The organism is Weissella fangxianensis (assembly GCF_024718545.1).
Lineage (GTDB): Bacteria > Bacillota > Bacilli > Lactobacillales > Lactobacillaceae > Weissella > Weissella fangxianensis.
Genome location: NZ_JAMXDB010000007.1, coordinates 1 through 57671 on the forward strand (window position 1 = coordinate 1; position 57671 = coordinate 57671).

General features: G+C 41.7%; 67 protein-coding genes, 4 tRNA genes, 1 other RNA gene and 1 pseudogene (1 of these 73 running past the window's edge). 5 read left to right on the forward strand and 68 right to left on the reverse strand.

The genetic code is table 11. The annotated features are described in order from the left end of the window. Positions 1-11: 11 nt before the first annotated feature. On the forward strand, positions 12-104 hold the full coding sequence (locus tag NGR58_RS03240; RefSeq protein ID WP_407077141.1) for an IS3 family transposase: 93 nt from the start codon (positions 12-14) through the stop codon (positions 102-104). Positions 105-172: 68 nt separating this feature from the next. Here NGR58_RS03240 and NGR58_RS03245 read toward each other — a convergent pair whose 3' ends face one another. The 29 genes from NGR58_RS03245 to rpsJ all read right to left on the reverse strand — a co-directional run bounded on the left by NGR58_RS03245 (position 173) and on the right by rpsJ (position 14450). Next, a complete protein-coding gene (locus NGR58_RS03245; RefSeq protein ID WP_075270297.1) occupies positions 173-388 on the reverse strand; it encodes a hypothetical protein in 216 nt (71 codons plus the stop codon). 381 nt (positions 389-769) lie between these two features. After that, positions 770-1156 carry a 50S ribosomal protein L17 gene (gene rplQ / locus NGR58_RS03250; protein WP_075270298.1) on the reverse strand — a complete coding sequence of 129 codons (387 nt, stop codon included), beginning with the start codon at positions 1154-1156 and terminating at the stop codon, positions 770-772. 38 nt (positions 1157-1194) lie between these two features. Continuing rightward, complete coding sequence (locus NGR58_RS03255) at positions 1195-2139, reverse strand: DNA-directed RNA polymerase subunit alpha (RefSeq protein WP_075270299.1); 945 nt, start codon at positions 2137-2139, stop codon at positions 1195-1197. Positions 2140-2190: 51 nt separating this feature from the next. Continuing rightward, positions 2191-2577, reverse strand: coding sequence for a 30S ribosomal protein S11 (gene rpsK, locus NGR58_RS03260; RefSeq protein WP_258088243.1), 387 nt, complete (start codon positions 2575-2577; stop codon positions 2191-2193). A gap of 33 nt (positions 2578-2610) precedes the next feature. Then, positions 2611-2976 carry a 30S ribosomal protein S13 gene (rpsM, locus tag NGR58_RS03265; RefSeq protein WP_075270301.1) on the reverse strand — a complete coding sequence of 122 codons (366 nt, stop codon included), beginning with the start codon at positions 2974-2976 and terminating at the stop codon, positions 2611-2613. Between the two features lie 53 nt (positions 2977-3029). Beyond that, positions 3030-3149 (reverse strand): 50S ribosomal protein L36, encoded by a 120-nt coding sequence (gene rpmJ, locus NGR58_RS03270; RefSeq protein WP_040760535.1) that lies wholly within the window; start codon positions 3147-3149, stop codon positions 3030-3032. 35 nt (positions 3150-3184) lie between these two features. Further along, positions 3185-3400 (reverse strand): translation initiation factor IF-1, encoded by a 216-nt coding sequence (gene infA / locus NGR58_RS03275; RefSeq protein WP_258088244.1) that lies wholly within the window; start codon positions 3398-3400, stop codon positions 3185-3187. A 90-nt stretch (positions 3401-3490) separates the two neighbouring features. Continuing rightward, positions 3491-4060: an adenylate kinase gene (locus tag NGR58_RS03280; protein WP_258088245.1), complete on the reverse strand. Its 570-nt coding sequence runs from the start codon at positions 4058-4060 to the stop codon at positions 3491-3493. Continuing rightward, positions 4057-5364: a preprotein translocase subunit SecY gene (gene secY / locus NGR58_RS03285; RefSeq protein ID WP_258088246.1), complete on the reverse strand. Its 1308-nt coding sequence runs from the start codon at positions 5362-5364 to the stop codon at positions 4057-4059. The genes NGR58_RS03280 and secY overlap by 4 nt, the downstream gene beginning before the upstream one ends. After that, the gene (gene rplO / locus NGR58_RS03290; RefSeq protein WP_258088247.1) at positions 5364-5798 is read right to left on the reverse strand and encodes a 50S ribosomal protein L15; all 435 of its coding nucleotides are present in this window, start codon (positions 5796-5798) and stop codon (positions 5364-5366) included. The genes secY and rplO overlap by 1 nt, the downstream gene beginning before the upstream one ends. Positions 5799-5839: 41 nt before the next feature. Further along, on the reverse strand, positions 5840-6025 hold the full coding sequence (gene rpmD, locus NGR58_RS03295) for a 50S ribosomal protein L30 (protein ID WP_075270305.1): 186 nt from the start codon (positions 6023-6025) through the stop codon (positions 5840-5842). Between the two features lie 11 nt (positions 6026-6036). After that, positions 6037-6540 (reverse strand): 30S ribosomal protein S5, encoded by a 504-nt coding sequence (gene rpsE, locus NGR58_RS03300; RefSeq protein WP_258088248.1) that lies wholly within the window; start codon positions 6538-6540, stop codon positions 6037-6039. 19 nt (positions 6541-6559) lie between these two features. Then, positions 6560-6916, reverse strand: a complete 357-nt coding sequence (gene rplR, locus NGR58_RS03305) for a 50S ribosomal protein L18 (RefSeq protein ID WP_075270307.1) — start codon at positions 6914-6916, stop codon at positions 6560-6562. Positions 6917-7002: 86 nt separating this feature from the next. Continuing rightward, complete coding sequence (rplF, locus tag NGR58_RS03310; RefSeq protein ID WP_258088249.1) at positions 7003-7539, reverse strand: 50S ribosomal protein L6; 537 nt, start codon at positions 7537-7539, stop codon at positions 7003-7005. Between the two features lie 31 nt (positions 7540-7570). Then, positions 7571-7969 (reverse strand): 30S ribosomal protein S8, encoded by a 399-nt coding sequence (gene rpsH, locus NGR58_RS03315; RefSeq protein WP_075270309.1) that lies wholly within the window; start codon positions 7967-7969, stop codon positions 7571-7573. Between the two features lie 43 nt (positions 7970-8012). Continuing rightward, positions 8013-8555: a 50S ribosomal protein L5 gene (gene rplE, locus NGR58_RS03320; RefSeq protein ID WP_075270310.1), complete on the reverse strand. Its 543-nt coding sequence runs from the start codon at positions 8553-8555 to the stop codon at positions 8013-8015. Between the two features lie 30 nt (positions 8556-8585). Continuing rightward, positions 8586-8894: a 50S ribosomal protein L24 gene (gene rplX, locus NGR58_RS03325; RefSeq protein WP_075270311.1), complete on the reverse strand. Its 309-nt coding sequence runs from the start codon at positions 8892-8894 to the stop codon at positions 8586-8588. 32 nt (positions 8895-8926) lie between these two features. Further along, positions 8927-9295: a 50S ribosomal protein L14 gene (rplN, locus tag NGR58_RS03330; protein ID WP_258088250.1), complete on the reverse strand. Its 369-nt coding sequence runs from the start codon at positions 9293-9295 to the stop codon at positions 8927-8929. A gap of 45 nt (positions 9296-9340) precedes the next feature. Next, positions 9341-9607, reverse strand: coding sequence for a 30S ribosomal protein S17 (gene rpsQ, locus NGR58_RS03335; protein WP_075270313.1), 267 nt, complete (start codon positions 9605-9607; stop codon positions 9341-9343). Between the two features lie 23 nt (positions 9608-9630). Then, positions 9631-9837: a 50S ribosomal protein L29 gene (gene rpmC, locus NGR58_RS03340; protein ID WP_075270314.1), complete on the reverse strand. Its 207-nt coding sequence runs from the start codon at positions 9835-9837 to the stop codon at positions 9631-9633. After that, entirely contained in the window at positions 9837-10256 is a 420-nt protein-coding gene (rplP, locus tag NGR58_RS03345) for a 50S ribosomal protein L16 (RefSeq protein ID WP_258088251.1), read from the reverse strand. The genes rpmC and rplP overlap by 1 nt, the downstream gene beginning before the upstream one ends. Position 10257: 1 nt before the next feature. Continuing rightward, the gene (gene rpsC, locus NGR58_RS03350; protein WP_115471031.1) at positions 10258-10926 is read right to left on the reverse strand and encodes a 30S ribosomal protein S3; all 669 of its coding nucleotides are present in this window, start codon (positions 10924-10926) and stop codon (positions 10258-10260) included. A 13-nt stretch (positions 10927-10939) separates the two neighbouring features. Next, positions 10940-11287 (reverse strand): 50S ribosomal protein L22, encoded by a 348-nt coding sequence (rplV, locus tag NGR58_RS03355; protein ID WP_075270317.1) that lies wholly within the window; start codon positions 11285-11287, stop codon positions 10940-10942. 16 nt (positions 11288-11303) lie between these two features. After that, a complete protein-coding gene (gene rpsS / locus NGR58_RS03360) occupies positions 11304-11585 on the reverse strand; it encodes a 30S ribosomal protein S19 (protein WP_075270318.1) in 282 nt (93 codons plus the stop codon). Between the two features lie 52 nt (positions 11586-11637). Then, positions 11638-12471: a 50S ribosomal protein L2 gene (gene rplB, locus NGR58_RS03365; protein ID WP_075270319.1), complete on the reverse strand. Its 834-nt coding sequence runs from the start codon at positions 12469-12471 to the stop codon at positions 11638-11640. Between the two features lie 16 nt (positions 12472-12487). Beyond that, complete coding sequence (rplW, locus tag NGR58_RS03370) at positions 12488-12775, reverse strand: 50S ribosomal protein L23 (protein WP_115471029.1); 288 nt, start codon at positions 12773-12775, stop codon at positions 12488-12490. After that, positions 12775-13398 carry a 50S ribosomal protein L4 gene (rplD, locus tag NGR58_RS03375; RefSeq protein WP_075270321.1) on the reverse strand — a complete coding sequence of 208 codons (624 nt, stop codon included), beginning with the start codon at positions 13396-13398 and terminating at the stop codon, positions 12775-12777. The genes rplW and rplD overlap by 1 nt, the downstream gene beginning before the upstream one ends. Positions 13399-13422: 24 nt before the next feature. Further along, entirely contained in the window at positions 13423-14049 is a 627-nt protein-coding gene (rplC, locus tag NGR58_RS03380; protein ID WP_258088252.1) for a 50S ribosomal protein L3, read from the reverse strand. 92 nt (positions 14050-14141) lie between these two features. Continuing rightward, entirely contained in the window at positions 14142-14450 is a 309-nt protein-coding gene (rpsJ, locus tag NGR58_RS03385; protein ID WP_115471028.1) for a 30S ribosomal protein S10, read from the reverse strand. 465 nt (positions 14451-14915) lie between these two features. On the opposite strand from rpsJ, the gene NGR58_RS03390 reads away from it, so the two are divergent. Further along, entirely contained in the window at positions 14916-15905 is a 990-nt protein-coding gene (locus NGR58_RS03390; protein ID WP_258088253.1) for a polyprenyl synthetase family protein, read from the forward strand. 82 nt (positions 15906-15987) lie between these two features. On the opposite strand, the gene tsaD is transcribed toward NGR58_RS03390, so the two are convergent. From tsaD to NGR58_RS03480, 18 genes are all read right to left on the reverse strand, one after another. Next, positions 15988-17013, reverse strand: a complete 1026-nt coding sequence (tsaD, locus tag NGR58_RS03395; protein WP_258088254.1) for a tRNA (adenosine(37)-N6)-threonylcarbamoyltransferase complex transferase subunit TsaD — start codon at positions 17011-17013, stop codon at positions 15988-15990. Positions 17014-17016: 3 nt separating this feature from the next. Next, complete coding sequence (gene rimI / locus NGR58_RS03400; RefSeq protein ID WP_258088255.1) at positions 17017-17469, reverse strand: ribosomal protein S18-alanine N-acetyltransferase; 453 nt, start codon at positions 17467-17469, stop codon at positions 17017-17019. Beyond that, complete coding sequence (rimI, locus tag NGR58_RS03405; protein WP_258088256.1) at positions 17453-18037, reverse strand: ribosomal protein S18-alanine N-acetyltransferase; 585 nt, start codon at positions 18035-18037, stop codon at positions 17453-17455. The genes rimI (NGR58_RS03400) and rimI (NGR58_RS03405) overlap by 17 nt, the downstream gene beginning before the upstream one ends. After that, positions 18021-18746 carry a tRNA (adenosine(37)-N6)-threonylcarbamoyltransferase complex dimerization subunit type 1 TsaB gene (tsaB, locus tag NGR58_RS03410; protein ID WP_258088257.1) on the reverse strand — a complete coding sequence of 242 codons (726 nt, stop codon included), beginning with the start codon at positions 18744-18746 and terminating at the stop codon, positions 18021-18023. Before tsaB ends, rimI (NGR58_RS03405) begins: the two co-directional genes overlap by 17 nt. Positions 18747-19296: 550 nt before the next feature. Beyond that, a complete protein-coding gene (gene galE, locus NGR58_RS03415) occupies positions 19297-20289 on the reverse strand; it encodes a UDP-glucose 4-epimerase GalE (RefSeq protein ID WP_115471021.1) in 993 nt (330 codons plus the stop codon). A gap of 39 nt (positions 20290-20328) precedes the next feature. Next, positions 20329-21072, reverse strand: a complete 744-nt coding sequence (locus NGR58_RS03420; protein WP_258088258.1) for an acyl-[acyl-carrier-protein] thioesterase — start codon at positions 21070-21072, stop codon at positions 20329-20331. Further along, positions 21072-21950, reverse strand: a complete 879-nt coding sequence (rsmI, locus tag NGR58_RS03425) for a 16S rRNA (cytidine(1402)-2'-O)-methyltransferase (protein WP_258088259.1) — start codon at positions 21948-21950, stop codon at positions 21072-21074. Before rsmI ends, NGR58_RS03420 begins: the two co-directional genes overlap by 1 nt. Beyond that, positions 21947-22951 (reverse strand): DNA polymerase III subunit delta', encoded by a 1005-nt coding sequence (holB, locus tag NGR58_RS03430; RefSeq protein ID WP_258088260.1) that lies wholly within the window; start codon positions 22949-22951, stop codon positions 21947-21949. The genes rsmI and holB overlap by 4 nt, the downstream gene beginning before the upstream one ends. A 9-nt stretch (positions 22952-22960) precedes the next feature. Continuing rightward, a complete protein-coding gene (locus NGR58_RS03435) occupies positions 22961-23290 on the reverse strand; it encodes a cyclic-di-AMP receptor (protein WP_002828002.1) in 330 nt (109 codons plus the stop codon). A gap of 14 nt (positions 23291-23304) precedes the next feature. Beyond that, a complete protein-coding gene (tmk, locus tag NGR58_RS03440) occupies positions 23305-23949 on the reverse strand; it encodes a dTMP kinase (RefSeq protein WP_258088261.1) in 645 nt (214 codons plus the stop codon). 133 nt (positions 23950-24082) lie between these two features. Then, positions 24083-24346: a YaaL family protein gene (locus tag NGR58_RS03445; RefSeq protein ID WP_115471016.1), complete on the reverse strand. Its 264-nt coding sequence runs from the start codon at positions 24344-24346 to the stop codon at positions 24083-24085. After that, positions 24343-24942, reverse strand: coding sequence for a recombination mediator RecR (gene recR, locus NGR58_RS03450; RefSeq protein WP_075270336.1), 600 nt, complete (start codon positions 24940-24942; stop codon positions 24343-24345). The genes NGR58_RS03445 and recR overlap by 4 nt, the downstream gene beginning before the upstream one ends. 25 nt (positions 24943-24967) lie before the next feature. After that, positions 24968-25276, reverse strand: coding sequence for a YbaB/EbfC family nucleoid-associated protein (locus NGR58_RS03455; RefSeq protein WP_258088262.1), 309 nt, complete (start codon positions 25274-25276; stop codon positions 24968-24970). A 24-nt stretch (positions 25277-25300) separates the two neighbouring features. Continuing rightward, positions 25301-27049: a DNA polymerase III subunit gamma/tau gene (gene dnaX / locus NGR58_RS03460; RefSeq protein ID WP_258088263.1), complete on the reverse strand. Its 1749-nt coding sequence runs from the start codon at positions 27047-27049 to the stop codon at positions 25301-25303. A gap of 208 nt (positions 27050-27257) precedes the next feature. Continuing rightward, positions 27258-27343: signal recognition particle sRNA small type (ffs, locus tag NGR58_RS03465), an RNA gene on the reverse strand. Between the two features lie 20 nt (positions 27344-27363). Further along, positions 27364-27891 (reverse strand): nucleoside deaminase, encoded by a 528-nt coding sequence (locus NGR58_RS03470; protein ID WP_258088264.1) that lies wholly within the window; start codon positions 27889-27891, stop codon positions 27364-27366. Beyond that, positions 27869-28486: a class I SAM-dependent methyltransferase gene (locus tag NGR58_RS03475; RefSeq protein ID WP_258088265.1), complete on the reverse strand. Its 618-nt coding sequence runs from the start codon at positions 28484-28486 to the stop codon at positions 27869-27871. Before NGR58_RS03475 ends, NGR58_RS03470 begins: the two co-directional genes overlap by 23 nt. Before the next feature lie 27 nt (positions 28487-28513). Continuing rightward, positions 28514-29479, reverse strand: a complete 966-nt coding sequence (locus tag NGR58_RS03480) for an alpha/beta hydrolase (RefSeq protein WP_258088266.1) — start codon at positions 29477-29479, stop codon at positions 28514-28516. A 283-nt stretch (positions 29480-29762) separates the two neighbouring features. Between NGR58_RS03480 and NGR58_RS03485 the strand changes: the two are divergent. The 3 genes and pseudogenes from NGR58_RS03485 to NGR58_RS03495 form a co-directional block, all read left to right on the forward strand. Continuing rightward, a pseudogene (locus NGR58_RS03485) lies at positions 29763-31559 on the forward strand (M3 family oligoendopeptidase); the annotation flags it as partial. A 449-nt stretch (positions 31560-32008) separates the two neighbouring features. Next, entirely contained in the window at positions 32009-33379 is a 1371-nt protein-coding gene (locus NGR58_RS03490; RefSeq protein ID WP_258088267.1) for a sugar porter family MFS transporter, read from the forward strand. A 114-nt stretch (positions 33380-33493) separates the two neighbouring features. After that, a complete protein-coding gene (locus NGR58_RS03495) occupies positions 33494-33676 on the forward strand; it encodes a PspC domain-containing protein (RefSeq protein WP_258088268.1) in 183 nt (60 codons plus the stop codon). Positions 33677-33757: 81 nt separating this feature from the next. Here the strand turns inward: NGR58_RS03495 and NGR58_RS03500 are convergent, their stop codons facing one another. The 21 genes from NGR58_RS03500 to atpF all read right to left on the reverse strand — a co-directional run. Then, positions 33758-35005 (reverse strand): chloride channel protein, encoded by a 1248-nt coding sequence (locus NGR58_RS03500; RefSeq protein ID WP_258088269.1) that lies wholly within the window; start codon positions 35003-35005, stop codon positions 33758-33760. Between the two features lie 14 nt (positions 35006-35019). Continuing rightward, positions 35020-35850: an SAM-dependent methyltransferase gene (locus NGR58_RS03505; RefSeq protein WP_258088270.1), complete on the reverse strand. Its 831-nt coding sequence runs from the start codon at positions 35848-35850 to the stop codon at positions 35020-35022. A gap of 11 nt (positions 35851-35861) precedes the next feature. Further along, positions 35862-36263 (reverse strand): helix-turn-helix domain-containing protein, encoded by a 402-nt coding sequence (locus NGR58_RS03510; RefSeq protein WP_075270346.1) that lies wholly within the window; start codon positions 36261-36263, stop codon positions 35862-35864. A 129-nt stretch (positions 36264-36392) separates the two neighbouring features. After that, positions 36393-37241, reverse strand: a complete 849-nt coding sequence (locus NGR58_RS03515; protein ID WP_258088271.1) for a methyltransferase domain-containing protein — start codon at positions 37239-37241, stop codon at positions 36393-36395. A gap of 376 nt (positions 37242-37617) precedes the next feature. Further along, the gene (locus NGR58_RS03520; protein ID WP_258088272.1) at positions 37618-38814 is read right to left on the reverse strand and encodes an iron-containing alcohol dehydrogenase; all 1197 of its coding nucleotides are present in this window, start codon (positions 38812-38814) and stop codon (positions 37618-37620) included. A gap of 168 nt (positions 38815-38982) precedes the next feature. Continuing rightward, the gene (rpoC, locus tag NGR58_RS03525) at positions 38983-42627 is read right to left on the reverse strand and encodes a DNA-directed RNA polymerase subunit beta' (protein ID WP_258088297.1); all 3645 of its coding nucleotides are present in this window, start codon (positions 42625-42627) and stop codon (positions 38983-38985) included. A gap of 148 nt (positions 42628-42775) precedes the next feature. Continuing rightward, positions 42776-46387 carry a DNA-directed RNA polymerase subunit beta gene (gene rpoB / locus NGR58_RS03530; RefSeq protein ID WP_258088298.1) on the reverse strand — a complete coding sequence of 1204 codons (3612 nt, stop codon included), beginning with the start codon at positions 46385-46387 and terminating at the stop codon, positions 42776-42778. A 260-nt stretch (positions 46388-46647) separates the two neighbouring features. Then, on the reverse strand, positions 46648-49143 hold the full coding sequence (locus NGR58_RS03535; protein WP_258088273.1) for an ATP-dependent Clp protease ATP-binding subunit: 2496 nt from the start codon (positions 49141-49143) through the stop codon (positions 46648-46650). 1 nt (position 49144) lies between these two features. Beyond that, positions 49145-49621, reverse strand: coding sequence for a CtsR family transcriptional regulator (locus tag NGR58_RS03540; RefSeq protein ID WP_258088274.1), 477 nt, complete (start codon positions 49619-49621; stop codon positions 49145-49147). 145 nt (positions 49622-49766) lie between these two features. After that, positions 49767-49840 (reverse strand) — tRNA-Arg (locus tag NGR58_RS03545). Positions 49841-49871: 31 nt separating this feature from the next. Then, positions 49872-49944 (reverse strand) — tRNA-Gly (locus tag NGR58_RS03550). Positions 49945-49950: 6 nt separating this feature from the next. Then, positions 49951-50023, reverse strand: a tRNA-Thr gene (locus NGR58_RS03555). Positions 50024-50043: 20 nt separating this feature from the next. After that, positions 50044-50126 (reverse strand) — tRNA-Leu (locus tag NGR58_RS03560). A gap of 300 nt (positions 50127-50426) precedes the next feature. Continuing rightward, positions 50427-51710, reverse strand: a complete 1284-nt coding sequence (serS, locus tag NGR58_RS03565) for a serine--tRNA ligase (RefSeq protein ID WP_258088275.1) — start codon at positions 51708-51710, stop codon at positions 50427-50429. A gap of 13 nt (positions 51711-51723) precedes the next feature. Continuing rightward, complete coding sequence (locus NGR58_RS03570; protein ID WP_258088276.1) at positions 51724-52377, reverse strand: deoxynucleoside kinase; 654 nt, start codon at positions 52375-52377, stop codon at positions 51724-51726. Positions 52378-52543: 166 nt separating this feature from the next. Next, entirely contained in the window at positions 52544-52960 is a 417-nt protein-coding gene (locus tag NGR58_RS03575; protein WP_258088277.1) for a F0F1 ATP synthase subunit epsilon, read from the reverse strand. Between the two features lie 17 nt (positions 52961-52977). Then, a complete protein-coding gene (gene atpD, locus NGR58_RS03580) occupies positions 52978-54378 on the reverse strand; it encodes a F0F1 ATP synthase subunit beta (RefSeq protein ID WP_258088278.1) in 1401 nt (466 codons plus the stop codon). A 46-nt stretch (positions 54379-54424) separates the two neighbouring features. Then, positions 54425-55306: a F0F1 ATP synthase subunit gamma gene (locus NGR58_RS03585; RefSeq protein WP_258088279.1), complete on the reverse strand. Its 882-nt coding sequence runs from the start codon at positions 55304-55306 to the stop codon at positions 54425-54427. A gap of 17 nt (positions 55307-55323) precedes the next feature. Then, positions 55324-56835, reverse strand: a complete 1512-nt coding sequence (gene atpA / locus NGR58_RS03590; RefSeq protein WP_258088280.1) for a F0F1 ATP synthase subunit alpha — start codon at positions 56833-56835, stop codon at positions 55324-55326. 74 nt (positions 56836-56909) lie between these two features. Further along, positions 56910-57452: an ATP synthase F1 subunit delta gene (gene atpH / locus NGR58_RS03595; RefSeq protein ID WP_258088281.1), complete on the reverse strand. Its 543-nt coding sequence runs from the start codon at positions 57450-57452 to the stop codon at positions 56910-56912. Beyond that, on the reverse strand, positions 57452-57671 hold the 3' portion of the coding sequence (atpF, locus tag NGR58_RS03600) for a F0F1 ATP synthase subunit B (protein ID WP_258088282.1). The gene runs 296 nt beyond the window's last position; 220 of the gene's 516 nt are visible here — the last part of the coding sequence; its start codon lies beyond the right edge, outside the window; the stop codon is at positions 57452-57454. Before atpF ends, atpH begins: the two co-directional genes overlap by 1 nt.

Consider the following 57671-nt stretch of genomic DNA (forward strand, 5'->3'; position numbering starts at 1 on the left):
TCAATAATTATATCTATTACTACAATAATAAACGGATTAAAACAAAACTGGCCGGAAAAACTCCGGTTCAATACCGAAATCTTTCCGACCAGCTAGTTGCTTAAACTTCTCTCCAATTTTTGGGGTTAAGTTCATCCAGTCTTTTTTAGCTTAAAATGTATGATTTTTAAAATTAAACAGTGTAATATTTTTTTCCAGGCTGGCGTACTTTATCGACAATGAGAAAGTTCCCAACTTGTTGTCGAATACGTACTGTATCCCCTAAGCTCAAATCTATCCCCCGATACTGAAAATGCTGACCATTGATTAAAATACGATCCAACGTAAAATTGCTTGGTGTTAAATGAACAGTCATGCCAGTTGTGTTTACATTGCGCTTTTCTTGCATTTTTCGTCCCCCCAGACTAGTCTTGCCCTTAGTATATACTAGCAATGATAACACGACAATCATTTCTTTCTCAGTTTGTGCATTTTTACACAAATAAAATAATTTCTTAAAATAATAGTCGTTTTAAGCCACCTAACTAACCAATAAGCCCTGTTTCATCAATATACTAATATCAGATGAGACAGGGCTTATTGGTTATTATTTTATAGTCATTATGTTGAATGGACTAGGTTTTATATAAAAAACTGCACAAAAAAACCTCACACGTTATAGGCGCGACATAGATGCCTTTCAACCTAGACTTGGCTATTGCCATCATCTTAACAGTTTATACCTTATAACATGAGAGATCTCATTGTTTTTATTAATTAACCAATGAAATTAGTCAACCAATTCCAAGATAACCATTGGAGCAGCGTCACCACGACGTTGAGTAGTCTTCAAAATGCGAGTGTAACCACCGGCACGACCCTCAAAGCGAGGTGCAACATCGTTAAATAAGTGTTGCAAAGCTGTTTCAACTTGAACTTTGTTATCATCAGTTGTATTTACGTCTGCAATAACGTTACGCAAGAAAGCAGCTGCCTTACGGCGTGATGATAAATCACCATGCTTACCCAACGTAATCATCTTATCAGCAGTACGACGAACTTCCTTAGCGCGAGCTTCAGTAGTCGTGATGCGACCGTTGATCAATAGATCAGTAGTCAAATCACTTAACAAAGCCTTACGTTGTGCACTGTTACGTCCCAACTTACGGTATCCCATGAGTGTGTCCTCCTTTTCTTGGTATTCTATCGTTTAATCTAATCTTCCTTGCGGAACCCTAAACCGAGCAATTTAAGCTTGTCCTGGATTTCGTCAAGTGATTTCCGACCGAGGTTACGGACAGACATCATTTGAGTCTCCGTACGCTCAGTTAACTCTTGTACAGAGTTAATCCCGGCCCTTTTGAGACAATTATAAGAACGAACAGACAAATCCAATTCTTCAATTGGTGTATCTGCATGTTTCGTTGTTGGCTCTTCTTCCTTGTCTGCCATCACTTGTGCAGTAATTGCCCGTTCAGACATATCAATAAAAGCGTTCAAATGATCAGACATAATACGTGCAGCTAATGAAACAGCTTCAGTAGCTGACAATGAGCCATCAGTCCAAACATCTAAAGTCAACTTATCAAAGTCGTCACGTTGACCAACACGAGTGTTTTCAACTTGATAGTTTACGCGTTCGATTGGGGTAAAGATTGAATCAATTGCTAGAACGCCAATAGGCATTTCGTCATGCAATTCCTTATTCTGGTCCCCTGAAATATAACCACGACCACGAACAGCCGTCAAAGTCATATGCAAGGTAGCCCCAGCCGCAACAGTAGCGATGTGAAGATCGTTATTCAAGATCTCAACATCACTATCACCAGCTATGTCACCGGCCGTCACATCAGCGGGACCGGTTACGTTAACTTCGAGTGTTTTTTCATCATCACTATCGATGCTCATTGAAACCTTTTTAAGGTTCAAAATGATTTGCGTAACATCTTCAACGACACCTTCGACCGTTGAAAATTCATGCAAAACGCCATCAATCTGTACTGAATTGATTGCCGCACCGGGCAATGAAGACAACAATACACGGCGTAGTGAGTTACCCAAAGTAGTTCCGTAACCACGTTCAAGCGGCTCAACCACAAACTTACCGTAATTGCTATCCTCTTCAACCAACATAATCTTAGGATTTTCGAATTCAAGCATACTGTTTGTTACCCCTTTCAAAGCATGTTGTGCACTATTTGCAACCGGCAATTAGACACGACGACGCTTTGGTGGACGTGAACCGTTGTGAGGCACTGGAGTAACATCCTTAATTGATGAAACATCCAAGCCAGCAGCGGCTAACGCACGGATAGCAGACTCACGACCTGAACCAGGTCCCTTAACAGTTACCTCAACAGTCTTCATGCCGTCTTCCATTGCACTCTTTGCAGCAGCTTCAGCAGCCATTTGCGCAGCAAATGGTGTAGACTTACGGCTACCCTTGAAACCAAGTGCCCCAGCTGATGACCAAGAAACGGCGTTTCCTTGAACGTCGGTGATCATTACGATCGTGTTGTTAAATGTTGCGTGGATGTGTGCTACACCAGATTCAACATTTTTACGTACACGACGCTTACGATTAGTACGACCTGCCATAATCAAGTTATCTCCTTTCCAATTAGTTTAAAATTACTTCTTCTTACCAGCAATTGAAACAGCTGGGCCCTTACGCGTACGAGCATTGTTCTTCGTGTGTTGTCCACGAACTGGCAATCCCTTACGGTGACGGATACCACGGTATGAATTGATTTCTTGCAATCCCTTAATGCTCATTGTAACTTCACGACGCAAGTCACCTTCTACCTTAATACCATCAACGACGGCACGGATAGCGTCTTCTTGGTCTGGAGTTAAGTCACGAACACGGACATCTTCAGAAACCTTTGCTTCTGCCAAAACTTTTTGTGCAGTAGAATTACCGATTCCATATACATATGTTAATGCGATCACGATACGCTTATCGCGAGGCAAATCAACACCAGCAATACGAGCCATTACGATTACCTCCTTTTTCTATATAATAAATAAATTTAAAACGTCAGTAAGAATTACTTACCTTGACGTTGCTTGTGCTTTGGGTTTGCAGAGCAAATCACCATTACACGACCATTACGCTTGACAACCTTGCAGCTGTCGCACATACGCTTAACTGATGGACGAACCTTCATGATATTTACCTCCTTGAATTTTTTATATAATTTGCTTACTTAAACCGGTATGTAATACGGCCCTTCGTCAAATCATATGGCGACATCTCAACTGCTACACGATCTCCAGGCAAAATACGAATAAAATTCTTTCGAATCTTACCAGAAACGTGTGCTAAGATGTCTGCGCCGTTTTCCAGTTCAACGGTAAACATGGCATTAGGCAAAGTTTCCTTTACCACACCAGAAATTTCAATAACATCACTGGCCACGTTGCTGCCTCCTTAGTTGTGACATTGGAGAACGTAACAAGTTATTATAACACAGTAGTTTTACCTTGAACAGCAAAATATGCACTATAATTAGTTGTTCTCCAAACTATCAAGTAACTTTTTTACATCTGCGAACACGGTGTCCAACTCATGAGCACCATCAATCTTATGCAAAATACCTTTTTCAGCATAGAAATCTGCGATTGGCTCAGTAAGCTTTCCATTCACGTCCAAGCGATTCTTGATCACTTCAGGCGTGTCATCCGCACGTCCACGTGCCATCATACGATCAACTAACACTTGCGTATCAGCAGTAAAGTAAAGGACGGCGTCCAATGAACGACCTTCTTTGCTTAACATATCTTCCAATGCATGCGCTTGGTCTAAGTTACGAGGGAATCCATCTAGGATGAATCCTGGCTTCGTATCTTCTTCATCTAAGCGCTCTGCAACGATACCGTTAGTAACTTCGTCAGGGACTAGGTCACCAGCATCCATGAAAGACTTTGCCTTCATACCAAGTTCAGTTTCGTTGGCCATTGCCGCACGGAACATATCACCCGTACTGATGTGTGGCAAGTTGTACTTCTCTACGATCTTTGCAGCCTGGGTTCCTTTACCAACACCTGGCAAACCCAACAACATGATATTCAAACTCATTTTGCTTCGACTCCTTCTCGAATAAATCCAACATACTGCCGCTTCATCATCAATCCTTCAAGTTGGCGAATCAAGTCAATTGCCACTCCGATGACAATCAAGATTGACGTTCCTGACATAGCAAGGTTACTATCCAACCCAAAGACATGCGTCGCTAGGATTGGTGCTAAAGCGACAAATCCTAGGAACAAAGCGCCGACCACTGACAAACGCATCAGTAGACCTGACATCCACTTTTCAGTTGATGGCCCAGGCCAGACGCCCACAATATAACTACCTTGCTTTTGCAAATTCTCTTGCACCTTTTCAGGATTAACCTGAACAAACGCATAGAAGAATGTAAACAAGATAATTAGTAATGTGTAAACAATACCACCTTGCATCGTTTCGATTGAAAGGTATTGCATAACTGTATTATACCAACTTGCATCCGCAAACTTACTTGCAAAAGCTTGCAAAATTGTTTGTGGCGTCACCAATAGAGATGACGCAAAGATAACTGGGATCACACCCGCAATATTAATACGCAATGGTAGGTAAGAAGAACTTCCCGACCCTACTGAACGACGTGTATATTGCATTGGCACTTTTCGAATAGCTTGGTTAAACCAAGTAACGAAAGCGATGACTACCACAAAGATAATCATAAGACCAACCAAGAATGCCCATCCACGCGCTGGATCGTCACCTTGTAGAATGTGTTCCTTAAACAATTGGTAAATACCTGCTGGCAAACGCGCAATTATACCAGCAAAAATCAACATTGAAACACCTTGTCCAAGACCACGTTCAGTAATCATCTCACCTAACCAAACTGATAACATTGTACCAGCAGTTAAGATGAATCCGATCAACAAATATGTCTCTGTATTTGGTGTTTTCACCAGATTAACCTGGCTAAGTTGATTAAATCCAGCCGTTATTCCAATAGATTGGACAAAAGCTAGACCAATAGTCAACCACCGAGTGACTTGGTTCAACTTACGCCGTCCAACTTCACCTTGCTTCGACCATTCAACAAATCGTGGCACAATATCCATTTGTAGGAGCTGTACCACGATTTGTGCAGTAACGTATGGTGAAACCCCCATTGCAAACAATGAGTAATTTGTTAGTCCACCACCGCTAAACATATTCAAAATGCTGCCGAGCCCAGAATTTGCTACCTCTGTCAGTGCTGCCGTGTTAATTCCCGGCACAGTAATGTAGGCACCTAATCGGTAAACAATTAAAATCCATAAAGTGAAAAATAATTTCTTACGAATGTCTTTTTCTTTTAATGAATTGAGCACGGTTTTCAGCATTAGATCACCTCAGCTTTACCACCAGCAGCTTCGATTGCTGCGGTTGCTGATGCTGAGAACTTGTTAGCCTTAACAGTCAATGACTTTTCTAATTGACCATTAGCCAAGATCTTAACGCCGTTCAACTCGCTTTTAACGATACCAGCTTCAACCAACATTGCTGGTGAAACTTCAGTACCATTATCGAAGCGGTTTAACACATCAAGGTTGACAACAGCATACTCTTTACGGTTAATGTTCGTGAATCCACGCTTTGGCATACGACGGAACAAAGGCATTTGTCCACCTTCGAATCCTAGACGTGTCTTACCACGAGCCTTTTGACCTTTTTGACCACGTCCCGCAGTCTTACCATTACCTGATGATTCACCACGTCCAACACGGTTGCGAACGTTACGTGAGCCTTCAGGCATTTGAAGTTCATTTAGCTTCATTAGGGTTTTACCTCCTTCAATGCAATCTAATTATTGAGCTCTTACTTAACTACTTCAACCGTAACCAAGTGAGCAATCTTGAACACTGCACCACGCGTTGCTGCGTTGTCAGGCAATACAACTGATGAACGCACCTTGTTCAATCCAAGGGCCTCCACAATTGCACGTTGCTTTGGCAAACGGTGGGCAGCACTCTTTACAAGAGTAATTTTAACTTGTTCAGCCATGTTCTGCCTCCTTAATCTGCCAAGTGCTCTAATGAGACCTGACGCAAATCAGCAACTTCTTCAGCGTTCTTCAATGAGTTGATTGCATCGAAAGTTGCGCGTACAACGTTGATTGGCGTAGCTGAACCTAATGACTTTGCAGTCACATCAGCAACTCCGGCCAATTCCAAAACGGCACGAGCAGCACCACCTGCTGCTACCCCAGATCCTTCAACGGCGGGCTTCAATAAGATACGGCCACCCGAGTGGACACCCAAAATAGAGTGAGGAAGGGTTGTACCAACAATAGGTACGCTAATAATGTTGCGCTTTGCATCTTCAGCAGCCTTACGGATTGCTTCAGGAACTTCTTGCGCCTTACCAGTACCAAAACCAACATGTCCGTCACGGTCACCAACTACGACCAAAGCAGCGAAACGCAAACGGCGTCCACCTTTAACAACCTTGGTAACACGGTTGATGGCTACAACGTTTTCTTCAAGCTCACCGAGCTTATTTGCATCGATAAATGCCATGTTTTCTTTCCTCCTTCCCTTAGAACTTCAAGCCAGCTTCGCGAGCAGCTTCTGCCAAAGCTTGTACACGACCGTGGTATAAGTAACCACCACGATCAAATACAACAACTTCAACGTTAGCGGCCTTTGCGCGCTCTGCGATTAAAGCACCAACTTTAGCTGCCTGTTCTGTCTTTGGAGCAGCTTCGATTGACTTGTCCAATGTTGAGGCACTAGCAAGCGTCACACCCGCTACGTCATCAATTAATTGCGCGTAGATGTTCTTGTTAGAACGGTAAACGTTCAAGCGTGGGCGCTCAGCAGTACCAGAAATCTTGCCACGAACGCGAGTGTGTCGGTGTTGACGCACTTTGTTCTTGTCTGACTTCGTAATCATGTTCGTAACCTCTTTTTTATTATTTGAAAGATATACTCATAAGTAAATCGTAACGTTGCGTACGACTTTAAGCACAGGGCTTAAGCTTACTTACCAGTCTTACCTTCCTTACGTACAACGTGTTCATTTTCGTAACGAATACCCTTACCCTTGTATGGTTCAGGTGAACGTACGGCACGGATTTCAGCTGCGAAATCACCAACAAATTGCTTGCTGATTCCTTCAACTGTAATCGTAGTTGCGTCAGGAACTTCAACAGTTAAGCCTTCACGAGCTTCAAATTCTACTGGGTGTGAGTAACCGACATTCAAAACAAGCTTGTCGCCTTGCTTTGCTGCACGGTATCCAACACCGACTAGCTTCAAGGTCTTCTTGAAACCATTTGAAACACCCTCGACCATGTTGTTAACAATGGCACGAGTAGTTCCGTGAAGTGCCTTCATACGAACATCATCTGATGGACGTGTGAATGAAACCTGAGTTCCATCAACAGTCAAATTGATCTCATGAGCAAGTGAACGTGATAATTCACCTTTAGGACCCTTGACAGTAACAACATCACCGTCGCTTGTTACTTCAACATTTGCGGGTAATGTGATGGTCTTATTACCAATACGACTCATTGGTTGACACCTCCTTGTTTAAATTTTATTTTTACCAGACGTAAGCCAATACCTCGCCACCAATTTTCTTGGCGCGAGCTTCTTTATCGGTGATAACACCTTCAGAAGTTGAGATGATTGCAACACCCAAACCGTTCAATACCTTAGGTACATCATCTGACTTAACGTACGTACGCAAACCAGGCTTTGAAATACGCTTCAAACCTGAGATTACACGAGTTTTGTCAGCAGAATACTTAAGGAAAACACGGATGACACCTTGCTTGTCATCTTCAATGTATTCAACGTCACGAACAAAGCCTTCACTCTTTAAGATCTCGGCGATGTCCTTCTTGATCTTTGATGCAGGTACTTCAACTGAGTCGTGGCGAACCATGTTCGCATTACGAATGCGAGTCAAGAAATCTGCAATTGGGTCAGTCATTGACATTGATATTTGCCTCCTATTATTAATTACTGTAAATCAGTGTTGATTACTTTGAGAAAGGCATACCCATTTGAGTAAGCAATTCACGAGCTTCTTCGTCGGTGTTTGAAGTCGTTACAAGCACGATATCCAAACCACGAACACGATTAACCTTATCATAATCGATTTCTGGGAAAATAAGTTGCTCACGTACTCCCAATGTGTAGTTTCCACGGCCATCAAAAGCCTTTGGTGAAACTCCACGGAAGTCACGAACACGTGGCAATGAAACGTTGATCAACTTATCTAAGAAGTCGTACATACGCTCACCACGCAAAGTAACCTTTGTACCGATTGCCATACCCTCACGCAAACGGAAGCCAGCGATTGACTTCTTTGCACGAGTGATAACTGGCTTTTGACCAGCAATCAATTCCAATTCAGCAACAGCTTCATCCAAGTTCTTTGAGTTTGAAACAGCGTCACCAACACCCATGTTAAGCACGATCTTTTCGATCTTAGGTGCTTGCATGATTGATGAATACTCAAACTTCTCAACCAATGAAGGTGTAACTTCATTGACGTACTTTTCTTTCAAGCGATTTGCCATGATAATGATTTCCTCCTTTCACCTAGAAAATTATGCCAAAGTCTTTCCAGACTTCTTAGCGAAACGTACCTTCTTACCATCTTCAACTTTGTAACCAACTTTGGTTGGTTCGTTAGTAGAAGGGTCAAGCAATTGTACGTTTGAAACGTGGATTGGAGCTTCAAGCTCAACAATACCACCTTGTGGGTATTGGTTATTAGGCTTTTGGTGCTTCTTAACCTTATTGACACCTTCAACAACGACACGGTCTTGTGATGAAATAGTCTTTACAACTACGCCTTCCTTACCCTTGTCCTTGCCGGCGATAACCTTAACCTTGTCACCAGTCTTCACAAACATGCGAGGCTTCCTCCTTGATTTAATGATGGTAATTACAATACTTCAGGTGCCAATGACACAATACGCATGTAATCATTGCCACGCAATTCACGCGCAACAGGTCCGAAGATACGAGTACCTACAGGGCTCTTGTCATCTTTAACGATAACAGCGGCGTTTTCATCGAAACTGATGTATGAACCATCAGCACGGTGAGTACTAGCAGCAGTACGAACGATAACGGCTTTAACAACGTCACCCTTCTTAACATTTCCACCAGGAATAGCTTGCTTAACAGTTGCAACAACCATGTCACCGATTCCAGCGAACTTACGACCAGATCCACCTAATACCTTGATAGTCAAGATTTCGCGTGCACCTGAGTTATCAGCAACCTTTAAACGACTTTCTTGTTGAATCACGATTTTGTCCTCCTTCCGTTATTGGTAATATTCGAGATTAAACGATTAGATAATAACGGCCTTCTCGACGATTTCTACCAAACGGAAGCGCTTTGTAGCTGACGTTGGGCGCGTCTCCATGATGCGTACCAAATCACCTGTCTTAGCTTCGTTGTTCTCATCGTGAGCCTTAAACTTTTTCGTGTACTTAACACGCTTACCGTAAACTGGGTGGTTCTTGTAAGTGTTGATTGCAACAGTCACTGTCTTATCCATCTTATCTGAAACCACGCGACCTTGGTAAGTCTTACGTGTGTTACGAGCTTCAGTCATAACGAACGGTCTCCTCTCTTAGTCTACTTGTTCAATTCTTGTTGACGAATGACCGTCTTGATACGGGCAATTTGCTTACGTACTTCTGACAATCGCGCCGTGTTCTCAAGTTGACCTGTAGCTAATTGGAAACGCAAATTAAATAACTCTTCCTTGTAGCTCTTTTCTTGGGCAACCAGCTCAGCTTGGCTGAGACCCTTGATTTCATTTTTTTGATCCTTGATCTTCATTATTCACCCTCCACTTGACGAGCTAAGATTTTAGTCTTAACTGGCAACTTGTTAGATGCAAGACGCAAGGCTTCACGGGCAACCTCTTCAGGAACACCACCGACTTCAAACATAACCTTGCCGCGCTTTACAGGTGCTACCCAGCCTTCTGGGGTACCTTTTCCGTTACCCATACGAACACCAACACCCTTTGAAGTGTATGACAAGTGTGGAAAAATCTTAATCCATACTTTACCACCACGCTTCATGTAACGCGTCATAGTAATACGAGCAGCCTCGATTTGACGGTTTGTAATCCAGTGTGACTCAGTAGCTTGTAAACCGAAATCTCCGAAAGCTACTGTCTTACCACCTTTAGCCTCACCACGCATCTTGCCGCGGTGTGGTCGACGGTACTTTACACGCTTTGGAACTAGCATGTTACTCGCCTCCTTGCTTCTTTTCTGACTTTATCTCTGGCAAAATATCACCACGGTAAATCCAAGTCTTAACTCCGATTTGACCGTAAGTAGTCTCTGCCTCATTCCATGAGTAGTCAATGTCTGCACGCAATGTGTGCAAAGGCACTGTACCCTCTGTATATTGCTCAACACGAGACATATCTGCACCATTCAAACGTCCAGAAACTTGTGTCTTAATACCCTTGGCACCAGCACGAGTTGCACGTTGGATAGCACTACGCATTGCACGACGGAAAGCCACACGGCGAACCAAGTCTGCTGCAATTTGTGAACCTACCAATTGGGCATCCAAATCAGGCTTCTTGATCTCAATAATGTTGATGTGAACACGTTCACCCTTGGCAACAAGCTTTGCAAGCTCATTACGCAATGCATCAACTTCAGATCCACCTTTACCAATAACCATACCTGGCTTAGCAGTGTGGATTGAGATATTTACACGGTTAGCAGTACGTTCAATTTCAACACGTGAAATTGATGCTTCAGCCAACTTAGCTTCGATGTACTCACGCAACTTTAAATCTTCGTGCAAAGTTGTTGCGAAGTCTTTCTTATTTGCGTACCATTTGGCATCCCAGTCGCGGATGATACCGACACGCATACCAGCTGGGTTAATTTTGTGACCCATGACTCAACCCTCCTTACTTTTCTTTTACCACAATAGTAATGTGGCTTGTACGCTTGTTGATTGGTGAAGCTGATCCCTTAGCACGTGGACGGAAACGCTTTAGCGTTGGTCCTTCGTTTGCAAAGGCTTCAGCCACTACCAAATCTTCGCGATCTAATGAGAAGTTGTTCTCAGCGTTTGCTACTGCTGAGTTCAACACTTTGTATACATTTTCTGAGCTGTGGTTTGGCAAGAATTGCAAAATTGCAAATGCCTCAGCCACAGACTTACCACGAACTTGGTCAAGCACTTGGCGGACCTTACGTGGAGCGACACGAACGAGTTTGGCCGTGGCGCGTGCTGACGTGATTTGTTCAGCCATTGTATTGTCCTCCTAATTACTTACGAATAGTTGCTTTATCGTCTGCTGCGTGTCCGCGGAACGTACGCGTAGGAACGAACTCTCCAAGTTTGTGACCAACCATGTCTTCTTGTACCAAAACTGGCATGTGCTTACGACCATCGTAAACTGCAAAAGTTAATCCGATGAAACTTGGGAAAATCGTTGAGCGACGTGACCATGTCTTGATGACAGTATGCTTATCTGAAGCATTTGCCTCTTCGACCTTCTTTAACAAAGAAGCATCAGCAAATGGCCCCTTCTTTAGGCTACGACCCATTTTGAGGTCCTCCTCTCGTTTTTTAAAAACTTATAATAGCTGGAATCTATTTTTACTTGTTCTTACGGCTACGAACGATAAACTTTGATGAACGAGCCTTTTCGTTACGTGTCTTCTTACCAGCTGTCTTCTTACCCCATGGTGACAATGGTGATGGCATTCCAACAGGAGCCTTTCCTTCACCACCTCCATGAGGGTGATCGTTAGGATTCATTACAGATCCACGAACGTGTGGACGTTGACCCTTCCAACGACGGCGACCAGCCTTACCCCAGCTGATCAATGAGTGTTGTTCGTTTCCAACAACTCCAACTGTGGCACGGTTTACTGCCAAGATCATACGAACTTCACCTGATTGTAGGCGAACTAGAACGTACTTTCCTTCTTTACCTAGCACTTGAGCTGATGCTCCAGCTGAACGGACAAGTTGTCCACCATGACCAGGCTTTAATTCGATATTGTGAATTTGAGTTCCATCAGGAATCTTTGATAATGGTAATGAGTTACCTAACTTAATATCAGCATCTTCTCCTGATTGAACTGTCATACCAACTTCCAAGCCCTTAGGTGCCAAGATATATGACTTAGTACCATCAGTGTATTGTAGCAAAGCGATGTTTGCAGTACGGTTTGGATCATATTCGATCGCAACAACCTTAGCTGGTACATCATCCTTAGTACGCTTGAAGTCGATAATACGGTATTGGCGCTTGTGTCCACCACCACGATGGCGTACAGTCATGTGACCGTATGAGTTACGAGCACCAGTGTTTGACTTTGATTCCAACAAGCTCTTTTCAGGCGTCGTCTTAGTGATTTCAGAAAAATCTGAAGACGTCATATTACGACGACCGTTAGAGGTTGGCTTGTACTTTTTGATAGCCACGCTAATTTCCTCCTAATTAGTTTTCGTTGAACAATTGAATGTCCTTTGAAGCTTCAGACAACGTAACAGTTGCCTTCTTACGCTTCTTAGTGTAACCAGCAAAGCGTCCTTGACGCTTCAACTTACCACGTACGTTAGCCGTGTTGATCTTTTCAACTTTAACATCGAAAATTTCTTCAACAGCACGCTTAACTTGTGGCTTAGTGGCGCGAACATCAACTTCAAACGTGTAACGCTTTTCATCCAAAACGCTCATCGTTTGTTCAGTGATGACCGGGCGCAAAATGATATCGCGTGCGTCCATTATGCCAAAACCTCCTCAACTTGTGCCAAAGCTGATTGAACTACAACCAACTTATCGTTGTTGATTACGTCAAGCACGTTAACACCCTTAGCAGTCATAACAGTCACGTTTTCTAAGTTACGTGCTGCTAGTGCTGCATTAGCATTATCATCGTCCAAGACAACCAACGTCTTTTCATTTACGTTTAAGTTGTTCAAAACTGCCTTAAATTCCTTAGTCTTTGGTGCGTCGAATGACAATGCATCAACAACAACCAATGAAGAATCCAAAACCTTTTGTGACAACACTGACTTCAATGCCAAACGGTAAGCCTTCTTAGGCATCTTGTAGGCATATGAACGTGGTGTAGGTCCGAAGACAATTCCACCGCCACGCCATTGTGGTGAACGGATTGAACCTTGACGGGCACGACCTGTACCCTTTTGACGCCAAGGCTTCTTTCCACCACCAGAAACCGCTGAACGGTTCTTTACAGCATGTGTACCTTGACGCATTGAAGCGCGTTGCATCAATACGGCATCCGTAATGACATTGTTGTTTGGCTCTACACCAAATACTGAATCGTTTAATTCAATATCACCGGCATTTGAACCATCTTGCTTAAACAAAGCAACCTTAGTCATGTTAATTTCCTCCCTTCGTCCTTATTACTTAGCTTTTTTTGAGTACTTAACAGTAACAAGTGACTTGTTGGCACCAGGAACATTACCCTTAACCAAGATCACGTTGTTTTCTACATCAACGCGAACAACTTGCAAGTTTTGTACAGTACGCTTACGGTTACCCATGCGTCCAGGCAACTTCTTACCCTTGAAGACGCGATTAATAATGGCACCCAATGAACCAGGACGACGGTGGTAACGAGAACCGTGAGCCATAGGTCCACGAGCTTGGCCATCCTTCTTGATGTTACCTTGGTAACCATGACCCTTCGTAATTCCAGTTACGTCAACAGCTTCACCAGCGGCGAAGATATCAACCTTAACTTCATCCCCAACATTGAATTCTCCCTCAGCATCGCGGATTTCACGAATGTAGCGCTTAGGGGTCGTGTTTGCTTTGGCAACGTGACCTTGCTCAGGTTTGTTGCTCAAAACTTGGCGCTTATCTTGGTAACCCAATTGAAGTGCGTTGTAACCATCATTTTCCAAAGTCTTAACTTGAAGAACAACGTTTGGCGTAGCTTCAACAACTGTTACAGGGATAAGTTCACCAGCCTCAGTGAATACCTGAGTCATGCCGACTTTGCGGCCTAAGATACCCTTAGTAGTCATGACTATCTCCTTTTCAATAGTAAATCTAATATTTTTGGTTAGTTAAATGCATAACCAGGCAAATTGATTATCTATAATCTAAGCTATAAGAATTACAACTTAATTTCGATATCAACACCACTTGGCAATTCCAACTTTGACAATGCATCGACTGTCTTAGCAGTTGGATTCATGATGTCGATCAAACGCTTGTGTGTACGCAATTCGAATTGCTCACGTGCATCCTTGTGCTTGTGAGGTGAACTCAAAACTGTGTAGACCGTGCGTTCCGTTGGCAATGGAATAGGACCTGAAATTTCAGCACCTGTACGCTTTGCCGTTTCAACGATCTTTTCAGCTGATGAATCCAAGATCTTGTGCTCGTAAGCCTTTAAACGGATACGAATTTTCTTATTTGCCATGATATAAATTCTCCCTTCGTCCATATTGGAATATGAAACTAACTCCGTGGAAACTACCGACACGCCCCACAAGGCTCCATGGCAATGGGCCTCGTGGCAATGCTGCCGGGTGTGTCGCAACCTCCCACATCATTGCTCGTCAATGGCACACTAATATGCGAGACACATTTACGTTGTCCCTCATTTCGCGTACTTGATTATGATACAGCAGTCATGCTTGATACGCAAGCATTTTGTTTATTTTTTTCAAACAATTTTTTATCTGTTTTTCGCATCACAACGATAATTATCATACACAATTTAAAAACCAAATACCAATATAAACTCTCAAGATTGTTAATTATTTTTTACAGATTGAAATTCGTCTGTCGATTCGCTTTTTTTCATATATAATAGATGATAGTTTAAAAGACGTTATGCCAATTGATGTTACACAATATAGTAGATTTAAGGAATTCCAAATTAATGAAACAATCACTTACGCAAATCCACAAAATGTGGGAAAGATTTCCATCAGTTCAAAAAGAACTCCAGGATGTGTTATTTATTATCCAAGACTCATTAAAGGCAAATGATAAAGAAGTTGAGAAAGCATTATTGGATATGTTCCGTGCTGGCGGCAAAATGTTGCGACCAGCGTTCGTAATTATTATTGGGCAGTTCTACCCCGGTGATGCTTCAAAACTAAAACATATTGCTGCCTCAATTGAGATGCTTCACACGGCAACTCTTGTGCACGATGATATTATTGATGATTCACCAGAACGTCGCCATGCACCAAGTATACAAGCAAGATTTGGCAAAGACATCGCAGCATATGCTGGTGACTACCTATTTGCTGCGACCTTCAAAACACTAGCCTTTCACACTGACAACATGACAGTTGTTCGTCAATCAACGAAATTACTAGAAGACATTTTAACTGGCGAACTTACCCAGCGTACTAATCATTATGATCGTCATATGACATTATCCGATTATAAAGAACAAATCGCTGGTAAGACAGCTGCTTTATTTGTACTTTCTGCGCAATTAGGTGCGACAAATGGTGACGCTCCAGAAGCGTTTGTTAACTTAGTGACTGACTTTGCCTACAATGTTGGCATGGCTTTTCAAATCTTAGATGACATTTTAGATTACCAATCAACCAAAACCGACTTGGGCAAACCGACCCTACAAGATGTTCGCGAAGGAGTCTATTCTGCCCCATTGATCATTGCTATGCAAAATAAGCCTGAAATTCAAAAGCTTTTGGCAAAGAAGGAAAGCATCACCAATGAAGAGGCCATCCAATTACGTGATATGGTCATTGCTTCTGGTGCGGTTGATGAAGCAAGCGACCTAGCCAGCGAATATACTGAAAAAGCATTAGATTACTTATCGCAATTACCCGAGGGCGAATCAAAGGATACGTTAGTGGCTATTAGCGAAGCGCTATTAGAACGTGCAAATTAAATGCACTTATATGGTAGAAAAAAGTAATTATTTAAACAAAAACGACATTCAGTCACGTGACTGAACGTCGTTTTTTTATTGTTTATTCATCTTCATATTCAAACTCAAGCGCAGGATTAGCATTTAACGTCCAATCGCCACGTTTACCATGACGGTAAGCAATATCGACAGCTGCACCAATCATCGCTGCATTATCACCCGCTAATTTAATAGGTACCGGAATAAACGCAATCTGTGGTCGTTGCGTCATCATGTCGGTCAACGCATCTCGTAAACCACGGTTAGCGGCTACCCCACCAGCAACAATAAATGACTTCACCTGATAATGGTCTAATGCCTGCGATGTTTTACTTACTAGCACCTCGACCACTGCTTCCTGGAAAGAAGCTGCTAAATCATCATGATTGACAGTTTCGCCACGCTGGTCAGCATTATGCATCAAATTAATGACCGCACTTTTCAACCCTGAGAAAGAAAAGTCGTAAGCACCATCGTCAATCAAGGCACGTGGTAACTTATAGTTAGGTTCACCCCGATGAGCCATGTTATCCAAAGTCTTACCAGCTGGGTATTTTAATCCCATTGTCCGGCCAACTTTGTCATAGCTTTCACCAGCGGCATCATCACGCGTATCGCCAATGACGACGTAATCGTACTCTTCGCGCATCAAAACCAACTCTGTATGCCCACCGGATACCATCAACGCAAGTGCAGGATATTGAATAGGTGCCACGAAATTAGCTGCACTAATATGACCAGCCAGGTGTAACACGGGCACTAGCGGTAATTGATGTGCCCAAGCAATTGTTTTTGCGGCTGTGACCCCAATCAACAAAGCACCAACTAATCCAGGCCCCTGCGTTACACCAATAGCAGTTAAGTCACTGTAGGTTAACTGAGCATCTTCAAGTGCTGCATCAGCCAAAATAGTCACCTGTTCGATATGATGACGACTCGCAACTTCAGGGACAATCCCACCAAACCTTTGATGACTCTTGATTTGTGTTGCTGTCTCTAAACTAACGATTTCATCACCATTTTTTATTATTGCCACACTCGTTTCATCAGCACTTGACTCAAATGCCATGATATAACGTGTTTCTGTCATGCTCTACTCCTTTACCTGTATCGGTAGCTCTAACATCATCAGATTAGCATCCTCCACAGGGTGATTATAATATGCTTTTCGTTGACGATAAGTCTTAAAACCTAAACGCTGATACAACTGCTGCGCTGCTTGATTACTTGCCCGAACCTCTAACAGTATCTTCGTACCATCAAAAAATTCATCAAACCAAGTACGCAATAAAATTTCTCCCAGATGTTTGCCTTGTTGCTCTTTTAAGATGGCAACATTGCTAATATCCAAAACATCATCTAAATAAATGCCCCCGGCAAAGCCAATCAACTGATCATGCGCAATCATCCCCACATAATGTGAATACTCGTTCTCTAGGTCTTGCTGAAAGGTTTTTAATTGCCATGGTGAACCAGCTGGGTATGCTGCTTCAGCGAGCTGGTATAACTGCTCGGCGGTCATGTCATGTTTATATAAGAAGTTCATTATCGATTTGATTTCCTAGTATTTGTGCCATATCAAATGCATCCCCACCATCTTCGCCATAGTAATGCGCTTTTCGCCGGACAATTTGGAATCCTAACCGTTCATACAGCTGCTGTGCCCGCTTGTTAGATACACGCACTTCTAAAGAAATACGGTGAAAATTAATTTGTTGTGCGATTGTCATCATGTACATCACCAGAAAGGTACCGACACCGCGGCTTTGCCAATGTGGCGCAACCATAATATTGGTAATGTGGACCTCATGGATGCCTGGGCGAAAAGCCGCCCCAATCAACGCCACCATTGAACCTGTTTCAGGCTGACGTACAATCACATATAACCGATCACGTGTTCGCCGTAATTCTTCAGTAAATGCCGACATTGGCCATAAAACTGTATCATTATAGGCAGCTTTCTCAAGCGCCATAATATCTTCTAAATCTGAATGCTTGGCTGGCATTAAATCAAATTCAAAATCTTTAATAACAATTTTTTGTCGAAATTCCCGCATCTCCTCTGATACAGGTTTATCCCACCAATGAACTAATTGATTAAACTTTTTCCACATAGGCGTGCCCACCTTGATCCTCTGGATGTGCCTTCGCCCAATCGGCCTCTGCTTGTGATAGGCGATGATAATTTGGCACAAATTGATGAATATCATTCATGTCGGTTAACTTCGTACTGTCCTGTGCTAAGCTCACCATGTTAGCTGCATGTGGCAAGTTATCTTGCGCAAACGTTGCTGCTGGGAATAATTCACGTAATTGGTCTTCAAAACGTTGCCACTCACCAACAAAAATAAGTGGTTGTTGCATCGTTTCTAATGCGGTATGCAGTTTATCAATATTCATATGTTTATCAGGCTGACGTACAACTAGACGGCCTAACTCCCATTGATACTGCGCAGCATAGATGTTTTGATTGCGAGCATCCATAATAGGTACAATGATGGCATTCGTATCTGTCACGTTAGCTGCTAATAATGCCAAGCTTGAAATACCTGTTAATGAGATATTTAGTGTGAAGGCAAGTGTCTTAGCTGTTGTCACTGCAATACGTAACCCAGTATATGAACCTGGGCCTTGACTAACAATGACATTGTCTAAATCCTGTGGTGTCCAATTGGCTTGCTTTACCAACTCATCAATAAAAGGTAATAGTTGGGTTGAGTGGTTACGGCGTACATTAGTTTCACGTTGATCAATTAATTTATCATCCTCAAATAATGCAACGCTCAAAGGTTGATTGCTTGTATCAAAAGCAATGGTTTTCATATCAACTAGCTCCTCTACTTGTGAAATACTAATACCTATTTTACCGCAATTTTAACAGAACAACACTGCTAATCAAGCAAGAGTGTGAACAAAAATGGGTTGAAGCCGGTGTGTAACGTTGTTTACGTCATTTTTGGCCATAGCGAAGCGTCGGCCGGGAATGGCGTAAATTGCGTTACATTGAGGCTTCAGTTTTTGTGAGCACGTTTAAGAGTGTGAACAAATGCGGGTTGAATTCGGGTGTAAGGCTGTTTAGGATAATTTTGTTCGTAGCAACGCGAAGACCAGGATTATTCTAAATTGACTTACATTGAGAATTCAGCTTTTGTGAGCACGTTTAAGAAGAGTGTGACAAAAGGCGTTTTGAAACCGGCCGTGAGCCAATCTATATCACTTGCGTCGCCACTGTCGTACAAATAACCAAATTCCTAAGATAATAGCCAAACAAACCAGGACAATATCCATGACCTTTCTTAAATAAAAAAGACCAATGTCTCCGTACTTGAACGATTATTCAAGATACTTCATACATTGATCTATTGTTTACTGCTTACCGATCACCATAACCATTTGGATGGGTTTGATGCCAGTTCCAAGCGGTACTAATAATTTCTTTCACATCATCATAATTAGGTTCCCAGCCAAGGACTTCGCGTGCCTTGTCTGATGAAGCAACCAATGAATCAGGGTCACCAGCGCGACGAGGAGCAACTTCAGCAGGAATTGGTTGACCAGTTGCTTCACGCGCAGCTTCTACCATTTGCTTAACTGAGAAACCATTAGCTGATCCCAAGTTAAACTGATTTGACTCATTACCCTTAGCTAGATAATCCAAAGCCAACACATGTGCATCGGCCAAGTCCATCACATGTACATAATCACGGACGTTAAAACCATCTGGCGTATTATAATCATCACCAAACATCATGATCTTCTCACGTTGACCCAAAGCTGTTTGCAAAATAATTGGTACCAAATGCGTCTCAGTTGGGTGGTCTTCACCAATTGAGCCATCAGCCTTAGCTCCTGCGACGTTAAAGTAACGCAAAGCAACCCACTTTAATCCATAAGCTTGATCAGCCCACTTCATAATGTGCTCCATTTGTAACTTTGATTCACCATAAGGATTGATTGGATTTTGTGGCGTTGTTTCCTTAATAGGATTTTCCTTAGCCACACCATATGTTGCAGCTGTTGATGAGAAGACAATTTGCTTCACATCAAAGTCCAACATCACTTCCAACAAGTTAATCATACCGTAAACGTTGTTATCGAAGTACTTTAATGGCTTTTCAACAGATTCCGGTACGATTGAAGAAGCTGCAAAGTGAACAACTTGATCAATATTTTCCTTTTCAAACACTTCAGTCAATGCTGCCTTATCACGAATATCAACTTCGTAAAATGGCACCCCCTCAGGTACTGAAGCACGATGTCCCGTCAACAAATTGTCAACAACAACAACGTCACGATGGTCAGCTAGTAACGTAGCTACCATATGAGAACCAATGTAGCCAGCTCCCCCTAATACTAATACAGACATATCAACTCTCCTTATTGTCTTAATTACTTTTAGTTTAGCCTAATTATTTGTTGCCGTCCACTCGATTGTGGCTTCAGCTGAAAGCACATCCCCAAACCAAATACGGTGTTTTGTGACATTATCAACAAGTTGCACTTCTGATTTAATTTTATTACCAGGCAAAACTTCGTGCTCATACTTAATGTTCATAGATGTTGGCTCATGACTTGTCAAAAATTCGACCGGTAGGACATCGCTCATCCATTCAGCATATTTAGAATTATTCACATGATGATTAGAATCAATGTCTAAGTACCGGACCACATATTCTTGCACATAATCAGCATCACGCGTTTCATCAAATGGTGTTACTTCAGGATCACGCGGGATTTTACGAACATGTTCTGGCTGATAAGCTTCTGCCATATCTTTGGGAATACGGGCTAACTTTCGTTTATTCATATCAATCATTGAAAATAAACCGTTCATAATCACAAGATCATTACCGTCGGCATCAATTAATCGATACTCACGTTTAGCAAAGAAAGGATTAAATTGCTTGGCTTTAGTCATTAGCGTAATGGTTTCACCGTCTTTTGGCCGCCGATTAATTGTGACTAGTTGTTGTAATACGATCCATCCCAGTCCCTTGGCATGGGTATATTCCGGCCCAATTTCCAAATCAATCGCTTGTTGCGTTGAACTTAAAATTGCCAAATTATAAATCATTGGTAAACTCAATTTACCGGTGACATCTGCTTCATAGTAAACCACATCATGTGGCATACGGAATTCTACAGCCATTATTTATTCTCTCCTTGATATTTTAAATAAAGTGCCTGGCGATCAAGCGACCGTTGTTTCGCAATTTTTTTAATCGCCGCAGTTGGTTTCAAACCACCTGCTACTAATTCTTTAACCGCATCAACCGCTGACAGTTCAGCTAATGGATCTTCGTCTGAATTTTCGGTTACGTCATCATTCCCAGCAACAAGAACCACGAATTCACCACGGACCTCATTGCTGGTTGTCCAAGCAACCAATTCTGCGACCGTTCCGCGCAAAAACTCTTCATAACGTTTCGTAAGTTCGCGTGCTAATACAACTTGACGCTCAGCACCAAATGCTTTTTCAATAGACTGTAATGTCTTACCTAGACGGTGAGGAGCCTCATAAAAAATCATTGTTTCCTGATGGGCTTTGAGCGTTTCAAGTTCACGTAATTGTTCTTTTGGTTTCCGTGGTAAAAAGCCATAGAACATGAATGGCTGTGGTGCCAAACCAGACGCAATCAATGCTGTGATTCCCGCACTAGCACCAGGAATAGGCACGACTGGTACATCAGCTAAAATGGCGGCTTTCACCAATTCATGTCCCGGATCTGATATTGACGGCATCCCCGCATCTGACACCTGCGCGATACTCTCTCCTGCTTGAAGACGCGCGACTAATTCCGGAATACGTGTTTCCTTATTGTGTTCGTGAAAAGAGATTTGCTTCGTTGTAATTTCAAACTGATTCAGCAATTGTTGTGTATGCCGCGTATCTTCAGCAGCAATCACATCCACCGCTTGCATAACTTGAATTGAACGGTTGGTCATATCTCCAAGATTTCCAATGGGTGTTGGTACTAGATATAAAGTACCGACCGTCTGTTTGCCAAAACTCTTTTGTTGTTTCATGATAAACCTGCTAACTTAAATTGACTTTCCAGTATCGTTGCTTCTAATGTTGTTTGAAAATTAATGTTTTTTTCTAAGCGCTGTGGAGCTGCTAATACGATGCTAATGACAGCCAATAACGTTTCTGTTTTAAAGTGCTGGGCAGTATTTGCCCACGTATCTGTAAAACGGCTATCCTGTACCCCTGCTTTTAACAATAGAATATCGCGCCAAGCTTGTGCCAACATCATCAATAAGGTTTTACTGTGTGCTGTATCCAATGCCAATGGCACATAAACCGTTTGTACTAAAGTAAAAGCTTGATCGGAATTTTTTAATATCGTTGATACCAAATCAATCGTTGCCTGTGTAGCCTGTTCAAACCAATCGTCAGTTAACCATTCTTCAGCAACAACTGTACTATCCGTTAATGCTTGTACCAAGGGGACCTGTTTTGCCGTATAACCCATCGCCAACAATTCTTCTTTAAACTGTTCATCGCTCACTGCTGAAAAATTAATTACTTGTGTTCGTGAAATAATTGTCGGTAAGATTTGCGACCGATTTTCAGCAATCAAAATAGCCGTTTGCCCTTGGGCTGGCTCCTCAATGAACTTCAATAATCCATTGGCAGCACTAGTCGTCATCGTATCAGCGCCCCCAACAATGAAAATTTTTTGTTGACCTTCTACAGCAGTTTTCGTAAATTCATCCTTCAAAAAGCGCACTTGATCGACCTTAATACTTTTACCATCGGGCTGTACCTCAATGACATCGGGGTGTTCATGTTGCATAATCCGCTGACATTGATCACATGTACCATCAGGTTGTCCATCAGGCGTGACATGCTGACACATCAAGCGCATAGCTAGCCAATCCGCAACTAATTCTTGTCCCCGACCAGCTGGTCCAGTAAATAAAAAAGCGTGAGCAAGCTGTTGACTTGCTAACGCCTTTTGTAGTTGCGCAATCAATTGGGGCTGTAACGCCATAACACGCGTAATTAATTCTTTGGCGTTCATGAGCACCTCTTAGAAGCGGTGGAATTGTTCAACATCTTGAACAAATACCGTCGCACCACCAACCTGAACTTCCATCGGTGTGGCAGCTGTTGATTCCATTGACACATCAAGACTAACTGCTGGTGTCATAAATTGCTTACGTGTATGTGATGTATCATGGATCAAGTCCAACACCTCTTGTACACGATCATCTTCAATACCGATCATAAAAGTCGTGTTTCCAGAGCGAAGGAACCCACCAGATGTTGCTAGTCGTGTTGCGCGAACATTCGCCTTCACAAACTTGCCACCTAATTTATTAGCATCCTTGTCTTGTACAATTGCGATAATCATCTTCATAATGTGGAAACCTCCTAGTCGTGCATACCAAGTATTGGCATTAATGCTGTCCATGTATCTGTTATAACATCAGCCAAGTCTTGCTCGGCATTAATAATTAGAAACCGTTCTGGATATTGCGCAGCCAACTGATGATAAGCATCAGTTACCCGTTGATGAAATGAAAGTGCTTCAACATCTAAACGATTAATCTCATCTTGACGGTTTTCCTGAATTCGTTGTAACCCAACTTCAGGACGAATATCTAAGTAAACAGTTGCTGTTGGCATGACGCCTTTGGTAGCAAATTGATTAATCGTTGTCACTGACTCAATCCCCAAATCACGACCACCACCTTGATAGGCAATGGAACTATCGACGTAACGATCACTTACAACAACCTTATCCGCTGCTAATGCTGGTAAGACTGTATCCACTAAATGTTGTCGACGTGAGGCTGCATAGAGTAAAGCTTCTGTCCAAGCATCCATACTGGGTAAATTAGGATCTAAAACCAGGTCACGAATCGCTTCAGCAACTTGACTATCTTTGCCGCCTGGTTCTCTTGTTAAAACTAATTTGTCACCTAGTAACGGCGTCAACCTTTGCACGATTGCTCGTAGCACCGATGTTTTCCCCGCGCCATCAGGACCCTCAAATGTGATAAATGTCCCTGACATGTATTCACCGCTTTCTAATTATTCTATATTTTTTATTATACCAAAAAGAAGCCGATACAAAATAGTTTCGACCCCTTATTTAGTAAATTACCCAAAAAATGGTAATTTTATATACCTTTTGCTATCTTTTACATTACTCGGGATGAACAAATGCAGTTGACCAATGGCCCTTCATACCCCTTTGTCGGGCAGCACGTAGTAAAAAGAAATATTTTTGCTTGGCTTTGGCCGTCTCTGCCTTAATCATCCGTGGGGCAATATCACTTTCAAACATGGCTGTCTCAGAATTACGTGCTTTTTCATACTCGTATTTCGCATGTTCGATAGCGTCTGACAAACGTTTATCATACGCTTGTTGGTCAAATTTTGGACGCTTACTATGTAACTTAAATATCACAGCTGTGTCCTCCCTTCAACTGCCTTAATCAACGTAATTTGATCAGCATAATCAATATCACTACCAACTGATAGTCCCGTTGCTAATCGCGACACCTTGATGCCTGCTGGTTTTAGTAACCGTGACAGATACATGGCGGTTGCTTCTCCCTCAGCATTGGCATTGGTTGCAACAATCACTTCTTGAATCGTTTCGTCTTTTTGCAAACGGTTAACCAGCGTCTCAATGTTGATGTCATCCGGTCCCTTACCCTCAAGCGGTGATAATACGCCATGTAAGACATGGTACAAGCCACGATATTCGCCTGTATTTTCAATCGCCATCAAATCTTTCACTTCGGCAACCACTAGTACTTGGCTCTGATCACGACTGTCATCCGAACAAATCACACAGGGATCCGTTTCGGTTAAGTTACCACATACTGAGCAGAATTGAAGATCACGTTTTGCAGAAATCAACGATTGCGCAAAACTAGTGACGTCTTCTTCTGGCATATCGATTGTATAAAACGCTAGCCGTGTTGCAGTTTTTATGCCAATACCTGGTAATTTTGTATAACTATCAATTAATTTTGCAATCGGCTCTGGATACTGCATACATCTGCCTTCTTTCTACAGCCTTTTAGAACATACCCTTTGGCGCAAATTGTCCCAAACGCTTTTGTGAATCTTGATCAATTTGCTTCAATGCATCATTTACGGCAACAATAACCATATCTGATAAGCTATCTACATCTTCTGGATCAACAATATCTTCATTGATTTGTAGGTCCTTTAGTTCACGATCACCATTGAATGTGGCTAAAACGACATCTGATGGTGCATGACCGATATAATCAGTCTTAGCAATAGCAGCTTGCTCATCTTCCATTTGCTTTTGCATCTTCTTAGCTTGCTTCATCATTTGTTGCATATTTTGTCCACCGAACATTTATCATTTCCTCATTTCTTATATTTAATCATCAATTTCTTCGACGATTGACTCATCAAAAATTGTTTTTGCTTCTGTTACTAAATTATCTTCTGTTGTATCTGCTTTTTCTTCAATATCAGGATTAACTGCTGGTGCTTGTTGTTTGTGCTTTGGTAACTGGGCAACAAACTTTGAACGCAATACCGGCCAACTTTCCGTCGTAATAAAGACCAGCTGGCGCTCATGCTGCGCTTGCGTTAATTCACGAATTTGCGTGACCATTGTCTGCAATAAATCAGGTTTGCGCATCGCATTGGCCCGAATAACATCAAAATCAAAGGCAACGACTAGACCATTACTAGATGCCGCAATTGGGCGCGCAACATTCAGCATCGCCTGCTCAGGCACTGGCAGCATATTAATCATGTCACCCCAAATTGCTGTTACCCGATCCAAATCACCACGAGTGGCTTCAGACAATACACCAAACACTGCTGCTTGATCTTCACTAACGTGTGGTGCAACCCGCGAGTTTTCGCTAGTCACTGGCTTTGGTTCTGACACTGGCTGAGACCGTTTCTCTTCGTGAGACACTGACTGTGCTGGTTCAGATGCTGGACTAGGAGTTGGCTGTTGCTCCGATGACTGACGATCTGTTTGCACAGCCGTAGCAACTGGATCAACTGCTGACGAAACTGATGAAACAACTTGGCCTTGACCAACCGGTTGACTCAGCTTAACAGTCAACACTTCAAGATAAATAGCAGGTCGGTTCGTAAATCGTAATTGTTGCTGTGTATTATTTAGTGTATCAATCATGTTGTACCAAATATTTGCCGATTGCGTTTTTGCTAACTGCGTAAACGTCTCATCCGGTACCAACGTTACCAACTCAGGCGCTTCAGTATACAGCAATAAATCGCGCGCGTAACTAATCAAATCTTCCACAAAACGGTTAGCATCTTTACCTTCATCCAAAACTTCAGACAATTTTGCTAACCCTTGCTTAGTATTTTGGTTAACGACTGCTTCAACGTATTTACCAAGTAATGTCTGGGTAACTGATCCGGTAACTAACAATGCGTTTTCCAACGTGACATGACCGTCACCAAACGATAGTGCCTGATCTAAAATACTTAATGCATCACGCATTCCCCCGTCAGCCGCATTGGCAATCACTTTTAGCGCAGCTTCATCATACGTATTGCCACGTTGATCTAAGATATAAATCATCCGTTCATATGCTGATTGCGCATTGATTCGCTTAAAATCAAAACGTTGCGTACGTGAAATAATAGTTGCCGGAATTTTCTGTGGCTCAGTTGTTGCCAAAATAAAAATAACGTTAGCAGGTGGCTCTTCCAGCGTTTTTAGTAAGGCATTAAAAGCACCTGTTGAGAGCATATGCACCTCATCGATGATATATACTTTATATTTTGCCTGCGTTGGTGCATAAGTCACATCTTCACGAATTTCACGAATCTCATCGACCCCATTATTTGATGCCGCATCCAGTTCAACAATGTCGCCAAGTGTACCATTATCAGCCGCCTGGCAAATCTCACAAGTACCGTCTGGTTCACCATCCACGGGATGTAAACAATTAATCGCCTTCGCAAAAATCTTGGCCGCTGAGGTTTTACCCGTTCCCCTAGGGCCATTGAACAAATAAGCATGGGTTATTTGCCCAGTAATAATGGCATTTTTTAAAGTCTTGGTCACGATTTCTTGACCAATCATATCGCTAAATTTTTGTGGACGCCATGTCCGATATAACGCCTGATATGCCATGACTTGTGACCCCTTTCTCATCAGCTATTTTTCACTGACCTATTTGTAACTATCATTAATAATAATATCAGAAAAAGCCTTGTGATAACAGCTGACTTTCAGACTTTTGACCAGCGTTTAGGCTAAACATTTTTGGAAAATAAATAAAAAAATTCCAGACAAAAAGAGACCAGAACATTTCTTATGTTCCAGTCTCTACTAAATTGCTTAAGAAGTGAAGCACAATACACGGTCCCCTTAGTGCTGCTGCCTTCCGACCCTGACACAATTCGAAGTGCGTATTTGCCCCACGAACTATATTATAGCAAGAGATTTCATTTTTGACCAGTATTTTCTGCAGCTAAACGCCGTGCCCGCTTCTCAGCCTTTTTACGCTTTCTAACGGCCTTAAAGAATTGTTTTAGTAAGGCACTCGCTTCATCGGCACGTACGCCCGCATGAACACTTACTTGATGGTTTAGGCGCGTGTCACTCAACAATTCATACATTGATGTGACACCACCAGCTTTAGGATCAGCTGCGCCATAATATACATCTGTAATTCTAGTTTGCTGAATCAGGCCTGCGCACATAATACAAGGTTCTAATGTCACAAATAATTGTGCCTCCGGTAATCGCCATGAGTGTAGCTGCCGGTTAGCTTCTATGACTGCTTGGTACTCAGCATGTTGACTACCATCCTGCATATGCTCGCGCAAATTAAAGGCACGACTAACGACTTGCCCATTTTGGACAACGATTGCACCAATCGGGACTTCGCCAATAACAGCGGCCTTACGTGCCTCAGCTAATGCAAGACCCATAAAATAGTTAACTTGATCAGTTGTTAACGGTGCCGACATAGCTACTCTCCAAAATATAATATCCTTTATCTTTGGCGATTGTTTTCACATTCCCAAACAATTCAGCCATTAGCTTTTTGGCAGATGGTGCGCCCTGTTTCTTTTGTAAGACAACCGTCAATGTACCGCCAGTAACCAAGTGGTCCACTGCACCACTAATCATGTCCGTTACAATTTGCTTACCAGCTCGAACTGGTGGATTAGTCAAAATCGCAGCAAATTTTCCTGAGACATGTTCATAGCGATCAGATTGCAGAGCGGTAATTTGTTGGCCCACCTGATTCTGTTCAGCATTACGTGCCACTAACTCCACGGCACGCTCATTAATTTCAGCAGCTACAAATTCACGATTGGGCATGCGCTTAGCCAAACTAACTGCCACCGGTCCATAGCCGGCACCCAGATCCAAAATTTTTCCTGCTGGAATATTTTGATTAAATGCTGTCAACATTATCCGTGTCCCATAGTCGACTGTTCCTTTTGAAAAAACACCTGCATCAGTCGTAAATGTTAGCGGCTCGTCAAACAACGTAAATGTCCAAGTATGTTCATCATGTGCTGTTGTTGGATTTGCTGTGTAATAGTGTTCAGCCATAATATTCCTTTCTTATTTAATTTTTCTCTATTTAAAGTGCTTATTCAAAAACTTCTGCACAGTTGCCTCATACTTTGCTGGATCGGTGCGATACGATTCCACATGCGCAGCGCCTGGTACCAAATATTTTTCTTTTGGCCCATTACTTGCCTCATAAACAGGTTTCATAAACTTCGTTGGTACAAACTTATCATTATCACCATGAATAAAAAGCATTGGCCGCTTGTTTTGTGCCAATAATTTTTCGGCATCGGCTTCACCATAACTATAACCAGCTAATACTTTTGAATATCCTGAAACAACCGGGATAAGGATATTTGCTAGCCAATCTGGCAGTCCATACATGTTTCCAGCTTCATAATGTAACTCATCGGTCACAGATGTGTACCCAGAGTCCTCAACATAAGCCTGAACCTGTTTTGGTGGGTTCATACCAGACAACATCATGGTCGTTGCGCCACCCATTGATGCACCCATCACAGTAATTTGACTTTGTTTACCGTTCTTGGCGATTACTTGTTTGATCCAACCTTTGTAATCTTTCGCATCGAGATACCCATAACCAATATACTTACCTTCAGACTTACCAGCCGCACGGTTATCAGGCATCAACACATTATAACCCATGCGATGGAACATCTCACCATATGGTGCCATGGCTTTATGATCGACACCAAATCCATGAATCACAATCACGGTTTTGTTCGTTGCTTGTGTCGCTGGTAAGTATGAGCCAACTAATTTTGTGCCATCTTTAGCTTTTAAATGCCATGTTTTTGTATCAGCAGCTAACCATTTCTGTTGTTGCGGATACAACGGATTCTTCTTGCTAACCAAACCACTACCAACAAAATCCTTTTCTGCTCTGACTTCAGCCACATGAAAGAAATAGCCACCAGCGCCCAGGACAGCTGCACCAACAATCACTACTAATGTTGTTGCGACTGTCCATATTTTTCTTTTGCGAGACCATTTTTTATGTTGTTTTATCATTTTTAAATCCTTATCTTATACCTACTAAACTCACTCAGAGTATTATATCACAAGGATTTAGCTGCTTTCTGCATCACTATAAAATTTACAATTTATAATTATTTTCCACGGAGTTTTATCACTTGTGTTGCGACGTTATTTAGAAAACTTTCATTATGCAAAGTCAAAATATAACCCCGTACCAACACAATCAGCAACTCTTTATCTTTCATATACGCCTTCCCCTATTTATGCTAAAATAATTAAAATAATATGAGATTAACGGAGAGATAAAATGACATAGTCATTAAACTGGGATTTAGATCCTATCTACCCTGGTGGTATCGAATCACCTGAATTTGCAGATAAAATATTACTACTAGCACATCAAATTACTGATTTAAAAAATAATGTTGCTGCTTATGAGATCAAAGAAGATAATGATTTTTCAGGTTTTTCGAAGCTAGTTGATGACAACCAAGTTATCTTTTCTGGCCTACGCACAGCGGCTTTGTTTGTTAACGCCTTATCAGCAGCCGACTATACAAACACTGCTTATCGTCCCTACCAAACAAAAGTATCTGAATTAGATGTTGCCTATCAAGCTGCCTTAAATGCATTTGCCAAGTTACTAACAACATTCTCAGATGCAGAATTTAAACAAGCTGTAGCTGAAAAAAGTGTCGCTCCAGTCGCTTTTTATCTGAATGAATTACGTTCACAAGCTGACCGTTTGTTAGATGATCAAACCGAAGAATTGTTGAATACTTTGAAGCTTGATGGTCTTAAGGCTTGGTCAGAACACTACGACACCATCAGTGCTAGCTTGACCATGACTTATACGGATGAAAATGGTGAACAACAAGAATTGTCTGCTGGTCAAGCCTTGAACAGAATTGATGATTATCCTGACGATGACACCCGTGCCGAAATCATGCACCAATATGAGCAAATGTGGGGCAGTGCTGAAAACTTAGCTGCCGATACCCTCAACCATTTGGCAGGTGCTCGTTTAACAGAACAAAAAGCACATGGTTACAAGGATTTTCTTGAGGAGCCACTTGAATTAAATCGTATGTCTCGTGAAACATTGGCGACGATGTGGCAAGTTGTCGATGATAACAAAGATATGTTTAAAGCTTACTTTGAACGTAAAGCAAAATTGCTTGGCTTAGAAAAAATTGGTTGGCAAGACCAATCAGCCCCCATTACAAAGTTAGGTGACTACGAGCCAACTACAATGACTTACGACGAAGCCGCTGACTTTATCATTAAAAACTTCGGTAAGTACTCTCCTAAGATGGCCGCTTTTGCACAACATGCGTTTGAAAACCAATGGATTGAAGCTGAAAACCGTCAAGGTAAAACACCTGGGGCTTGGATGGAAAGTGTGCCTGATATTCGTGAGTCACGTATCATTACGACCTTTACTGGTTCTGTTAATGATTCGGCAACCATTGCTCACGAAGTCGGTCACGGTTTCCACACCTCCGTATTAACTGATTTACCTGTTTGGCGCGATTCTTATGCAATGAATGTTGCTGAAACCGCCTCAACATTTGCTGAAATGTTGATCGCTGATGCTAATGTGCAAAATGCCAAATCAGATGCCGAAAAGGTTGTATTGCTTAATGCAAAGATGGATAATCCTATTGCGATGTTCTTAAACATCCGTACGCGTTTCTTGTTCGAAAAGAGTTTCTACGAAGAACGTGAAGGTGGGTTTGTTCCGGCATCACGATTAAACGAATTAATGGATGATGCACAAAAACAAGCCTTCGGTGGTATTTTGGATGAACGTCACCCACACTTCTGGGCATCTAAGTTACACTTCTATATTGATGATGTCCCATTCTATAACTTCCCCTACACCTTTGGTTACCTATTCAGCCAAGGAATTTATGCCTGGGCACAAACACAAGATAATTTTGAAGAAGCTTATATCTCACTATTACGCGATACAGCAAATATGACGACCGAAGAATTAGCTAAAAAGCACCTCGGCGTTGACCTAACAAAACCAGACTTCTGGCAAGCCGGTGCGGATTTAGTGAAAAAGGATATCGACGAATTCCTGCGCCTGTCAGAACAATTTGTTTAGACAGAGTGTGAAGAAAAGGCGCTTTGAATTCGATTGTAAGGCTGTTTAGGATAATTTTGTTCGTAGCAACGCGAAGAACAGGATTATTCTAAATTGCCTTACATTGAGAATTCAGCTTTTGTGAGCACATTTAATCAGAGTGTGAAGAAAAGCGCTTTGAATTCGGTTGTAAGGCTGTTCCAATAACAAATTTGCAAAACTGTTAATAGTTAACTAGCCGAAGAGACTTAGGTATTTTTACCCAAATCTTTTCGCCTTTTTTATTGATACTTTCATATCAGCACCACATGTTTTTAATTTTCATTTAAGTTTCGTATTATTACACTAATAAATAGAAATTGTTAACTTCTGACAAGTATTGTCATACTTTCATCACTTGTTTAATACTTCATAACAACGGTTTATGTAATTATTTATTGAATGAATTTTTGAAAGGAAGTGTTTTAATTTTGCATAAAGAGAAATCTGGTCCGAAAAAGAATAATCCGTTTTTGAGTTATACCTCATATGTGATTGCTTTGGGTGGTTTTCTATTTGGTTACGATACTGGGGTGATTAATGGCGCATTAACCTTCATTAATCGACCCGATCAATTGGGGGCATCCCCAACTCTGCAAGGATTAATTTCTAGTGCTCTCGTACTTGGTTGTATGTTTGGTGCATTAGCAAATACAACACTAGCCGATAAACTCGGACGTAAACGATTATTACAGTGGGTAGCCGCCATCTTTACGGTAGCAACCCTAGCTTGCGCTTTATCCATTAATGCATGGATGCTAATTATTTCGCGATTTATTCTTGGCTTATCTGTCGGTTGTGCATCCAGTTTATCGCCATTATATCTAAATGAAATTTCTCCAGAAACGTTAGAAGCTCAGAATGTTAACAAAAATGCCATCGGTATTGTTCTCGGGCAATTAACTGCCTTTACCGTCAATGCCATTCTTGGAACTATCTGGCCGGATTGGCATCCAATTTGGCGAATCATGATGTTAGCAGCCGCCATCCCCGCAATTTTGCTCTGGATAGCGTCGTCAAAAATACCAAACAGTCCATTTTGGTATTTATTACAACAAAAGCGTGACCATGCTCATCGTATTTTCAAAGAACTTGGGTTCTCAAAGACCGATATTCATGAAAATATCATTGAGGCAAAAGAATCAGTAAAACAGGGTGATAAAGATGATTGGCATCTGATTTTTTCATCAAAATCTGCCATTTATTTACTAGGTGCTGGTATTACGATTGGTTTTATTCAACAAGCGTCTGGTATTAATACCGTCATGTACTACGGTTCTGTCATTCTTGAAAAAGTTGGTCTAGGATCTGGTGGCTCATTGTACGGAAACGTGCTAATTGGTGTCGTTTCTTCATTAGCCATTTTCGTTGGTAAACCAGTTATAGAGCGTTTATCACCCTACCGTTTATTAACTATTGGCTTAATTGCCAACGTATTTAGTTTAGGACTATTGAGCTGGGTCATGAAAACATCACCACTGGCAGCATCAATGAATAATATATTAGTATTAATTATATTGTCATTCTTTTTGGCTACTCAACAAGGTTTAGTCAGTCCAACCACTTGGTTGCTACTATCTGAAATGTTCCCACAGCAATTAAAAACAACTTTCAATGCCATTGGTACAGCCATGACTTGGTTGACAAACTTCGTCATCAGCTTAATTTTCCCAATGCTGATTGCGGCACAAGGAACAGCTGGCGTCTTTATCATATTCACATTTGCAAATCTAGGTTGCATCTTCTTAGCAACGTTATTCGCAAATTCACGACTAGTTAAACGTGCTGCTGCAAAATTTTAAAATGAACATGACTTAATCGAATCTAGTAAAAAAAATATAAGTAAGACTAAAATCACCCTATTTCTATCATATTACGTTATACTTAGGGAAAGGTTTCACAAGGAGGAGATACAAATGAACCTATATCGTTCAAAAAATCATCGTATGTTTGCTGGTGTTATTGGCGGAATAGCTGAACGTTTCGGTTGGAGCGTTGCTTTACTTCGTTTGATTTGGGTTCTATTAACCCTTACACCGGTACCTGGTCTGATTATTTATTTGGTTCTTTGGATGGTTCTACCTGAAAGAGAAAACTAGTTAGTTAATTAAATTTATAATACTTAAAAAGTGGTTGCGACAGAACAAACGTCGCAACCACTTTTTTACTAACAATCTATACTATTTTAAAATCCATTTTGATGAAGCACTAGCCAGAGCAACTGAAAGCCCCATTGGCAACAGTGCTGAATAATCTAAGTGACAAACTTCAAATAACATAAATAATGCCATTAGTGGCGCTTGCTGTGATGCTGCTAAGAAGCCTCCTGCGCCAATGACACCTGCTTGGACAAGTGATGCGCCGGGTACAAGCAATACATAGACAAAACCAATCAACACACCAAGTGAACTACCAATAGCAATCGATGGTGTTAATGTACCACCGGATGCCCCACCTTTTATCGTCATGATGGTCACAACTGCTTTCAATAATGCACCCATCAATAAGAAAAGTGCTAAATGATAATCTGTATTCACAAATGCAAACTCAGCTAACCCGCGACCATTTCCCATAATTTCGGGCATAAACACCGCAACTAAACCTGTAATTAAAGCTGCTAATGGTAATTGCCACAAAATTTGTGAGCTCAGCGCACTATGCTTACCTGCCCATTGGAATCCTCGCCGGAAGTAGGCGCCTAATACTCCCATTAATAAACCAACGACCAACACAAACGGTAACATATTCAGGGTAAAGTCTTTTTTGGCAATTAAATAATAAGGAACAAAGCCCTTTGAAATCGAACCAATCAACATTGCAATGACTGACATACTCAAACTAACGGCGACACTTTTCATATCTACCTTTTTTAATAATATCTCAACTGCAAATAACATCCCCGTGATTGGGGCAATATAAATTCCTGCAAAACCTGCCCCAGCAGCAGCAGCAATCAATAAACGTTGATCATCTGTTGATAACTTTGCTAGACCAACTCGTTTCATAATCATTTGCCATTGCTGAGCTAACATGGCTCCTGCTTCTCGTGGCGCTAATTCACGACCAATTGAACCACCCGTTCCAACATAAAAGATTTGCGTCATCACATGAACTACTGTGGCTGCAAATGGCATTTTTTCGCCCTGCAACGCTTGCTTAATGCTAACCGTTGACTGTGCATATCGCTTTAAATTGTACCAAATAATTGCCACAATTAGACCACCCAGTGTGACAGACACTAACCGATTAACGGCTGTTGTTCCTGTCGCAACTGGGACTGCGGCATTTTCTTCAAAGTGTAAAAATAATCGCTCAACGATATCTAATAATTGACCAAGTAATAATGAACTAAGACCTACAACTAAGCCCAATACGATGGTCGAAATGACTAATGTCACCGTCTGCTGTTTTGTTTCGCTTGCTAACATACATATCCCTTTATTTATTCTACTTCAAAAACACGTTCATCAATCAAATCAAACGACTGATGATGGGTATTTAACAGTGGTTTTAATTTAGCTTCTGACCAGAAAGCTTTAGAATTCGTTGCGCCACTTTTTTCACCAATTACAATAAACTGCTTATCCGAATATTGCTCGCGGATAACTTGCAATACCCGCGCATCATCTGCTGACGTATCAGGTGCCCAACTCATCAGAATAACAGCCACGTCATCACCATACTTCTTTAACGCTGATAATGCTGACATCTTGTATACCGTTGTAACTGGTTGACGCAGATTCACATCTGGTTGATCGCGCCATGCTTGGTTATCCGTAGCAATGATTGTTTGTTCCGGCTGACAAGCTCGTAGACCTGCCGATAAATAACCATGACCTGCCATTAATTCAAGAACTGGCTCACCAGCAATATAATCAGATAAATCTTTGACAAATGGCGTGGAAACAAAACCATACATACTGAAATATTCAATTAAAGCATCTCTTAAATGACGCACTAAAAAATCAACGTTTTCTAATGCCTCTGCCAGTTTTGCCCACAAAATATTTCCTTTACTGGATTGCTTAGGATATTTATTTAAAACAAAACGTTGCACATCTGCAATCATTGCATCCGTTACTTTTAATACTGGTAATTGTTCAGGCAGTAATCCAGCATTGATTGCCAAAACTGCTTGCTGAACTTGATGTATTAAATTAGTAACTGAATGAATTCCTTCAAATAATGATTGATACGACAACAGCTCACTAAGATAATCAATCTCAGTGAGCTGTCGACCTGTACCAAAACGAATAAGCTCTTCTTGGTTCATATTGGTTCCTTTTAAAATAGATTTTCTTGATGATTACTGCGCTCATCATTCTCAGCAGTATAAGAAACTGGGTTTAGGTATGAATTGACATATTGGAATATATCAAAACGCTGTTGATCCGTTAATGGCTTACCGTTAAAATCAATTTCCTTACCAGACAAAAATAGAAGTGACAAGTCAGTCTTTTCAGACATCGCCCGACCTACTAAGAAATCCATTGATACATTAAAAAAGTCGGCTAATTTACGGACTTCAATGTAAGATGGTGAACGGTCGCCACGCTCCCAGTTTCCAATTTGAGCAGCCGTATTTGGCTTTTGGCCTGGCTCAAGATGTTTATTCATTTCTTCAGCAAGGTTCTCCAATGTGATATTACGACCTTTTCGTAATTCACGTAAGCGATCTGGAAACATACGCGCAAGACTCCGTTCATTAAATATCGTTGTGAGCTCTCACCCTAGTATATTCATTTTACCGAACTTTCACACATTTTTCCACAATTATTTGTGGAAAAGGTGTTATTTTATCCACATTATGCACAATTAGTTCTGAACTGTCATAATAACAACGTTCACAGTCACTTTGGATAGTGGTGTTTTTTCGGCCATCGCTTGAGTCTCTGGTCGAGCTCCCCAATGCAGTGGTGTCATATGTAACAAATCAACATATAGCTCGGTAGGGATTGTCCAATCATAAGAAATTTCACGTTGTGTGGCTGTTGGATAATTTTCCATAAAACGTTGTACAACTTTATCATTTTGATAAGTATGTTTAGGAGAATCAACGGGATATAGCAATTCACGTAATTGATGTAAATAACCCGAAGCTGGTACAACCTTAACTAAAGTCCCACCAGGTTTTAAAATACGTTTAAATTCTTCATAGGCGCTCGGTGAAAAGAATTCAACAATACTATCAAAACTACTATTTGCAAAAGGTAAATTGGCCAAGTCAGCTACAGCAAAGAAAGCATCAGTATCCAATTGCGTTGCTAAATTCACACCCGCCTTTGAAATATCAAAACCAATCGCCGTATCGTTCTGTTGACGTAAATCCAATAAGCGCTTTAAGGGGGTTCCTTCTCCTGTACCGACATCTAAGATATGTTGGTTAGCAGTTGGTAGCTCTGCATTCACCGCTTGCACAATACCATCAAACAGACCAGCTGTTAAAACCTTACGTCTTGAGGCTAACATGCTATCATCGTATTCTGTATTGGCTGTTTTATTTAAAAAATTTATGGCACCTTTTTTATTTAAATCTAACTGATGACCTTGTGGACATACTAAACTATGCCCATCCACATGATCATATGGCTCATTGTCAACCAAACAACGAAACATTGAGACATTTTGCTTAATAAATGCGATACCTTTGTCGATTTTTTTCATTTTTAAATATAATCTTCCCTTTTATTTCCAATTGATAGCATATCACATCTAGCATAAAATCGCAGTACGAGAGAGCGTGAACAAAGACATCGTTTGCAACAATAGTGGCGCTATTTGGACTCATAGCGTGGCATGATAAAAAAGAGGTTGGGACAAAACAACGTTCCCAACCTCCTTTGTGCTAAAAATGTATTAATTATAAGGCTATAAATTTTATAGCATAAACGCGTTCCAAAAGTCTGAAGCCTCAATGTAACGCAATTTACGACATTCTTGTCCTTCGCTTTGCTTCGGCCAAAAATGACGCAAATAACGTTACACACCAACTTCAAAGCGACTTTTTCCTCGCTCCCTTTCTCAACTACCAATAATTATTTTATTCAAAACCATCTGTAGTCAATGAAGCTCGATATAGATCAACAACGTCATCAACTGTCAAATTAACATAACCACCTGCTTGGTCCAAACCACCAATCCGAACAGCCTCTTGTGCCATTTCAACAAAATTTTCATCCGTATTGATATCAACGTCACCAAGTGTCATCGGAATATCAAGTGACTTTATCCAATCGTAAGTTGCCTGAATTGCTTTTTCAGCAATCTCACGGTTATTTTCTCCGGTTAAATGCCAAACTTCACGGCCAAACCGAGCAAACTTAGCTTCAGTTTCATCCGATAGCACCCGTTTCATCCAACGCGGTGTTAAAATTCCTAATCCAACACCGTGGGTAATATCATAATAAGCTGATAATTCATGTTCGATTGGATGAACGGTCCAGCCATTAACATTACCCGAACGCGCAATACCATTCAAAGCCATGGTTGCACCCCACATTAGGTTAGCACGAGCGTCATAATTATCCGGTTCTTTCAGCGCAACTGGGGCCCATTTAATAACCGATCGCATCATACCTTCAATGATACCGGCCTTCACATCATTGGCTGTTGAACGATCAAAATATTGCTCAGTCAGATGTGAGAAAATATCAAACGATCCAGCTGCTGTTTGCCACTTTGATACTGAATAAGTTAACTGCGGATCCAAAAATGACACTGCTGGCGTGTTTGGACCATTTGTTCCAAGTTTAATATTCAAATCCGGATTTGAAATAACAGATCCTGAATTCATTTCTGAACCCGTGGCTGACAGCGTTAAAATATCGACAACAGGCAACTGGCCAATATTAGCACGTGACTTTGCACCACGATCGGCAACTAAGTCCCAGGCATCGCCATCATAGTATTTGGCTGATGCGATCACCTTTGAAGCATCAAGCACTGAGCCACCACCAACTGATAAAATAACGTCAATATCATGATTCTTCGCCAACTGCTGTCCTTCACGAACAGATGCAATCTTAGGATTAGGTGCAATGCCAGATAATTCAACAACATGCAAGCCAGCTAATGCTTTCATTACACGATCATACAAACCTGACTTTTTTATTGACCCACCACCATAAGTTAGTAAGACATTTTGACCAAATTGGGCAACAGCATCATGCAATTCCTCATCAATATGATGCTTGCCAAATCGAATATCTGTACTATTTTGAAAACGAAAATCTTCCATTTGAACCTCCTGTCATTTACGACGGTTGTTATTTTCTTCACTATTTTATAAAAGGCTACAAAGTTATATTAACAAAAAAATCTCATAGACAACAACCGAATGTCATCTATGAGATTTTTAGTTAACTACAGGATAACTACCATAACGGTACTTATCTTCTGTTAAATTTTATTTTGTTAAATGCATGGCATTCTCAATATCAGCAATTGAAGTTGGAGTATCATCCTCTTCAGTTATTGGCTCAGCAACAACCTTGTCTTCAATTTCTTGGTATTGCTTCATTCCAGTACCAGCTGGAATCAACTTACCAATAATAACATTTTCCTTCAAACCAACAAGTGGGTCATTCTTACCGCGAATAGCAGCATCAGTCAAGACACGTGTTGTCTCTTGGAATGATGCGGCAGACAAGAACGAGTTCGTCTCCAATGATGCCTTGGTAATACCAAGCAATACTGGACGACCAGTTGCAGGCAAACCACCCTTAAGCAATGTACCTTCGTTGGCATCACGGAATTGCGCAATATCCATCAAAGTACCTGGCAAAAGATCAGTCTCACCTGGATCCATGACACGAATCTTACGTAGCATTTGACGTGCCATAACCTCAATGTGCTTGTCAGAAATCTCAACACCTTGCATACGGTAAACCTTTTGCACTTCATGCACAATGTAGTTTTCAGTTGCAAGTGTATCACGTACTTGGATAATCTCCTTAGGATCAGCTGAACCTTCATTCAACGTTTCTCCACGGTGGATACGATCACCCTCACCAACACGCATACGTGCAGTCATTGGTAATGTGTAAGAACGAGTATCTGTCTCACCTTGGATAGTAACTTCCTTGGTACGATCAGCAGGATTTTCCTCGATTGAAGTAACTTCACCAGTTACTTCAGTAATCATCGCACGACCCTTAGGGTTACGTGCTTCGAAAATTTCTTGCACACGAGGAAGTCCTTGCGTGATATCGTTTCCAGCAACACCACCCGTGTGGAACGTACGCATAGTCAATTGCGTACCTGGCTCACCGATTGATTGTGCGGCAACAGTACCGACAGCTTCACCAACTTCAACAACATCACCAGTAGCCATGTTACGACCATAGCAACGAACACAAACTCCGTGTTCAGTGTTGCAAGTAAATGCTGAACGAATAGTTACTGTTGTAATACCTGCTTCATCAATACGCTTAGCAATATCTTCAGTAATCATTTCGTTATGACCAACTAACTTCTCACCAGTTTCTGGATCAAAGACAGACTTTTGGGCATAACGACCTAGGACACGGTCATATAGTGATTCAATGACTTCGTTACCGTTCATAATAGCCGTAACATCCAAACCACGATCACTATGACAGTCTTCTTCACGGATAATAACATCTTGGGCAACATCAACCAAACGACGCGTCATATATCCTGAATCGGCAGTCTTCAAGGCCGTATCAGTCATTCCTTTACGAGCACCGTGAGTAGAGAAGAACATCTCCAAAACAGATAGTCCCTCACGGAAGTTCGCGATGATAGGTAGCTCCATGATACGACCATTAGGTGCGGCCATCAATCCACGCATACCAGCTAATTGTGAGAAGTTAGAAATGTTACCACGAGCCCCAGAATCCGACATCATAAAGATATTGTTATCTGGCTCGAAGTGCTCGATCAGCTTTTCAGTAATGTCATCTTTAGCCTTATTCCAAACAGCAATAACGCGTTCATAACGTTCTGCATCTGTGATCAAACCACGACGGAATTGCTTTGTTACCGTTGCAACTTGCTTGTGAGCATCAGCGATAAGTTCTGGCTTTTCCTTCAAGTCAGTAACATCGGAAACTCCCACTGTCAAACCAGACTTTGTTGACTCATCGTAACCCAAGTCCTTCATACGGTCCAACAACAATGATGTTTCAGTAACTTTATAAACCTTGTAGACCTCAGCAATGATGTCTGACAAGTAACCCTTCTTAAATGGTGGCAAGATTGGTGTCTCAGCATAACGTGCCTTGATGTCCTCACCTGGCTCCAAGAAGAAACGATTATCAATTTCGTGTAAGTTAGCTTCTGTAGGCTCATTCAAGTATGGGAAGTCTTTTGGCAAAATATCGTTAAAGAACAACTTTCCAACAGAAGTCATCATAATACGTGAACGTTGCTCAGCTGTAAATGGCTTTGCGGCTGGCAATGAACTTGTTTGAATACCAATACGAGTATGCAAATGTACATACTTGTTTTGGTAAGCTGTCCGGACCTCATTAAGGTCCTTAAAGATCATACCTTCACCTTCACGACCTGCTTCTTCAGTCGTTAGGTAGTAGTTACCGATAACCATGTCCTGTGATGGTGCAACGATAGGCTGTCCATCCTTAGGTGCCAAAATGTGACCAGCAGCTAACATAAGCAAACGAGCTTCAGCTTGTGCCTCATCAGACAAAGGCACGTGGACGGCCATTTGGTCCCCATCGAAGTCGGCATTGTAAGCCTCTGTTACCAATGGGTGCAAACGCATTGCTTTACCAGAAACTAGCACTGGTTCGAACGCTTGAATACCCAAACGGTGCAACGTTGGTGCACGGTTCAAAAGCACAGGGTGCTCCTTGATAACATCTTCCAAAACATCCATTACATCTTCATCACGACGATCAATCTTACGCTTTGCGGCACGAATGTTACCAGCTAATTCGCGGTTAACCAATTCCTTCATGATAAATGGACGGAACAACTCCATAGCCATTGGACGTGGTAGTCCCATTTGGTTCATCTTCAAGAAAGGACCAACATCGATAACTGAACGACCAGAGTAATCAACACGCTTACCAAGCAAGTTCTGACGGAAACGTCCCTGCTTACCCTTAAGCATGTGTGACAATGACTTCAATGGACGGTTACCTGGACCAGTAACTGGACGACCACGACGACCATTATCAACCAAAGCATCGGCTGCTTCTTGCAACATACGCTTTTCGTTTTGAACGATAATGCCAGGTGCGTTCAACTCTAACAAACGCTTCAAACGGTTGTTACGGTTAATCACACGACGGTACAAATCGTTCAAATCTGAAGTGGCAAAACGACCACCTTCAAGTTGAACCATTGGACGCAAGTCAGGAGGAATAATTGGAATAACATCCATAATCATCCACTCTGGCTTGTTACCAGACTTAACAAACGCTTCAATAATGTCCAAACGACGGACAGCACGAACACGCTTTTGTCCGGTTGCTTCACGCAACTCAGCCTTTAATTCAGTAACTTCTTCTTCCAAGTCAACTTGAGATAGCAAGGTTTGAATCGCCTCAGCTCCCATGCCGGCTTCAAAGGCATTACCATATTCGGCCTTTAATTCACGATATTCACGTTCTGAGATCAATTGCTTTTCAGTTAGTGGTGTATCACCACCCTTTGTAACCACATACGAAGCAAAGTAAATAACTTCTTCAAGTGAACGTGGTGACATATCCAAAACTAGTCCCATACGTGATGGGATACCCTTGAAGTACCAAATGTGTGATACTGGCGCAGCCAATTCAATATGACCCATGCGCTCACGACGAACCTTAGCTGACGTTACTTCAACACCACAACGATCACAAACGATTCCCTTATAACGGATTCGCTTATACTTACCGCAGGCACATTCATAATCTTTTGTAGGTCCAAAGATACGTTCATCAAAAAGACCATCTTTTTCGGGTTTAAGTGTTCGGTAGTTGATTGTCTCAGGCTTTTTTACTTCACCATAAGACCAGCTGCGAATCTTATCTGGACTAGCCAGACCGATTTGCATGCTTTCAAACTTATTGACATCGATCAATGGTTCGACCCCTTTCATAGGTTCTTTATACAAGTCCGATCCATCACGCCACTAGATTTGTTCTTAGTATTATTGTCTATGCAAACCCTAACACTAAGCACAAACCTAGCAAACGCTAGGTCGGCTAACACTTTATTTAATTCATATATTAATTAGCAGAATTATTAGTGTTTATAACACTATCTGACTTTGCTGTCTTGTCAGCATCCTCAGCATTAAATTCTTGTGCTAATTTGTCAGTTTTCTTATCTGCTGAGTCGATGTTAAGAACTGTATCATCCTCATCCATATCACGTAATTCGATTTCACGTTCATCGGCATCTAAGACCTTCATATCCAAACCAAGTGCTTGCAATTCCTTAACTAACACGCGGAATGACTCAGGCACACCTGGCTTAGGAATTTGTTCACCCTTAACGATAGCTTCGTATGTCTTAACACGTCCAACAACATCATCAGACTTGTAAGTCAAGATTTCCTGCAATGTGTGTGCAGCACCATAAGCTTCAAGGGCCCAAACTTCCATTTCACCGAAACGTTGACCACCGAATTGTGCTTTACCACCAAGTGGTTGTTGCGTAACTAATGAGTAAGGTCCGATTGAACGAGCGTGAATCTTGTCATCAACCATGTGAGCTAGCTTCATGTAGTGCATGATACCAACAGAAATTCGCTTATCGAACGCTTCACCAGTACGACCATCATACAAGATTGACTTTCCATCGGCTGGTAAGCCAGCTTCTTCGATGGCGTCCCAGATATCCGTGTCACGAGCACCGTCAAAGACAGGTGATGCAACGTGGATACCAAGCTCACGTGCAGCCATACCTAAGTGTAATTCAAGCACTTGTCCAATGTTCATACGTGAAGGCACACCCATTGGTGACAACATAATGTCAATTGGCGTTCCATCTGGCATGAATGGCATATCTTCAGAAGGAACAATCACTGAAACCGTTCCCTTGTTACCGTGACGTCCGGCCATCTTATCACCAACTTGAATCTTACGACGTTGTGCAATGTAGACACGGACCATCAAGTTAACACCTGGTGATAACTCATCCCCGTTTTCACGAGTGAAGATACGAACATCTTGAACAACACCGCCACCACCGTGAGGAACCTTCAATGAAGTATCACGTACTTCACGAGCTTTCTCACCGAAAATAGCATGTAGCAAACGCTCTTCGGCTGATAGTTCAGTCACACCCTTAGGCGTTACCTTACCAACCAAAATATCTCCGTCTTCAACTTCGGCACCAATCCGGATAATACCACGCTCATCCAAATTCTTTAACTGATCTTCACCAGTATTTGGAATTTCACGAGTAAATTCTTCAGGGCCAAGCTTTGTATCACGTGCTTCTGATTCGTATTCCTCAATATGGATCGATGTATAAACATCATCACGAATCAAACGCTCATTAATAATGATGGCATCCTCGAAGTTATATCCTTGCCAAGTCATAAAGGCAATCAATGGGTTTTGACCCAATGCCAATTCACCTTGCTCCATTGATGGACCATCGGCCAACACTTCATCGGCATCGATCTTGTCACCAACTTTAACAATTGGACGTTGATTGTAGTTCTTACCAGCGTTTGAACGACGGAACTTCATCAATGAATACTTGTCTAATGAACCATCTTCACGACGAACGCGAATCTCATTACCGTCAACATACTCAACAACACCAGGATATTGTGCAATAAGTGCAACACCCGCATCATGAGCAGCCTTATATTCGATACCAGTACCAATTAATGGTGCATGTGGATCAATCAAAGGAACTGCTTGACGTTGCATGTTCGCACCCATCAAAGCACGGTTTGAGTCATCGTTTTCCAAGAAAGGAATAGCAGCCGTAGCGACCGCAACGATTTGCTTAGGTGAAACGTCCATGTAATCAACTTGGTCAATTGGTACTTCGGTGTTCACATCACTCTTACGAGCCAGAACAGTATCCGTAGCAAATGAGCCATCATCGTTCAAGACAGAATTACCTTGTGCAACCACAAAGTTATCCTCTTCATCGGCTGTTAAGTAGTCAATTCGGTCAGTAACCTTATGCGTCGTCCAATCAACACGACGGTATGGCGTTTCAATAAATCCGTACTTATTAACACGTCCATACGTAGCCAATGAATTGATCAAACCAATGTTAGGACCTTCAGGGGTTTCGATAGGGTCCATACGTCCATAGTGAGTATAGTGAACATCTCGAACTTCATATCCGGCACGATCACGAGTCAATCCACCAGGTCCCAAGGCTGACAAACGACGCTTGTTAGTTAACTCACCCAATGGATTTGTTTGATCCATGAATTGTGACAATTGTGATGAGCCAAAGAATTCCTTAACAGCAGCAACAACTGGACGAATGTTAATCAATTGTTGTGGTGTAACAGTATCTGGATCTTGAATTGACATACGCTCACGAACAACACGTTCCATACGGCTTAAACCAATACGGAATGTATTTTGTAGCAATTCACCAACACGACGGATACGACGATTACCCAAGTGGTCAATATCGTCAGTAACGCCGACACCTAATGGCAAATTCAAGAAGTAGTTCATACCAGCAATAATATCTGCTGGCTTTACTGTACGAATAGCTGGGTCGAATTGACCATTACCAATAATTGGTAGTGTCTTTTCTGGATCTTCTGGATTCTCAATCAAGATTGTTTGCAAAACCATTGGTTCAGTAACAACTGCATCATCAGAAGGTGTGAAAGTTGTCCGCTTGAAATCTTCACGATCCAAGTAAGGAGACAATGCTGACATAACCTTCTTGTCAATGACTGTACCCTTTTCGGCAATAATTTCACCTGTATCTGGATCAGCCAAAGTTTCACCTAAAGTCCAACCCATCAAGCGTGACTTTAATGACAACTTTTTGTTGATCTTGTAACGACCAACTGGTGCTAGATCATAGCGCTTTGGATCGAAGAAACGTGCAGTCAACAAGGCACGGGCTGAATCAGCTGTCTTAGGCTCTCCCGGACGTAAACGTTCGTAGATATCCTTCAAAGACTCTTCAACTCGAGAATCCTCGATGTCCTTATGCACATCTTTATCCAAGGTTAATGAAATAGAATCATATTGATCACCTAACATTTGTAGGATTTCTGAATCTGATCCGTACCCCAATGCACGTACCAATTCTGTGATTGGTAGCTTACGAGTACGGTCAATACGAACATAGCTAAGACCCTTAGCATCTGTTTCAAATTCTAACCAAGCACCACGACTTGGAATGAATGTCGTACCGTAATTTGGGCGTCCGTTTTTATCTAATTCTTCATTGTAGTACACACCAGGAGAACGTACTAATTGTGAGACAATAACACGTTCAGCACCATTAATAATGAAGGTTCCTGCTGGTGTCATTAATGGGAAATCACCAAAGAACACGTCTTGTGATTTGATTTCACCAGTTTCCTGATTGGTTAAGCGCAACGTAACGTGCAATGGTGCTGAATAATTAGCATCATGGTTACGAGCTTCTTCTACTGTGTACTTTGGCTCCATGAGCTTATAGTCCACAAATTCTAGAGACAACTTACCTTGGAAATCCTCAATTGGCAAAATGTCCATAAACATTTCACGTAATCCTTCATCCAAGAACCAGTTGTATGAGTCCGTTTGAACTTCGATCAAGTTAGGCAAATCAAGAACTTCCTTGATTCGTGCATAACTACGACGAACACGGTGTTTACCATACTTTACAAGCGTTCCTACCAAGTTTTCCACCTCGCTTTGAATTGGCCAACTGTGCACCCAGTTATATTACAGTTTGTTAACAATTTCTGATTTTTACTGGTTTTTAAGTGCAAAAAAGACAACAGCATCCCCATACCTGAAAACGCTCTTGTCGTTAATATGCAGGCTTCCAGGGACAATATTTCCTATCAGCCATTGTCTTATACACAATTAAACTAATGATAAGTATACAAGAAAAAGTAAGCATTATCAAGAAAAACAATTCTTGTCAACGCTTACTTTTTAATTAATTATTCTGTAACGGTTTCAACGTCTTTTTTAGGTTGTTTTACCGTGATGTTTATCTCACCACTCTTAGCCCCAATCGTCACTTGATCATTAACCGTAACCTTACCAGTTAACAATTCTTCAGACAAAGCATCTTCAACCTTCGACTGCAATGCTCGTCTAATTGGACGCGCACCGTATTCTGGATCAAAGCCAGCTTTGGCAATCACATCAATTGCCGCTGGTGTAATTTTAACTTTGAATCCTTGCTCACCAATGCGCTGCAAAACTGACTTTGACATCAATTTAACAATTTGATGAAGCTCATCTTTCTTCAATGAATGGAAGACAACAACTTCGTCCAAACGGTTGATAAACTCAGGACGGAAAGTTTCCTTAACTGTCTGCATAATCGTATCACGCATTGCATTATAGTCAGACATCTTATCAACAGCACCGAATCCAACTGACTTTTCGTCACGTAGTCGAGTTGCACCAAGATTTGACGTCATGATAATAATTGTATTCCTAAAGTCGACCTTACGACCCTTAGAGTCTGTTAAGAAACCATCGTCAAAGACCTGCAGCATCAAATTATAAATATCTGGATGTGCTTTTTCGGCCTCATCAAGCAATACGACTGAGTATGGTTGCCGACGAACTTTTTCAGTCAGCTGGCCACCTTCCTCATAACCAACGTAACCAGGTGCTGAACCAACCAAACGACTAGCTGAATAGGCTTCACGATATTCTGACATATCAACACGAATCATATTATCTTCTGAACCAAACATTGCTTCAGCCAAAGCCTTCGCTAATTCAGTTTTACCTGTTCCAGTCGGTCCTAAGAACAAGAATGTACCAATTGGTCGTTTAGGATCTTTCAATCCTGAACGTGCCCGACGAATTGAACGTGCAATGGCCGAAACTGCTTCATCTTGGCCAACAACGCGATCATGCAGCACCTTTTCCAGATTGACCAAACGATCTTTCTCAGACTTTTCCATTTGTGTTACTGGCACACCAGTTTGTTCAGAAACGACCTCAGCAATATCATGCAGCGAAAGTACCAAGTCATACTTTGCTTGACTATCACCATCACTATCAGCCTGGGCATCTAGTTGTTTGTCGATACGTCGCTTTTGACTCATTTCTTTTTTACGCAATTCCGCAGCTAACTCAAAGTCTAACCGTTCAATGGCTTCATCTTTTTCTTGACGCAACGTCGCTAACTTCTCTTGCTGTTTTGCTAATGGTGTTTCATGGCCAACCCGGGCAATTCGTACCTTAGCTGCTGCTTCATCCATAATATCAATGGCCTTATCAGGTAAGTAGCGTTCCGTGACATAACGCACTGAAAGCTTAACTGCTTCGACGATCGCATCGTCAGGAATAGCCACTTGATGGTGCTTTTCGTAACGATCCTTCAATCCTTTTAGAATTGCGATAGCATCGGCCTGCGTTGGTTCATTAACACTAACCTGGGCAAAACGCCGCTCAAGAGCTGCATCTGCTTCGATATATTTTTGATACTCATTTAGTGTTGTTGCACCAATCGTTTGCAATTCACCACGAGCCAAGGCAGGTTTCAAAATATTTGACGCATCAATGGCACCTTCCGCACCACCTGCACCAATCAGTGTATGTAACTCATCAATAAACAAGATAACTTGGCCATCATGTTGAATTTCATCAATCACTTTTTTCAGACGGTCCTCAAATTCACCACGGTATTTTGTCCCCGCAACTAATGATCCCATATCTAGCATCATCAATCGCTTTTGTGTCATATCTGAAGGTACATCGCCAGCAATGATTTTTTGTGCCAGCCCTTCAGCAATCGCCGTTTTACCAACACCAGGTTCACCAATCAGGACCGGATTATTTTTCGTACGGCGTGACAATATTTGGATAACTCGTTTCACTTCAGTTTCACGGCCAACAACTGGATCCATTTTCTTGTCACGCGCCAATTGTGTTAAATCACGTGCTAAGGCATCCAAAGTTGGTGTACCTTCCGTCTGCTGAGCTTGATTGCCACGCTTACGACGAGGATCACGCCGCTTAGGCGCTTCACTAACACCTAATTTGCGTAAAATAGCCCGGCGCATTTCTTGTGGGTTCACCCCTAAATTGATCAAAATACGCGATGAAAAAATCGTTTCATCCGATAATAGAGCCAATAGCAAATGCTCGGTTCCTGTACGCTCTTGATGCAGCTTTACAGCACTTTCATTTGCTAGACGTAGTATCTCAGCCGCCTTTGGTGAATAAGGTAAATAAGATTCTTTTTCAGCACGAGATAATGTACCATAACCCGTAAATTGTTCAATTTGACTTTTAATGTCATCATCAACCACATTGAATTGTTGCATGACCTTGCTAGCAATGCCTTCTTGTTCAATTGCTAAAGCAAGTAACAAATGCTCAGTACCAACGGCTTGATGTTTAAAATATTTTGCTTGTTCCTGTGCAACGACTAAAACGTTTTTTGCACTCGGTGTATATTGATTATCCATATTAATCACGCTCACTTTCAAACCGTAAACGGTTCAATAATTGCTGTAATAACCTTGCTCGTAGTTGACCTTGTATCGCCACGTCACCAACAGCTAACGCTTCCTTTGATAACATTGTTAGAAGGAGTTCGCCTTCACGTTGCGTCAAAATCTTTTCTCGATATAAGCTAGATATCACGGCTGTTGCTGTTCTAAAGCTAACAATCTCAGGGAGACTCTGCCTCATTTCATCAATGAGATCAGGCTCTGTTCGTAATGCCATTTTCACAATACGAATATAGCCACCACCACCACGCTTTGATTCTACCAAATAACCATTTTCAGCACCAAATCGTGTTTTAATAACATAATTAATTTGTGATGGCACCACGTTAAAGCGGCGGGCAATTTCAGCCCGACGAATTTCAACTTCATTCGCCTGCTGTAAAATTTGTTTCAAGTATGCCTCGATATTATCCGACATATTTGAATCAGCCATGTCCTTCACCCCCTTGACCAATATTGACATAATTATAAAACGCATTGCAAGTCAATGCCACTAAACATTCACATCTTTTTTAAAAAATGCGGATTTGGCATAAAAAGAGGTTGAGACAAGTTTTGTCTCAACCTCTTTTAATTGATGCACCTAGAAGGATTCGAACCTTCAACCTTCTGATTCGTAGTCAGACACTCTATCCAGTTGCGCTATAGGTGCATGTAATTTAAAACCTCCCAAATTGGAAGAAAGCGAACAACGGGATTCGGACCCGCGACCTCTACCATGGCAAGGTAGCGTTCTACCAGCTGAACTATGTTCGCATGGGATGCCGACTACTGGATTCGAACCAGCGACCTCTTCATTACTAGTGAAGCGCTCTGCCAGCTGAGCTAAGTCGGCTTCTGTATCGATAATCGATATACGGATGACAGGAATCGAACCTGCACGCCCTAGGGGCACTGGAACCTAAATCCAGCGCGTCTGCCAGTTCCGCCACATCCGCAACAAACGTCTAATGAGTGAAACACTCAAGACAACTCTTATAGTATATCCAATCTACGAACAAGTGTCAATACTTTTTCAGATCTTTTACACTTTGTGATTAGTGCGCTATGACTAACAACGACTTACCACTTGATATATAATACTAGGTTTTATCACTTCTTGCAACTCTTTTTTAGTTTTAATCTATTAAAACGCGTTCGTGCTGTAAAAATTTCAGCGTGACTGCTAATTCATTTTAAACAAAAAGAGATTGGGACATTTATTCTGTCTCAATCTCTCTACGTTTAACTATTATTAATTACAAAGAATCTTCAGGCACAATCTTATCAGCACCAAAGTATGGGCGCAAAACTTCTGGAATCGTCACTGTACCATCTTGATTTTGGTAGTTTTCCAAGATTGCAGCCACTGTACGACCAACAGCCAAACCTGATCCATTTAAGGTGTGGGCGAATTGTAGCTTGCCGTTTTCATCACGATACTGAATACGTGCACGACGAGCCTGGAAGGCTTCCGTATTTGATACAGAAGAGATTTCACGATAAATATCTTGTTGTGGCATCCAAACTTCTAAATCATATGTTTTAGCTGCTGAGAAACCCATGTCTCCTGTTGATAGGGTAATGACGTGATATGGTAAGTTCAATTTTTTCAACAAGCTCTCTGCATTGAGTGTCATATCTTCTAATGCTTGATATGAATCTTCTTGCTTAGTGAATTTTACCATTTCAACTTTATTGAATTGGTGCATACGAATCAAACCACGTGTATCACGTCCAGCTGACCCAGCTTCTTGACGGAATGCTGGTGACAAGGCAGTCACACTATAAGGTAACTTATCAGCATCAATAACTTCTTCACGGAAATAGTTAGTCAAAGGAACTTCTGCCGTAGGAATCAATGTCATATCATCGTTAGTACCCACACGATAGGCATCATCCATAAACTTTGGATATTGTCCTGTACCATACATTGCTTCATCTTTAACAAGATAAGGCGTAATCATTTCCTTATAACCTTCTTTTTGATGTTCATCAAGCATAAAGTTATAAACTGCTCGCTCTAAACGAGCCCCTTGACCAACATAGTAAACAAAGCGCGCACCAGATACTTTGGCACCACGTTCAAAATCCAAAATACCTAAGTTCTCACCAATTTCAAAATGGGCTTTTGGTGTAAAGTCAAAGCTAGGAATCTCACCCCACTTACGCTCTTCACGGTTTGAATCCTCATCTGGTCCAACTGGGATCGTCTCATTTGGCAAATTTGGGAAGTGCAAGGCACGCTCTTTAATTTGTTTGTCTAATGCTGTGACTTGTTCATCAAGCTCTTTGATTGTGGCTGAAACCTGTTGCATCTCAGCAATCACGTCACTAGCATCTTCTTTTTGGCGCTTCTTAAGACCAATTTGATCTGAAACAGAATTACGACGTGCTTTTAGTTCCTCAGTTTGTACCAATAGCTCACGGCGCTTTGCATCATCGGCGACCAATACATCAACTTCTTCCGGAGCAACACCACGGGTTGCTAAACGTTCCTTCACTTGTTCCGTCTCATGACGAATTAGCTTCATATCTAACATAACATTTACTCTCCTATTCACCCTTTAAGCCCAATTCGCTAATTTTTTGGTCAATCAATGCTAAAACTTTTTTTGCTGCTGACTCGTCAGCCACAAAATCATATTGGTCACCATCAATACTTAACTTTGGAGACCGATCATAAGCATCAAACCAAGCAACATAGCGTTCATTCAAACTCTTATAATAGTCGTACAATGATGGATCATTGGCTATTTGTTCATAATCACGGCCACGCTTTTTAATACGCTCTAGCATCGTATCAAAACTAACATGAATGTAAATCAACAAATCTGGTGTTTTGACAATGGCCTCATCTGAAAAGTCAACTTGTTCCATAATATTATTTAACAAATCACCATAAATCTGTACTTCAGTTTGCGTTGCTCTATCTAAGTCTGCATTTAACTTGAATAACAACAAATCTTCAAAGATAGATCGATCAATCACGTTTAATTGACTACCTTGTGCATCTTTGATGTTATCCAAACGCTTATTCAAAAAATAATTTTGCAACAAGAATCCGTAACGTTTTGGGTCCTCATAAAACAATGGCAGAATAGGATTATCATCAACGGATTCGTATAAGGCTTCGCTTCCTAAATGTTCTGCGAGCATCGTTGTTAAGCTGGTCTTCCCAGCACCAATAGTTCCCGATAGTACGATCATCCTGTTGTCCTACTTTCTTTAATCAATATTAAGTCTATTTTATCAAATTTTACGTCGACTAACACACCTAGTTTTATTAGCGCGACATTTACACAAAAAATACGTCCGTACAGGAAAATTCCCACACGAACGTATTTTATTGATAAACGTTTATTCGTTCAACTAGTTACTTGTTACCAGTAACTGCATGAATACGATTAACCGCACGCATTAAGGCAGCTTGTGCACGCTCAGTATCAGATGTATCACTAGCAGCTAAATGCTTTTCAGCACGTTCCTTAGCTCGTTCAGCACGCTTGACGTCAATATCTTGCGTACGTTCTGCACTGTCAGAAACGATTGATAATTGATTGTCAGAAAACTCTGCAAAACCACCACTAATTGTAATGTTTTCTTTGTAGCTTTCTTCTTCGTTAATAACTTTCACTTCGCCAATGTGCAACGATGTAATAATTGGTGAATGGTTTGCCATGATTCCTTCTTCACCATTGATCGTATCTAGTACAACCAACGATGCAGTTTCATGTCCAAACACCACACCATCTGGCGTTACCACCTTAACATGTAGGGTGTGTTCACTCATGGCACCGCCCCCTTTGTTTAGTTAGCCATCTGAGCAGCTTTTTCAGCTACCATTTCAACGGCACCAACGTTACGGAAGGCATCTTCAGGATATTGGTCATACTTACCATCCAAAATTTCCTTGAAGCTGCGAACAGTTTCATTAAGTGGCACGTATTGTCCTGGCAATCCCGTAAATGTCTCAGCAACTGAGAATGGTTGTGACAAGAAGAATTGAATACGACGAGCACGATTAACAATCGTCTTCTCATCGTCTGACAACTCATCCATTCCTAAGATAGAAATGATATCTTGCAATTCACGGTAACGTTGTAGTGTGTGTTGTACTTCAGTTGCGACATCATAATGCTCTTGTCCAACAATTTCTGGGGCCAAGGCAGTTGATGTTGAAGCCAAAGGATCCACGGCTGGGTAGATTCCTTGTTGCGTCAATGAACGCTCCAAGTTAGTTGTTGCATCCAAGTGCGCGAAGGTTGTCGCAGGAGCAGGGTCAGTATAATCATCGGCAGGCACGTAAACGGCTTGGATCGATGTAACTGAACCCTTCTTCGTTGAAGTGATTCGCTCTTGTAATTGACCCATTTCAGTAGCCAAAGTTGGTTGGTAACCAACGGCTGATGGAATTCGGCCAAGCAAAGCAGAAACCTCTGAACCAGCTTGCGTGAAACGGTAAATATTATCGATGAACAATAGCACATCTTGACCGTTAACATCACGGAAATGCTCAGCAATCGTCAAACCAGTCAAGGCAACACGCATACGTGCACCAGGAGGCTCATTCATTTGACCATAGACCATGGCAGTTTGTTTCAAAACGCCAGATCCTTGCATTTCATAGTACATGTCATTACCTTCACGGGTACGCTCACCCACACCAGTAAAGACAGAAATACCATTGTGACCTTGTGCGATGTTGTGAATCAACTCTTGAATCAACACCGTCTTACCAACACCGGCACCACCGAATAGACCAATCTTACCACCACGAACATATGGTGCTAATAGATCAATAACCTTGATACCAGTTTCTAGAATTTCTGTTGATGTTGACAACTCATCGTATGCTGGTGCATCACGGTGAATTGGGTCACGTTGTACGTCGTCTCCTAATGCTTCTCCGCCATCAACTGGCTCTCCTAGCACATTAAACACACGTCCCAACGTTGCCTTACCAACAGGGACACTGATTGAACTTTCAGTGTCTGTTGCCGTCATTCCACGTCGCAAACCATCAGTTGAATCCATGGCGATCGTACGTACGACACCATCACCCAATGACAAAGAAACCTCAACTGTTAATGTGCTGTGATCATCTTTAGTGATAACCAAAGCATTGTTAATATCTGGAATCTTTGCATCTGATGGAAAGGCAATGTCAACAACGGGACCAATGACTTGAACAACTTGTCCGGTATTCATTGTCGTTTCCTTCCTTCATTTGTAATAAACCTGATGCTGGATACTTCTAATCCAAAGCGGCCATTCCACCAGTAATTTCTGTAATTTCAGTCGTAATTGCACCCTGACGCGCACGGTTGTACTGTAGTCCAAGTGAATCAATGATTTCCTTGGCGTTATCAGTCGCTGAAGACATCGCATTTGCAGATGCCGCATGTTCAGCGGTTTTCGCATCAATAATGGCACCATATACTAAGCTTTCGGCATATTGTGGTAATACAACACCCAAAATTTGTTCAGCTGACGGTTCCATTTCATAGTCTGCCGTATACTTATTATCATCTTTAGATTCTTCCAAATTTTCTGCGGAAACTGGAAGCATTTTTTCTAGATGAACTTCGTTTGAAATACGACTCACGAAATGCTGATAACCCACAATTAATTCATCAAAGACTTCGTTATCATACATTGTCGTGACGGTCTTAACGATTTCACGAACCTCCGTAAAGGTTGGTACATCAGACACACCACGATACTCGTATGCAACATCAAATCCACGCTTCTTAAAGAAGTCCGCTCCGTTTCCACCAACTGCCAGGATAACAACTTGTTCAGGTGTTAGTTGGCGTTCGTTAATTCTAGCCATTAATTCCTTTAATAGCGTTGAATTATAGCCGCCAACTAAACCACGATCAGATGATAGAACTAAAAATCCCACCTTTGATACATGCCGTTGTTCAAGCAACGTACCCGATACATTATTAATATGTGCAGTTGCTAGATGAGCCACAACATCATGAAGGGCATCGGCGTAAACCGTATATGAACCACCATGACGTTGAATTTGACTTAATTTAGCAGTCGAGACCATTTGCATGGCGCTCGTGATTTGACGCGTCTTTTTCGTTGAGGCAATTCGGCGTTGAATATCTTGTAAAGAAGCTGCCATTTATCGCCCCTCCTTTATTATTCTGCTGAGCCAGAAAATGTTGCTTTGAATTCCTTAATTGCTGCATCCATTGCATCTGTATCAGGCAAATTATTCGTCTCGACAATCGTCTTGAACAAATCATCGTGTGATGCATGAACAGCAGAAATTAATTCTGACTCAAAACGTAGAATATCATCAACCGCAACATCATCCATAAAGCCATGTGTCAAAGCATATAGTGATAACACTTGTTCTTCAACTGGTAATGGTTGGTGTAATGGTTGCTTCAATAGTTCAACGGTACGACGACCACGAGCTAGCTTAACTTGCGTTGCTTCATCCAAATCTGAACCGAATTGGGCGAATGACTCAAGCTCCTTGTATGAAGCCAAGTCCAAACGTAGTGTACCAGCAACTTTCTTCATAGCTTTGATTTGTGCATCACCACCAACACGAGAAACAGAAGTTCCGGCATCAATGGCAGGACGAACACCAGCATAGAATTGGTCGGCATCCAAGAAAATTTGACCGTCAGTGATTGAGATAACGTTGGTTGGAATATATGCAGAAACATCACCAGCCTGTGTCTCAATAATTGGCAAGGCCGTCATTGACCCACCACCTAGTTCGTCTGATAACTTAGCCGCACGCTCTAACAAACGTGAGTGCAAGTAGAAGACATCACCAGGGTAGGCTTCACGTCCAGGTGGACGACGAAGAATTAATGACAGCTCACGGTAGGCCGTTGCTTGCTTTGACAAATCATCATAAATGATTAGCACGTGCTTACCGTTGTACATGAATTCCTCACCCATTGCAGCCCCAGCATAAGGTGCTAGGTATAGCATTGGGGCTGGCTCAGAAGGGCTAGCAGTAACAACGATTGTATAATCCATCGCTCCCATACGGCGCAAAGTTTCAACTTGTGTACGAACAGTTGAAGCTTTTTGACCGATGGCAACATAGACAACAATCATGTCTTGATCTTTTTGGTTCAAAATCGTGTCGATGGCAACTGATGTCTTACCAGTCTTACGATCACCGATAATTAACTCACGTTGACCACGTCCAATTGGTACCAAAGAATCCACAGCCTTTAGACCAGTTTGTAGTGGTTCAAACACAGATTTACGCTCCATAACACCTGGAGCTTTAACTTCAATCGGACGTGTGTTCTTTGTTTCAATTGGGCCCATACCATCAACAGGTTGTCCCAAAGCGTTAACAACACGACCAATCAGCTGCTCACCAACAGGCACTTCCATGATACGACCAGTACGCTTAACGGTATCACCTTCACGAATACTGTCATAACCACCTAGAATAATGATACCAACATCATTTGATTCCAAGTTTTGTGTCATACCATAAACACCATTCTCAAATTCGACAAGCTCACCGGCAAGGGCGTTTTCCAACCCAGTTGCACGAGCGATACCATCACCAATATAGGTAACAGTTCCAGTTTCTTTAACTGTTAAGTCGTCTTGATAATTGGCTAATTGCTTTTTGATGAGTGAACTGATTTCTTCAGCTTTGATGCTCATTTCAGCAGTTCCTCTTTCTTTATAGTGTGTCTATTCATCACACACAACATCAATTTCGACTAGAATTTCGATTACTAGCGGATGATACTCTGACGAATAGCAGCTAACTTAGTTGCTAATGATCCATCCAAAATTTGGTCATTGGCTTTCACAATGACCCCACCAAGTAAGTTCTCATCAACGCTTTGCGTCAAACGCAATTCGTTAGCCTGATAACGCTGAACAAGTTTCTCTTTCAAACGTGAAACTTGTTCATCACTCAATGGCACCGCTGTTTGTACCTCTGCATTCACAATACCAGCAGCTTTATTAACAAGTTCTTCATACTTAGTAATAATCGCTGGTAAGTTTTGGATACGGCGATAGTCATAGGTCATCTGAATTAAATTAGCTACGACTTGGCTCGTTCCTTCAGATAAAGTTGCCAACATTTTTTGCTTAGCAGCTTCATCAATACGCAAAGATAACAATGCTTTCGTAAATTCTGGATTTTGTTCTAATACATCACGAAGCGCTGACAGTTCAGCCAACGTTTCTGTATCAGTACCTTGATCATGGGTTAATTCGAACAAAGCAACGGCATATCGCTTAGCAATCGTTGCTTTATCTAATGCCATTACTTGTTACCTAACCCTTCAATATAAGCGTCAATAAGCGCTTTTTGATCATCTAACTTTAGTTCTTTTTGGATAATCTTTTGTGCGATGGTTACTGATAGGTCAGCAACTTCACCCTTGACGCCAGCCATTGCTTCAGAACGTTCATGCGCAATTTGTGCACTTGCTTGTTCTTTTGTAGCTTGAGCGTCTGCCTGAGCGGCAGCAACGATTTGATCA

What these genes read in the sequence shown, in the direction of transcription:
- NGR58_RS03245 (WP_075270297.1), bottom strand. Translation starts at nt 388, where the DNA reads ATGCAAGAAAAGCGCAATGTAAACACAACTGGCATGACTGTTCATTTA.
- rplQ (WP_075270298.1), bottom strand. Translation starts at nt 1,156, where the DNA reads ATGGGATACCGTAAGTTGGGACGTAACAGTGCACAACGTAAGGCTTTG.
- NGR58_RS03255 (WP_075270299.1), bottom strand. Translation starts at nt 2,139, where the DNA reads ATGCTTGAATTCGAAAATCCTAAGATTATGTTGGTTGAAGAGGATAGC.
- rpsK (WP_258088243.1), bottom strand. Translation starts at nt 2,577, where the DNA reads ATGGCAGGTCGTACTAATCGTAAGCGTCGTGTACGTAAAAATGTTGAA.
- rpsM (WP_075270301.1), bottom strand. Translation starts at nt 2,976, where the DNA reads ATGGCTCGTATTGCTGGTGTTGATTTGCCTCGCGATAAGCGTATCGTG.
- rpmJ (WP_040760535.1), bottom strand. Translation starts at nt 3,149, where the DNA reads ATGAAGGTTCGTCCATCAGTTAAGCGTATGTGCGACAGCTGCAAGGTT.
- NGR58_RS03280 (WP_258088245.1), bottom strand. Translation starts at nt 4,060, where the DNA reads ATGAGTTTGAATATCATGTTGTTGGGTTTGCCAGGTGTTGGTAAAGGA.
- secY (WP_258088246.1), bottom strand. Translation starts at nt 5,364, where the DNA reads ATGCTGAAAACCGTGCTCAATTCATTAAAAGAAAAAGACATTCGTAAG.
- rplO (WP_258088247.1), bottom strand. Translation starts at nt 5,798, where the DNA reads ATGAAGCTAAATGAACTTCAAATGCCTGAAGGCTCACGTAACGTTCGC.
- rpmD (WP_075270305.1), bottom strand. Translation starts at nt 6,025, where the DNA reads ATGGCTGAACAAGTTAAAATTACTCTTGTAAAGAGTGCTGCCCACCGT.
- rpsE (WP_258088248.1), bottom strand. Translation starts at nt 6,540, where the DNA reads ATGGCATTTATCGATGCAAATAAGCTCGGTGAGCTTGAAGAAAACGTT.
- rplR (WP_075270307.1), bottom strand. Translation starts at nt 6,916, where the DNA reads ATGATTACGAAGTCAGACAAGAACAAAGTGCGTCAACACCGACACACT.
- rplF (WP_258088249.1), bottom strand. Translation starts at nt 7,539, where the DNA reads ATGAGTCGTATTGGTAATAAGACCATCACATTACCCGCAAATGTTGAA.
- rpsH (WP_075270309.1), bottom strand. Translation starts at nt 7,969, where the DNA reads ATGTCAATGACTGACCCAATTGCAGATTTCTTGACTCGCATTCGTAAT.
- rplE (WP_075270310.1), bottom strand. Translation starts at nt 8,555, where the DNA reads ATGGCAAATCGCTTGAAAGAAAAGTACGTCAATGAAGTTACACCTTCA.
- rplX (WP_075270311.1), bottom strand. Translation starts at nt 8,894, where the DNA reads ATGTTTGTGAAGACTGGTGACAAGGTTAAGGTTATCGCCGGCAAGGAC.
- rpsQ (WP_075270313.1), bottom strand. Translation starts at nt 9,607, where the DNA reads ATGACTGAAGCTCGTAACACACGTAAGACTTACCAAGGTCGCGTGGTT.
- rpmC (WP_075270314.1), bottom strand. Translation starts at nt 9,837, where the DNA reads ATGAAGATCAAGGATCAAAAAAATGAAATCAAGGGTCTCAGCCAAGCT.
- rplP (WP_258088251.1), bottom strand. Translation starts at nt 10,256, where the DNA reads ATGCTAGTTCCAAAGCGTGTAAAGTACCGTCGACCACACCGCGGCAAG.
- rpsC (WP_115471031.1), bottom strand. Translation starts at nt 10,926, where the DNA reads ATGGGTCACAAAATTAACCCAGCTGGTATGCGTGTCGGTATCATCCGC.
- rplV (WP_075270317.1), bottom strand. Translation starts at nt 11,287, where the DNA reads ATGGCTGAACAAATCACGTCAGCACGCGCCACGGCCAAACTCGTTCGT.
- rpsS (WP_075270318.1), bottom strand. Translation starts at nt 11,585, where the DNA reads ATGGGTCGTAGCCTAAAGAAGGGGCCATTTGCTGATGCTTCTTTGTTA.
- rplW (WP_115471029.1), bottom strand. Translation starts at nt 12,775, where the DNA reads ATGGACGCACGCGATATCATTTTGCGCCCGGTCATCACTGAACAAACG.
- rplD (WP_075270321.1), bottom strand. Translation starts at nt 13,398, where the DNA reads ATGACTAAGGTTGCTTTGTTTAAGCAAGATGGTTCAAATGCCGGTGAT.
- rplC (WP_258088252.1), bottom strand. Translation starts at nt 14,049, where the DNA reads ATGACTACTAAGGGTATCTTAGGCCGCAAAGTCGGCATGACTCAGGTA.
- rpsJ (WP_115471028.1), bottom strand. Translation starts at nt 14,450, where the DNA reads ATGGCAAATAAGAAAATTCGTATCCGTTTAAAGGCTTACGAGCACAAG.
- NGR58_RS03390 (WP_258088253.1), top strand. Translation starts at nt 14,916, where the DNA reads ATGAAACAATCACTTACGCAAATCCACAAAATGTGGGAAAGATTTCCA.
- tsaD (WP_258088254.1), bottom strand. Translation starts at nt 17,013, where the DNA reads ATGACAGAAACACGTTATATCATGGCATTTGAGTCAAGTGCTGATGAA.
- rimI (WP_258088255.1), bottom strand. Translation starts at nt 17,469, where the DNA reads ATGAACTTCTTATATAAACATGACATGACCGCCGAGCAGTTATACCAG.
- rimI (WP_258088256.1), bottom strand. Translation starts at nt 18,037, where the DNA reads ATGTGGAAAAAGTTTAATCAATTAGTTCATTGGTGGGATAAACCTGTA.
- tsaB (WP_258088257.1), bottom strand. Translation starts at nt 18,746, where the DNA reads ATGAAAACCATTGCTTTTGATACAAGCAATCAACCTTTGAGCGTTGCA.
- galE (WP_115471021.1), bottom strand. Translation starts at nt 20,289, where the DNA reads ATGTCTGTATTAGTATTAGGGGGAGCTGGCTACATTGGTTCTCATATG.
- NGR58_RS03420 (WP_258088258.1), bottom strand. Translation starts at nt 21,072, where the DNA reads ATGGCTGTAGAATTCCGTATGCCACATGATGTGGTTTACTATGAAGCA.
- rsmI (WP_258088259.1), bottom strand. Translation starts at nt 21,950, where the DNA reads ATGAAACAACAAAAGAGTTTTGGCAAACAGACGGTCGGTACTTTATAT.
- holB (WP_258088260.1), bottom strand. Translation starts at nt 22,951, where the DNA reads ATGAACGCCAAAGAATTAATTACGCGTGTTATGGCGTTACAGCCCCAA.
- NGR58_RS03435 (WP_002828002.1), bottom strand. Translation starts at nt 23,290, where the DNA reads ATGAAGATGATTATCGCAATTGTACAAGACAAGGATGCTAATAAATTA.
- tmk (WP_258088261.1), bottom strand. Translation starts at nt 23,949, where the DNA reads ATGTCAGGGACATTTATCACATTTGAGGGTCCTGATGGCGCGGGGAAA.
- recR (WP_075270336.1), bottom strand. Translation starts at nt 24,942, where the DNA reads ATGCAGTATCCAGAGCCGATTGCAAAATTAATTGATAGTTATACAAAA.
- NGR58_RS03455 (WP_258088262.1), bottom strand. Translation starts at nt 25,276, where the DNA reads ATGTTCGGTGGACAAAATATGCAACAAATGATGAAGCAAGCTAAGAAG.
- dnaX (WP_258088263.1), bottom strand. Translation starts at nt 27,049, where the DNA reads ATGGCATATCAGGCGTTATATCGGACATGGCGTCCACAAAAATTTAGC.
- NGR58_RS03470 (WP_258088264.1), bottom strand. Translation starts at nt 27,891, where the DNA reads ATGTCGGCACCGTTAACAACTGATCAAGTTAACTATTTTATGGGTCTT.
- NGR58_RS03475 (WP_258088265.1), bottom strand. Translation starts at nt 28,486, where the DNA reads ATGGCTGAACACTATTACACAGCAAATCCAACAACAGCACATGATGAA.
- NGR58_RS03480 (WP_258088266.1), bottom strand. Translation starts at nt 29,479, where the DNA reads ATGATAAAACAACATAAAAAATGGTCTCGCAAAAGAAAAATATGGACA.
- NGR58_RS03495 (WP_258088268.1), top strand. Translation starts at nt 33,494, where the DNA reads ATGAACCTATATCGTTCAAAAAATCATCGTATGTTTGCTGGTGTTATT.
- NGR58_RS03500 (WP_258088269.1), bottom strand. Translation starts at nt 35,005, where the DNA reads ATGTTAGCAAGCGAAACAAAACAGCAGACGGTGACATTAGTCATTTCG.
- NGR58_RS03505 (WP_258088270.1), bottom strand. Translation starts at nt 35,850, where the DNA reads ATGAACCAAGAAGAGCTTATTCGTTTTGGTACAGGTCGACAGCTCACT.
- NGR58_RS03510 (WP_075270346.1), bottom strand. Translation starts at nt 36,263, where the DNA reads ATGTTTCCAGATCGCTTACGTGAATTACGAAAAGGTCGTAATATCACA.
- NGR58_RS03515 (WP_258088271.1), bottom strand. Translation starts at nt 37,241, where the DNA reads ATGAAAAAAATCGACAAAGGTATCGCATTTATTAAGCAAAATGTCTCA.
- NGR58_RS03520 (WP_258088272.1), bottom strand. Translation starts at nt 38,814, where the DNA reads ATGGAAGATTTTCGTTTTCAAAATAGTACAGATATTCGATTTGGCAAG.
- NGR58_RS03535 (WP_258088273.1), bottom strand. Translation starts at nt 49,143, where the DNA reads ATGGATAATCAATATACACCGAGTGCAAAAAACGTTTTAGTCGTTGCA.
- NGR58_RS03540 (WP_258088274.1), bottom strand. Translation starts at nt 49,621, where the DNA reads ATGGCTGATTCAAATATGTCGGATAATATCGAGGCATACTTGAAACAA.
- serS (WP_258088275.1), bottom strand. Translation starts at nt 51,710, where the DNA reads ATGTTAGATATGAAGCTAATTCGTCATGAGACGGAACAAGTGAAGGAA.
- NGR58_RS03570 (WP_258088276.1), bottom strand. Translation starts at nt 52,377, where the DNA reads ATGATCGTACTATCGGGAACTATTGGTGCTGGGAAGACCAGCTTAACA.
- NGR58_RS03575 (WP_258088277.1), bottom strand. Translation starts at nt 52,960, where the DNA reads ATGAGTGAACACACCCTACATGTTAAGGTGGTAACGCCAGATGGTGTG.
- atpD (WP_258088278.1), bottom strand. Translation starts at nt 54,378, where the DNA reads ATGAATACCGGACAAGTTGTTCAAGTCATTGGTCCCGTTGTTGACATT.
- NGR58_RS03585 (WP_258088279.1), bottom strand. Translation starts at nt 55,306, where the DNA reads ATGGCAGCTTCTTTACAAGATATTCAACGCCGAATTGCCTCAACGAAA.
- atpA (WP_258088280.1), bottom strand. Translation starts at nt 56,835, where the DNA reads ATGAGCATCAAAGCTGAAGAAATCAGTTCACTCATCAAAAAGCAATTA.
- atpH (WP_258088281.1), bottom strand. Translation starts at nt 57,452, where the DNA reads ATGGCATTAGATAAAGCAACGATTGCTAAGCGATATGCCGTTGCTTTG.